This window comes from Halobacterium bonnevillei (assembly GCF_009831555.1).
Taxonomy (GTDB): domain Archaea; phylum Halobacteriota; class Halobacteria; order Halobacteriales; family Halobacteriaceae; genus Halobacterium; species Halobacterium bonnevillei.
The window spans coordinates 57672-113391 of record NZ_WUUU01000001.1 but is presented as its reverse complement, the minus strand read 5'-3'; the positions used below and the strand labels follow the sequence as shown (position 1 = coordinate 113391).

General features: G+C 58.9%; 56 protein-coding genes and 9 pseudogenes (2 of these 65 only partly in view). 33 read left to right on the top strand and 32 right to left on the bottom strand.

Annotation, left to right across the window (positions count from 1 at the left end; translation table 11 throughout):
* Window positions 1–458, top strand: partial view of a hypothetical protein gene (locus GRX66_RS00575; protein WP_159524762.1) — the 3' portion only. Its footprint begins 25 nt before the window's first position; the window shows 458 of its 483 coding nt (coding positions 26–483); the start codon falls outside the window, past its left edge; the stop codon is at window positions 456–458.
* A gap of 119 nt (window positions 459–577) precedes the next feature.
* Here the strand turns inward: GRX66_RS00575 and GRX66_RS00570 are convergent, their stop codons facing one another.
* Window positions 578–1147, bottom strand: a complete 570-nt coding sequence (locus GRX66_RS00570; protein WP_159524761.1) for a universal stress protein — start codon at window positions 1145–1147, stop codon at window positions 578–580.
* A gap of 608 nt (window positions 1148–1755) precedes the next feature.
* Between GRX66_RS00570 and GRX66_RS00565 the strand changes: the two genes are divergently transcribed.
* The 9 genes from GRX66_RS00565 to GRX66_RS00525 all read left to right on the top strand — a co-directional run bounded on the left by GRX66_RS00565 (window position 1756) and on the right by GRX66_RS00525 (window position 9004).
* Entirely contained in the window at window positions 1756–2112 is a 357-nt protein-coding gene (locus GRX66_RS00565) for a hypothetical protein (protein ID WP_159524760.1), read from the top strand.
* Window positions 2113–2283: 171 nt separating this feature from the next.
* Window positions 2284–2469 carry a hypothetical protein gene (locus GRX66_RS00560; protein ID WP_159524759.1) on the top strand — a complete coding sequence of 62 codons (186 nt, stop codon included), beginning with the start codon at window positions 2284–2286 and terminating at the stop codon, window positions 2467–2469.
* Between the two features lie 222 nt (window positions 2470–2691).
* On the top strand, window positions 2692–2967 hold the full coding sequence (locus GRX66_RS00555; protein ID WP_159524758.1) for a hypothetical protein: 276 nt from the start codon (window positions 2692–2694) through the stop codon (window positions 2965–2967).
* A 3-nt stretch (window positions 2968–2970) separates the two neighbouring features.
* Window positions 2971–4041, top strand: coding sequence for a DUF4350 domain-containing protein (locus GRX66_RS00550; RefSeq protein ID WP_159524757.1), 1071 nt, complete (start codon window positions 2971–2973; stop codon window positions 4039–4041).
* Window positions 4034–5002: an AAA family ATPase gene (locus tag GRX66_RS00545; RefSeq protein ID WP_159524756.1), complete on the top strand. Its 969-nt coding sequence runs from the start codon at window positions 4034–4036 to the stop codon at window positions 5000–5002. The genes GRX66_RS00550 and GRX66_RS00545 overlap by 8 nt, the downstream gene beginning before the upstream one ends.
* 192 nt (window positions 5003–5194) lie before the next feature.
* Window positions 5195–5764, top strand: a complete 570-nt coding sequence (locus GRX66_RS00540) for a metal-dependent hydrolase (RefSeq protein WP_159524755.1) — start codon at window positions 5195–5197, stop codon at window positions 5762–5764.
* A gap of 1032 nt (window positions 5765–6796) precedes the next feature.
* Complete coding sequence (locus tag GRX66_RS00535) at window positions 6797–7018, top strand: hypothetical protein (RefSeq protein ID WP_159524754.1); 222 nt, start codon at window positions 6797–6799, stop codon at window positions 7016–7018.
* A 112-nt stretch (window positions 7019–7130) separates the two neighbouring features.
* Window positions 7131–8414, top strand: coding sequence for a restriction endonuclease (locus tag GRX66_RS00530; protein WP_159524753.1), 1284 nt, complete (start codon window positions 7131–7133; stop codon window positions 8412–8414).
* Window positions 8415–8632: 218 nt separating this feature from the next.
* Window positions 8633–9004 (top strand): HalOD1 output domain-containing protein, encoded by a 372-nt coding sequence (locus tag GRX66_RS00525; protein ID WP_159524752.1) that lies wholly within the window; start codon window positions 8633–8635, stop codon window positions 9002–9004.
* A 101-nt stretch (window positions 9005–9105) separates the two neighbouring features.
* Here GRX66_RS00525 and GRX66_RS00520 read toward each other — a convergent pair whose 3' ends face one another.
* The 4 genes from GRX66_RS00520 to GRX66_RS00505 all read right to left on the bottom strand — a co-directional run bounded on the left by GRX66_RS00520 (window position 9106) and on the right by GRX66_RS00505 (window position 12665).
* Window positions 9106–9519 carry a hypothetical protein gene (locus GRX66_RS00520; RefSeq protein ID WP_159524751.1) on the bottom strand — a complete coding sequence of 138 codons (414 nt, stop codon included), beginning with the start codon at window positions 9517–9519 and terminating at the stop codon, window positions 9106–9108.
* A gap of 248 nt (window positions 9520–9767) precedes the next feature.
* Window positions 9768–12023 (bottom strand): hypothetical protein, encoded by a 2256-nt coding sequence (locus GRX66_RS00515; protein WP_159524750.1) that lies wholly within the window; start codon window positions 12021–12023, stop codon window positions 9768–9770.
* A gap of 222 nt (window positions 12024–12245) precedes the next feature.
* Window positions 12246–12458, bottom strand: a complete 213-nt coding sequence (locus GRX66_RS00510) for a DUF2061 domain-containing protein (protein ID WP_159524749.1) — start codon at window positions 12456–12458, stop codon at window positions 12246–12248.
* 6 nt (window positions 12459–12464) lie between these two features.
* Window positions 12465–12665, bottom strand: coding sequence for a hypothetical protein (locus GRX66_RS00505; protein WP_159524748.1), 201 nt, complete (start codon window positions 12663–12665; stop codon window positions 12465–12467).
* 1288 nt (window positions 12666–13953) lie between these two features.
* On the opposite strand from GRX66_RS00505, the gene GRX66_RS00500 reads away from it, so the two are divergent.
* Window positions 13954–14124 (top strand): hypothetical protein, encoded by a 171-nt coding sequence (locus tag GRX66_RS00500; RefSeq protein WP_159524747.1) that lies wholly within the window; start codon window positions 13954–13956, stop codon window positions 14122–14124.
* A gap of 17 nt (window positions 14125–14141) precedes the next feature.
* Here the strand turns inward: GRX66_RS00500 and GRX66_RS00495 are convergent, their stop codons facing one another.
* Window positions 14142–15509, bottom strand: coding sequence for a PGF-pre-PGF domain-containing protein (locus GRX66_RS00495; RefSeq protein ID WP_159524746.1), 1368 nt, complete (start codon window positions 15507–15509; stop codon window positions 14142–14144).
* Window positions 15509–22468 carry a PKD domain-containing protein gene (locus GRX66_RS00490; protein WP_159524745.1) on the bottom strand — a complete coding sequence of 2320 codons (6960 nt, stop codon included), beginning with the start codon at window positions 22466–22468 and terminating at the stop codon, window positions 15509–15511. Before GRX66_RS00490 ends, GRX66_RS00495 begins: the two co-directional genes overlap by 1 nt.
* 258 nt (window positions 22469–22726) lie before the next feature.
* On the opposite strand from GRX66_RS00490, the gene GRX66_RS00485 reads away from it, so the two are divergent.
* From GRX66_RS00485 to GRX66_RS00470, 4 genes are all read left to right on the top strand, one after another.
* The gene (locus GRX66_RS00485) at window positions 22727–24961 is read left to right on the top strand and encodes a S8 family serine peptidase (RefSeq protein ID WP_159524744.1); all 2235 of its coding nucleotides are present in this window, start codon (window positions 22727–22729) and stop codon (window positions 24959–24961) included.
* 113 nt (window positions 24962–25074) lie between these two features.
* Window positions 25075–26892 carry a hypothetical protein gene (locus GRX66_RS00480; RefSeq protein WP_159524743.1) on the top strand — a complete coding sequence of 606 codons (1818 nt, stop codon included), beginning with the start codon at window positions 25075–25077 and terminating at the stop codon, window positions 26890–26892.
* Between the two features lie 93 nt (window positions 26893–26985).
* Window positions 26986–27993 carry a PKD domain-containing protein gene (locus GRX66_RS00475; RefSeq protein WP_159524780.1) on the top strand — a complete coding sequence of 336 codons (1008 nt, stop codon included), beginning with the start codon at window positions 26986–26988 and terminating at the stop codon, window positions 27991–27993.
* Between the two features lie 335 nt (window positions 27994–28328).
* Complete coding sequence (locus GRX66_RS00470) at window positions 28329–28625, top strand: ArsR family transcriptional regulator (protein WP_159524742.1); 297 nt, start codon at window positions 28329–28331, stop codon at window positions 28623–28625.
* A gap of 115 nt (window positions 28626–28740) precedes the next feature.
* Here the strand turns inward: GRX66_RS00470 and GRX66_RS00465 are convergent, their stop codons facing one another.
* On the bottom strand, window positions 28741–29145 hold the full coding sequence (locus GRX66_RS00465; protein ID WP_449271459.1) for a transcriptional regulator FilR1 domain-containing protein: 405 nt from the start codon (window positions 29143–29145) through the stop codon (window positions 28741–28743).
* Window positions 29146–29395: 250 nt separating this feature from the next.
* Here GRX66_RS00465 and GRX66_RS00460 point away from each other — a divergent pair, with 250 nt between their 5' ends.
* Complete coding sequence (locus tag GRX66_RS00460; protein ID WP_159524740.1) at window positions 29396–30028, top strand: PGF-pre-PGF domain-containing protein; 633 nt, start codon at window positions 29396–29398, stop codon at window positions 30026–30028.
* A 69-nt stretch (window positions 30029–30097) separates the two neighbouring features.
* Here the strand turns inward: GRX66_RS00460 and GRX66_RS00455 are convergent, their stop codons facing one another.
* On the bottom strand, window positions 30098–30307 hold the full coding sequence (locus GRX66_RS00455; protein WP_159524739.1) for a hypothetical protein: 210 nt from the start codon (window positions 30305–30307) through the stop codon (window positions 30098–30100).
* A gap of 34 nt (window positions 30308–30341) precedes the next feature.
* Here GRX66_RS00455 and GRX66_RS00450 point away from each other — a divergent pair, with 34 nt between their 5' ends.
* The gene (locus tag GRX66_RS00450; RefSeq protein WP_159524738.1) at window positions 30342–30662 is read left to right on the top strand and encodes a nuclear transport factor 2 family protein; all 321 of its coding nucleotides are present in this window, start codon (window positions 30342–30344) and stop codon (window positions 30660–30662) included.
* 109 nt (window positions 30663–30771) lie between these two features.
* On the opposite strand, the gene GRX66_RS00445 is transcribed toward GRX66_RS00450, so the two are convergent.
* Both GRX66_RS00445 and GRX66_RS00440 read right to left on the bottom strand, forming a co-directional pair.
* The gene (locus GRX66_RS00445; protein ID WP_159524737.1) at window positions 30772–31053 is read right to left on the bottom strand and encodes a hypothetical protein; all 282 of its coding nucleotides are present in this window, start codon (window positions 31051–31053) and stop codon (window positions 30772–30774) included.
* Window positions 31054–31153: 100 nt separating this feature from the next.
* Window positions 31154–31378 carry a hypothetical protein gene (locus GRX66_RS00440; RefSeq protein ID WP_159524736.1) on the bottom strand — a complete coding sequence of 75 codons (225 nt, stop codon included), beginning with the start codon at window positions 31376–31378 and terminating at the stop codon, window positions 31154–31156.
* A gap of 399 nt (window positions 31379–31777) precedes the next feature.
* Between GRX66_RS00440 and GRX66_RS00435 the strand changes: the two are divergent.
* From GRX66_RS00435 to GRX66_RS00420, 4 genes and pseudogenes are all read left to right on the top strand, one after another.
* A pseudogene (locus GRX66_RS00435) lies at window positions 31778–34650 on the top strand (bacterio-opsin activator domain-containing protein).
* 221 nt (window positions 34651–34871) lie between these two features.
* Window positions 34872–35015, top strand: coding sequence for a rubrerythrin-like domain-containing protein (locus tag GRX66_RS00430; RefSeq protein WP_159524735.1), 144 nt, complete (start codon window positions 34872–34874; stop codon window positions 35013–35015).
* Between the two features lies 1 nt (window position 35016).
* The gene (gene gdhB, locus GRX66_RS00425; RefSeq protein WP_159524734.1) at window positions 35017–36321 is read left to right on the top strand and encodes a glutamate dehydrogenase GdhB; all 1305 of its coding nucleotides are present in this window, start codon (window positions 35017–35019) and stop codon (window positions 36319–36321) included.
* 410 nt (window positions 36322–36731) lie between these two features.
* On the top strand, window positions 36732–37556 hold the full coding sequence (locus GRX66_RS00420; RefSeq protein WP_159524733.1) for a hypothetical protein: 825 nt from the start codon (window positions 36732–36734) through the stop codon (window positions 37554–37556).
* A 430-nt stretch (window positions 37557–37986) separates the two neighbouring features.
* Here GRX66_RS00420 and GRX66_RS00415 read toward each other — a convergent pair whose 3' ends face one another.
* Window positions 37987–38472, bottom strand: a complete 486-nt coding sequence (locus GRX66_RS00415) for a hypothetical protein (RefSeq protein WP_159524732.1) — start codon at window positions 38470–38472, stop codon at window positions 37987–37989.
* Window positions 38473–38475: 3 nt separating this feature from the next.
* The gene (locus GRX66_RS00410) at window positions 38476–39075 is read right to left on the bottom strand and encodes a hypothetical protein (protein ID WP_159524731.1); all 600 of its coding nucleotides are present in this window, start codon (window positions 39073–39075) and stop codon (window positions 38476–38478) included.
* 1069 nt (window positions 39076–40144) lie between these two features.
* Here GRX66_RS00410 and GRX66_RS00405 point away from each other — a divergent pair.
* From GRX66_RS00405 to GRX66_RS20660, 3 genes and pseudogenes are all read left to right on the top strand, one after another.
* Window positions 40145–40726, top strand: coding sequence for a DUF7342 family protein (locus GRX66_RS00405; protein ID WP_159524779.1), 582 nt, complete (start codon window positions 40145–40147; stop codon window positions 40724–40726).
* A 3-nt stretch (window positions 40727–40729) separates the two neighbouring features.
* Window positions 40730–41188 (top strand): annotated as a pseudogene (locus GRX66_RS20665) (hypothetical protein).
* Window positions 41185–41313: pseudogene (locus tag GRX66_RS20660) on the top strand (site-specific integrase); the annotation flags it as partial. The pseudogenes GRX66_RS20665 and GRX66_RS20660, both read left to right, overlap by 4 nt.
* A gap of 70 nt (window positions 41314–41383) precedes the next feature.
* Here the strand turns inward: GRX66_RS20660 and GRX66_RS00390 are convergent.
* The 5 genes and pseudogenes from GRX66_RS00390 to GRX66_RS00370 all read right to left on the bottom strand — a co-directional run.
* On the bottom strand, window positions 41384–41842 hold the full coding sequence (locus GRX66_RS00390; RefSeq protein WP_159524729.1) for an HNH endonuclease signature motif containing protein: 459 nt from the start codon (window positions 41840–41842) through the stop codon (window positions 41384–41386).
* A gap of 371 nt (window positions 41843–42213) precedes the next feature.
* Window positions 42214–42420, bottom strand: coding sequence for a hypothetical protein (locus tag GRX66_RS00385; RefSeq protein WP_233745200.1), 207 nt, complete (start codon window positions 42418–42420; stop codon window positions 42214–42216).
* A gap of 289 nt (window positions 42421–42709) precedes the next feature.
* A complete protein-coding gene (locus tag GRX66_RS00380) occupies window positions 42710–43000 on the bottom strand; it encodes a type II toxin-antitoxin system RelE family toxin (RefSeq protein ID WP_159524728.1) in 291 nt (96 codons plus the stop codon).
* Complete coding sequence (locus GRX66_RS00375; protein WP_159524727.1) at window positions 42987–43283, bottom strand: ribbon-helix-helix domain-containing protein; 297 nt, start codon at window positions 43281–43283, stop codon at window positions 42987–42989. Before GRX66_RS00375 ends, GRX66_RS00380 begins: the two co-directional genes overlap by 14 nt.
* A 72-nt stretch (window positions 43284–43355) precedes the next feature.
* Window positions 43356–43445, bottom strand: a pseudogene (locus GRX66_RS00370) (IS6 family transposase); the annotation flags it as partial.
* Between the two features lie 480 nt (window positions 43446–43925).
* Here GRX66_RS00370 and GRX66_RS00365 point away from each other — a divergent pair.
* The 5 genes and pseudogenes from GRX66_RS00365 to GRX66_RS20440 form a co-directional block, all read left to right on the top strand.
* Window positions 43926–44204: pseudogene (locus GRX66_RS00365) on the top strand (zinc ribbon domain-containing protein); the annotation flags it as partial.
* A gap of 87 nt (window positions 44205–44291) precedes the next feature.
* Window positions 44292–44663 carry a UPF0175 family protein gene (locus GRX66_RS00360; RefSeq protein WP_159524726.1) on the top strand — a complete coding sequence of 124 codons (372 nt, stop codon included), beginning with the start codon at window positions 44292–44294 and terminating at the stop codon, window positions 44661–44663.
* Window positions 44660–45165: pseudogene (locus GRX66_RS20655) on the top strand (twitching motility protein PilT). The gene GRX66_RS00360 and the pseudogene GRX66_RS20655 overlap by 4 nt, the downstream one beginning before the upstream one ends.
* Before the next feature lie 140 nt (window positions 45166–45305).
* Window positions 45306–45587 carry a ribbon-helix-helix domain-containing protein gene (locus GRX66_RS00350; RefSeq protein ID WP_159524725.1) on the top strand — a complete coding sequence of 94 codons (282 nt, stop codon included), beginning with the start codon at window positions 45306–45308 and terminating at the stop codon, window positions 45585–45587.
* Window positions 45580–45729, top strand: a pseudogene (locus GRX66_RS20440) (type II toxin-antitoxin system RelE family toxin); the annotation flags it as partial. The gene GRX66_RS00350 and the pseudogene GRX66_RS20440, both read left to right, overlap by 8 nt.
* Before the next feature lie 246 nt (window positions 45730–45975).
* Here GRX66_RS20440 and GRX66_RS00335 read toward each other — a convergent pair.
* The 10 genes from GRX66_RS00335 to GRX66_RS00290 form a co-directional block, all read right to left on the bottom strand.
* Window positions 45976–46530 (bottom strand): hypothetical protein, encoded by a 555-nt coding sequence (locus tag GRX66_RS00335; RefSeq protein WP_159524724.1) that lies wholly within the window; start codon window positions 46528–46530, stop codon window positions 45976–45978.
* A gap of 3 nt (window positions 46531–46533) precedes the next feature.
* A complete protein-coding gene (locus GRX66_RS00330) occupies window positions 46534–46911 on the bottom strand; it encodes a hypothetical protein (RefSeq protein ID WP_233745197.1) in 378 nt (125 codons plus the stop codon).
* Between the two features lie 66 nt (window positions 46912–46977).
* A complete protein-coding gene (locus GRX66_RS00325) occupies window positions 46978–47277 on the bottom strand; it encodes a type II toxin-antitoxin system RelE family toxin (RefSeq protein WP_325063885.1) in 300 nt (99 codons plus the stop codon).
* Between the two features lie 10 nt (window positions 47278–47287).
* Window positions 47288–47560 carry a ribbon-helix-helix domain-containing protein gene (locus tag GRX66_RS00320; RefSeq protein ID WP_159524723.1) on the bottom strand — a complete coding sequence of 91 codons (273 nt, stop codon included), beginning with the start codon at window positions 47558–47560 and terminating at the stop codon, window positions 47288–47290.
* Window positions 47561–47583: 23 nt separating this feature from the next.
* Window positions 47584–47811, bottom strand: coding sequence for an ArsR family transcriptional regulator (locus GRX66_RS00315; protein WP_159524722.1), 228 nt, complete (start codon window positions 47809–47811; stop codon window positions 47584–47586).
* A 49-nt stretch (window positions 47812–47860) separates the two neighbouring features.
* Window positions 47861–48319, bottom strand: coding sequence for an HNH endonuclease signature motif containing protein (locus GRX66_RS00310; RefSeq protein ID WP_159524721.1), 459 nt, complete (start codon window positions 48317–48319; stop codon window positions 47861–47863).
* A 371-nt stretch (window positions 48320–48690) separates the two neighbouring features.
* Window positions 48691–48846: a hypothetical protein gene (locus GRX66_RS00305; protein ID WP_159524720.1), complete on the bottom strand. Its 156-nt coding sequence runs from the start codon at window positions 48844–48846 to the stop codon at window positions 48691–48693.
* A gap of 478 nt (window positions 48847–49324) precedes the next feature.
* The gene (locus GRX66_RS00300) at window positions 49325–49591 is read right to left on the bottom strand and encodes a hypothetical protein (RefSeq protein WP_159524719.1); all 267 of its coding nucleotides are present in this window, start codon (window positions 49589–49591) and stop codon (window positions 49325–49327) included.
* The gene (locus GRX66_RS00295; RefSeq protein WP_159524718.1) at window positions 49569–50171 is read right to left on the bottom strand and encodes a hypothetical protein; all 603 of its coding nucleotides are present in this window, start codon (window positions 50169–50171) and stop codon (window positions 49569–49571) included. The genes GRX66_RS00300 and GRX66_RS00295 overlap by 23 nt, the downstream gene beginning before the upstream one ends.
* A gap of 165 nt (window positions 50172–50336) precedes the next feature.
* Window positions 50337–50543: a hypothetical protein gene (locus tag GRX66_RS00290; protein ID WP_159524717.1), complete on the bottom strand. Its 207-nt coding sequence runs from the start codon at window positions 50541–50543 to the stop codon at window positions 50337–50339.
* Between the two features lie 386 nt (window positions 50544–50929).
* Here GRX66_RS00290 and GRX66_RS00285 point away from each other — a divergent pair, with 386 nt between their 5' ends.
* From GRX66_RS00285 to GRX66_RS00275, 3 genes and pseudogenes are all read left to right on the top strand, one after another.
* A complete protein-coding gene (locus GRX66_RS00285; RefSeq protein WP_159524716.1) occupies window positions 50930–51205 on the top strand; it encodes an AbrB/MazE/SpoVT family DNA-binding domain-containing protein in 276 nt (91 codons plus the stop codon).
* Window positions 51202–51588 (top strand): PIN domain-containing protein, encoded by a 387-nt coding sequence (locus GRX66_RS00280; RefSeq protein WP_159524715.1) that lies wholly within the window; start codon window positions 51202–51204, stop codon window positions 51586–51588. The genes GRX66_RS00285 and GRX66_RS00280 overlap by 4 nt, the downstream gene beginning before the upstream one ends.
* 248 nt (window positions 51589–51836) lie before the next feature.
* Window positions 51837–52334 (top strand): annotated as a pseudogene (locus tag GRX66_RS00275) (IS200/IS605 family accessory protein TnpB-related protein); the annotation flags it as partial.
* A gap of 10 nt (window positions 52335–52344) precedes the next feature.
* Here the strand turns inward: GRX66_RS00275 and GRX66_RS00270 are convergent.
* Window positions 52345–53586, bottom strand: coding sequence for an RNA-guided endonuclease InsQ/TnpB family protein (locus GRX66_RS00270; RefSeq protein WP_159524714.1), 1242 nt, complete (start codon window positions 53584–53586; stop codon window positions 52345–52347).
* Between the two features lie 101 nt (window positions 53587–53687).
* On the opposite strand from GRX66_RS00270, the pseudogene GRX66_RS19695 reads away from it, so the two are divergent.
* A pseudogene (locus tag GRX66_RS19695) lies at window positions 53688–53864 on the top strand (RNA-guided endonuclease TnpB family protein); the annotation flags it as partial.
* Window positions 53865–54111: 247 nt separating this feature from the next.
* On the opposite strand, the gene GRX66_RS00260 reads toward GRX66_RS19695, so the two are convergent.
* The 3 genes in view from GRX66_RS00260 to GRX66_RS00250 are tightly spaced (at most 44 nt apart) and all read right to left on the bottom strand, a layout consistent with a single transcriptional unit that may run on beyond the window.
* The gene (locus tag GRX66_RS00260) at window positions 54112–54579 is read right to left on the bottom strand and encodes a type II toxin-antitoxin system VapC family toxin (RefSeq protein ID WP_159524713.1); all 468 of its coding nucleotides are present in this window, start codon (window positions 54577–54579) and stop codon (window positions 54112–54114) included.
* Window positions 54572–54856 (bottom strand): AbrB/MazE/SpoVT family DNA-binding domain-containing protein, encoded by a 285-nt coding sequence (locus GRX66_RS00255; protein WP_159524712.1) that lies wholly within the window; start codon window positions 54854–54856, stop codon window positions 54572–54574. The genes GRX66_RS00260 and GRX66_RS00255 overlap by 8 nt, the downstream gene beginning before the upstream one ends.
* A gap of 44 nt (window positions 54857–54900) precedes the next feature.
* Window positions 54901–55720: the 3' portion of an RNA-guided endonuclease InsQ/TnpB family protein gene (locus GRX66_RS00250; protein ID WP_159524711.1), read on the bottom strand. It continues 440 nt past the right edge of the window; only the last 820 of its 1260 coding nucleotides appear in the window; the start codon falls outside the window, past its right edge — the gene reads right to left on this strand; the stop codon is at window positions 54901–54903.

Sequence of the window (55720 nt, the reverse complement as noted above, 5' to 3'; positions counted from 1 at the left end):
AATGCGGCGACGAGACGCTTGAGTACATCCAACGACCGTCCGGCCCCCACGTCCAACGACACTCCGGGTTGAAACTGACCGCCTCAGCAGAGACGATAGCCATCGGCGAAGAGATTACGTTCTCGCTCAGGAACGTCAGCGATGAGCCTGTGGAAGTCGGGAACATCCACAAGTACAATATCAGGCGCCAGACGGACGGGGGCTGGGAGCCAATCTTCCAGACGCCAGAGAAAGCGTGGCTCGACGACGTAGAGACCCTGCTTCCGGGTGCTGGATACGACTGGCCATTCACCTTCAGCCAGCAAGGACTGGAGCGAAATCACCCGCCGGCCGGCGTCGGCTATCACGTCTGCTCCCCACTCGAACCCGGCACGTACTCCTTCGCCTTCTGGGGAGCCACATCAGACGACGTGCCAGAAGAACTGTTGGGAACCACCGTTACCGTCGAGTCACCCTGAGCATTTGGTTGGTTCGAACACTCACTCAGCGGCTGATTCTCGCAACAGAACGTTCGAGTATTCCAGTGCTCTACGACGCACCTCGGAGAGTGAGGAGGGATGACGAGGTTACTGCGGTCTCACTGACTGACGACGAAGATCGGGGCGCGTGTTTCGCGCCCCAGTGTGCTGGGTAGCGACCCACGGAACAGTCGCTTGAACAGCGAGCGCTCGGACGCACCGATGACCAGCAGTTCGTGGGCGTTGCTCTCCTGGACAATCGTCGCGACGACGTCGCCGCTGCGAACGACAGCCGTCTCAACGGGACTTTCACTCACCGTGTCGGTGTACTCGTCGAGTCGTTCACTGGCGGCACGTGCGTCTGCATCCGTCGAAGTCTCAGGGATGACGGTCAGCAACGTGAGTGCCGCGCCCCACTCCGCGGCGATTGTGTCGGCCAGCGCCACGGCGGCACCGCTGTGCGGGCCCCCCGCGACGGGGACGAGAACCGAGGTGATCGCCTGAGTGGCGCCCGGCCCGTAGTGGTTGATCGTCACGTCCTCGAGCTCGTCCAAGCCGGAGAGCCCGAACTCCTGGCGGACGACTGCGTCGCTACTGTAGCGATCCCGGTGCTGGACGCGGGTTAGCGGCATCGTGAGTCTGTTCAGAGTGGTGCTGGCTGCGTGCTGTTCGTTCGGAAAGGCTGGCATTACCTGTGGGCTGCGACTGTGGGATTTATTTACTCGCCAGAAGATTCCGGCGACGGCTTTTATCGCCCAAAACGAGCGAGAGTCGGTTCAGTTGGATTTAGTCGCTGGTCGGGATAACTGTTTCCACCAGACCATCATAGTCCACCTGTGGGTTAGGGGCAACAGTTAGCGTGCCTACTCACTTACCAGCTGTTTCACCAAAATACGGTCTAACAGTGGTACTTCGAACGGAACTACTCAGACGGAAAACCCCCTCCGCAGGAGAACTGATGAGTTGTAGCCGTTCGAGCAGAGTGAGTCAACGTTTGTGGGAGTCAATGAACCCAACCACTGCTATGTATTGAAGTCGAATTAGTGAGTCTCAGAGCCCCCAAGCTCATGGGAGCGACCCTGAGCTCAGCGGAGGGTTGCGACCTCAAAGAGGAGCGAAGCGCGTCTTCCGGTGGCCCGGGTTCAAATTCCCGGTCGGAGTACTTCTACGGTGTCAGTCCATCTTCAGCCGACGCTATCCCAACAATTGGACGAATGAGATGGGTGTGGATGGGGGCGTTCTACTACGTCAAGCAATCATCCAGGTACTGTCACCGCTCCTGTTCGCAGACGAGGAGATGGAGCCGGGCGAGTCGGGCGGGCTCTATCGCGGTCAGCTACGGCTGCTGGAATCAGGTGCGGCTGGGTACGCGCCGCCGAATCGCGTCGCCAAAATCGAACTGTTCGTCGGGACTACTATCTCCGTGGCCTGCGGAGTTCTCCGTATGGAGAAAACGGGCCTCACCGATGCGCCCCGAAGGCAACAGGGAATATTCATCGCGGGGCTGCTAGCGCTTGCCATCGCACTCGCAGGCGCCCTCTATTTCCTCGTTCAGTTAGATCTGCCGGCCGTTCTCGCTATCGTCGTCGGCTTCCTCGTCGCGGCAGTCGCCATCGGTCGGTTCTACCTCGTAGCGACGAACGAATTATTCTGAGACGGGAGGTAGTGGGAGTGGAAAACGGGGTTCGATTGTCGTGTTAGAGTCGGCAAACGCGGCGGACTGCCATTCGCTCCCGTGGTTTTCTGGATGGTGGCGAGTGTCAAAGTACGAATGGAATTTTCGTCTCCACCGCGCCTATTAGGCCACCTGCTTGTAGCACCACGTATGGGTCGAGACCTGTCGAGGACGGCAGTGATCGGGGTCGGGGTGGTCGGAATCGTCGCGGGCTTGCTCGTCGTGGTTCAGCTGCCAGCGGCCAATCAGTACGAGGAAACCACGATCTCGGCCGCTGGCGTCGGTCTGTTACTCGTGCTCTTCGGTGTCAAAACGCTTGCCGAGACCGAGTGGTAGAGCGCGAGTTTCAGATCGAGGGGGCGGCGTGCGACTGGTGGCCGTACCGAACCGTGTAATAAAAATGAAGGTTAGCACGGCAGCCCAGTGGAACCCAGGCGTCTCTGTCGATGCGGGAGGATACGGCTCCGCGGGCGTCCGTCGTGGCAGTATGCGGGGCGCCCGACGTAGCGTCACCGCGTGGCGACACCTTCTAACCCCCGCATCAGCAACTACACGTCAATGGCAACGCGTCGACGGACACGGTTCGTGCACGCCACCCTCGCGTGGATTCTCGCGAGCACGCTCGTGTTGGTCCTCCTCGACGCGCTCAGCTACGAACTGGTCTTCGTCGTCTCGCTCATCGGCTTCCTCGTCGTGATCGAGTTGACAGCACCGCTCAACGTGCGTCCGGACTGGCGACGGCGCCTCCGCTGGCTCATTCTGCTCGGTTTGGTCGTGTTCGGGGCGATCGTCGTCCGTCGGATTCTCGCCATCCTTCCCCCGGGAGTGATCTAACCGATGCGGGTCAGAGGCTACGAACTAACCTACCCACGGCTGCTGTTGGCGGCACTCGTCGTTGTCGTCATCTCGTCGGGGTTCGTCGGGCTGACCACTTCCGAAACGGCGTTCGGCTCCTATAATCCGGCCTGGGACGGCGCAAGCGAGGTCCGTACCCTGGCGGGGAACACGGGTGCGCAGACGGAAATCGTCCGCGACACTCGAGCATACGCCGACCAGTCCGGGGCCGCGACGACCGCGCTCGTCGTGTCACCCACCGAGGCCTATTCCGACCGGGACAGCGAACGCATCGCGGCCTTCGTCCGGAGCGGGGGCACACTTGTCGTCGCCTCTGATTTCGACGACCAGACGAACCCGCTGCTCGCCGACCTCGGGGTGACCGCACGATTCGACGGTCGGTTGATTCGCGACGAACGGCGGTACTACCGCAGTCCCGCACTGGCCGTCGCGCCGAACGTCGACGACACCGAATTGACAACTGACGTCTCACGACTCACACTCAACCACGGGACGGCAATCGACCCCGGAGCGAACAGTACGATCGTTGTGAACACGTCCGGGTACGCGTACTTCGACGCGAACCGGAACGGCGCACTCGACGACGCCGAGGAGCTCGGCGAACGCCCGGTAGTGGTCCGCGAATCCGTCGGCGAGGGGACGGTCGTCGCGGTGAGCGACCCGAGCATCTTCATCAACTCGATGCTCGACGTCTCGGACAACCGCGCGTTCGCTCAAAATCTCGTCAACGACGAGACGGTGTTGTTCGATTATTCCCACCGGTCCGGGATTCCGCCCGTGGTTGCGGTCGTCTTGACGATTGCTGACTCCCCGCTGCTCCAGTTCCTCAGCATCGCCATGCTGGTGGTCGTCAGCGCCGCGCTCTGGCGCTCGACCCGTATCCCCCTGCCGTGGAGGGATTCCTCGAGTCCGGAGATTGGTGAGGTCGGTCCGTCCGAGACCGAGCTTCTGGACCGCGTCACTGCTCGACACCCGGAATGGGACGAGTCGCGGGTCGAACGTGTCGCAAGAGGTATTATGCCGGACGCGCCGAAAGAAGACCAAGATGACTGATCCGGCTGGGGCGTATGCCGACATCCGAGACGAGATCTCCACGGTGCTCGTGGGGAACGAGGACGTGATCGAGCGGTTCACGATTTCGCTGTTGACCGGCGGGCACGTCCTCGTCGAGGGCGTTCCCGGCGTCGCGAAGACGACGGCCGCGAACGTGTTCGCTCGCGCGATCGGGTTGGACTTCACGCGTATCCAGATGACGCCCGACATTCTCCCCGCGGACATCACGGGCACGCACGTCTATCGGGAGTCGACGGGCGCGTTCGAACTGGAGCGAGGGCCGATTTTCTCGAACCTGGTGGTCGCCGACGAAGTCAATCGCGCAACGCCGAAAACGCAGTCCGCGCTGCTGGAGGCGATGGAGGAGGGGACGGTCACGATCGAGGGCGAAACCCTGGCCCTGCCGCAGCCGTTCATGGTGATTGCGACGCAGAACCCGATCGAGATGGAGGGGACCTTCGAGTTGCCGGAAGCCCAGCGGGACCGCTTCCAGTTCAAGTTGACCGTGGAGATCCCGGAGCGCGACGACGAGCGCGAGATCCTCGACCGATTCAACGACGATGCGACGCTGGGCCCGGATGCGATATCGCCGGTTCTCTCCCCGTCGGACGTCCTGGACCTCCGGGAGGACGTTCGGGCGATTCACGTCGCAGACCCGGTCAAGGAGTACATTCTCGACATCGTGGCGGCCGTCCGCGAGAGTACGTACGTCGACGTCGGGGCGTCGCCGCGCGCGAGTCTCGCGTTCCTCCACGCCGGGAAGGCCCGAGCCGCAATCCACGGCCGCGAGTACGTCATTCCGGACGACGTCAATGCGATGCTGGAACCGATCTTGAGCCACCGCCTCGTTCTCAGTACCGACGCGGGCCTGAGTGAGTTGACCGTCGAGGACGTCCTGGAGGACGCGCTGGTCGACGTGGAGACGCCGAGCGAACTCGACGCGAAAGCGCCCAATCCGTAGCGGCGTCCCTGCGGTCTACTCCTCGCTCTCTTTCGGATACTGTGCCCGTGGCAAGGCTTTCGAGGCCTCAACTCGCGTGGTTTACTCGAAGCCACGTCCGGCCACGTACCGAACGGAGCTGTACTACCAGAGAACGGTGGACCGCTCTCGGGATGGGAAGGTTCTCAAGAATCGGGCGTCAACACCGATTCAATGTGGCCATGGGGACATCTTGCGGTGGGATACCTCTGTTTCGTGCTCTACACGCAGTACAGCGACCGTAGCGCTCAAACCACGTTCACCGTCGCAGCTGTCGCCATCGGGTCACAGTTCCCAGACCTCGTCGACAAACCGCTGGCGTGGACGTTCGCGATACTGCCGTCCGGTCGGTCGTTCGCCCACTCGTTGCTGACGGCGGGAATCATCGTCCTCGTCGTTTACCAGATGAGCAGACGGTGGCACCACGAGGACACCGCTGTCGCGTTCGCCATCGGGTACGTAACGCACAGTCTCGCCGACCTCGGCCCGGACGTAGTCTGGGGGCTGCTGCGTGGGGACGGCAGCCAACTCGAGTGGACGACCTACCTCTTCTGGCCACTCCTCGAGGTGCCGCCATACCAGTCAGACTCCTCGTTCCTCGCGCATTTCGCGGCGTTCGCAGTTGACCCGTACGTGCTGTTCCAGTTCGGCCTCTCCGGTGTTGCACTGGCCGTCTGGGTCCGGAGTGGCACACCCGGACTGAGCGCAGTCTCACGACTGGTGGGCCGCTCGGAGCCGAGCTAACCGACACCGGGTGCGCAGCCCCCCTCCGTACGCGGATTACGCGCCCTCGGATTCAGGACCGACAGAACCGGACCGGAGACGCTCGGAACGATGTTGGTCCGTGTGCTGTCAAGGTCGTAGGTGTGCGTTCGGGACGAGCGGAATTCGAGGTCGCGTCGGCGAAATTGTCGCGGCTGACGAAGTGTTCTCCCTTGGTCGTGCGGTCAGTTCGTCTATGCATCCCGACGCGTCGGTGTCGGCCGGAATCTCCGGATTACCGGACTACCGGACGGCTTCGCTTCAGTGAGTAGCAGTCCCCGAGTCGGTGTACACGTTGACGTGGGAGGGTCGAATCTAGATCGCTGGAGACCGGCGTCTGGAGGGGCTTTGCCGCCGTCTGGCTATCGGTCAATTGGTGTTTTCGGGAATCGGGTTCGCGCAGGTGGTGCAGACGTCGTCTTGCCAGGGGACGGTTTTCTTGACAGTGCTTTCGGTGTCGCAAATCGGACAGTATTTCGTCTCAGCGGGGTCCTCGCCCATATTTTTCTCTCGCCATGAACATGATGGGGAAACCACACCTTAGTTAATGGTTACTTAATCTACGTTTTCGGGGGTCTGGCAGGCCCCGCCGGAACGACGATAACGGACGGGACCCCGGTTAGTCAACGACCTAGGTACTCGTTGCGACGGTTCTGGGTGGGAGGGTTCCAGTCAGCCGTAATCGTGGCTCTCCGTGCGATACACTCCAACGCGGAGCGAAGTGGCGTGGACTGCGACTTGAACGGGTCGTGATAGAGTTACCGTATGAATGGGGTTACTCATCTCCTCGCACATTGGTCTCGTGCCGGGGTTCCGGGGTTCTCGGGCCTTAAGACGTGCTTGTGGGGATTAGCGAGTTAGTTACTACAGCCGTTCGTCGCCTTTTTTAGATACTACGGTGGCGCTCGAACGTCCGTCAACCGACGATGCGATTCCGCGTGGGTCCGCGAAGAGGTGGGTCAATGGTTCGAGACCCGGGCTTTGCGGGCTCTCTGAGCGGAGGTTTGCGGACGGATGACTCGCTCGGCCGTCGAGGTGTTTGCGGTGTTTATGATGTTCGCGCTTTCAGTGATTCTGCACTTCGTCTGGATGCAGGCGTTCTTGAACGGGGGGCGGATCACGATCGCCATCGACATGTACGGCGAGATGTGGGTCGAGTACGCGCTGTGGGTCGTCGTGGCGGCCGTCGTCTCTGTGGGGTTTGCCGAATACTTGAACCGTGGATCAGGGCAGTAACCGAATCCAACCGTCGATTAATACGGCCAACTGTATTTCACTCATTTAGTGAAATTTCCGGGTTTGGATAGTTTAGAAAGGATTTTACGGTTGACACTCGCCCCGTTATAACGTGCCTAGGGATGGGGGTGCGAGGCGGTGGAGTGCCGCTGAACTTCGCGAGCACCTGGAGGCCTTGCCAGACCGGGCGTTCACGCAACTCGTCGCTGACCTCTGGCACCGGCAGGGATGGTCAGTCGAGGTCAGCGACAAGCCAACCGAGGCAGACATCCGTGTGACGAAGACGACACCCTATCCGAAGAAAGGACTCATCCAGATTGTCCCGGCAACCGAGAACTCACCAGTGGGGGTTTCGGCTATCGACGAGCTGGCGTCGCTCAAACGGATTGAACCGAGTACAGACGAGGCAATCATCGTAACCCTGCTCGAGGCGACGGATGCAGCCAGGTCTCGTGCGCGTGCGGAAAATGTGACACTCATCGATGGCGAAGACCTGGTGGCGCTCGTCGAGACAATCTCGGGATACGATATCGTCGACCACTACGTGGAGAAGGGAAACGGGGGTGACGCTGGTGAGTCGGCCGCGTCGGTGCCTTCAGCTCCAGACACGACCTACCGCCGGAGCCGCTCCATCGAGGGCAGACAAGGGCCCGCCCCGTCACGTACCCGGGACTTTGGAACGTATCAGGAGGCACCGGAGTACACCGCCCAGCAGGCGTTGGAGCGAGCGGCGACGACGGTGGAGCTTAATCCGAGCGATGCTGCCGAGTTGGGTGTGTTCGATGGGATCCAGTGGGACGTCGTCGACGCCTTCGAAGAACACAAACAGGAACTGGCGTTCATGCGGGACGACCTCCATCTGACGCGAGATTCCGTGCTCTTTGTAGCGGATCTCACTGAATACGCACCCAGGGCCGCGATTGTTGGGCGGCCGCAGGGCCGCGTGGCTGGGATGATTCGGCGCGACGTTCCTGACGACGCCTGGCTGGCGAGCACCGGCGCGGCAGCGTTGCGAGTTCAGTCGATCGTGGACCGTATTCACGAGTCAGTCGAACAGGCGGTGGTGCGGAAACGATCTGCTGGAGAGAACGGTGACGTGAAAGACCCGACGTTGCGGTATGTCATCGCTGGCGGGGTTGTGGGGTGGATGGGACTCGGGGGGTTGTTGCTTGCACCGGCGAGTGTGAGCGGGCGTCTGTTCACCGTGTTGCTGGTGACTATTTGGATTGGACTGCCGCTTGGGATCGTGGCCGACGCGATACAAACCAGAGTTTTGCTCGTTCGTCCGAAAGCAACGGTCCTGCTCGTTCTCGTATCCTTGATACCGTGGCTCTCCATCGTCGCGGGAGCACTGTATCTCTATCAACGCGAAACGATCAATTGGACGTCCGCGTAATTCTGCTGCCATTGGTTGCTCCATCCCTCGCGTTGCAAAGCGGCCGATGCGGAGGGGACGAACCCATTCGCATTAGTTATTTGATATATTGATATTGGGCGGTGGGCACAACAATCTATGTTTTTGGCTAAGTTTAACGAATAGCCCCGGTAATTTGGAGCGGTGATTATTTGATATGAAACAATAATTTAATCATCTGTTATTTCTCTTACTACCGTATGGCAAAGGGAGCGTTGCAGGTGTATCGGACGTGTACCCCAGTTGTGGATGTTACGTACGACGAGCAAAGCCCGGAGTTACCGACGAAAGTTCTCGTCGATGCGATCGCAGAGGCCAACAATTCCAGCCCGGTGGAAATGCCACCGCTGTACGAGTTTGTAGACCCCGACATGATTGAGAGCTTACTCGAACAGCGGGACAATCAGCCAAAACGAGAAATGGTTCTCGGATTTACAGTGAATTCGTGGAACGTGTTCGTGCGGTCCGACGGTCGAATTCGGATCTGTGACGGAACCCAGCACACAGACCCTCAGCCCGTGTTCGCTGGTAATTCGCTGGGGGACGCCCGCGCGAGGGATTCCGTCGACTAGTCGGCTCCCACTCGGTTGGAGGGCGGTCGACACTGCCGCCGGATATTTTGCCCGAATCCGCTCCTGCGGAAACTGCGCTCTCTAGGGTCTCGAGCACCGTTTCACTCAGAGTCGGTTTCTTCGTCCGGTTCCGAGCCGTAGGTCTTCTGCGGCGAGTCGAGGTCGACCGTGATGAGGTCCTGTTCGTCGTCCCATTCGGGCGAATATTGGGTTGTGACGTCCGGCAGGAGGTCGTAGCGCTCGAGGAACGCCTGGGCGGCGATTGTGCCGCCTGAGTCGGTCTTCGAAACGGTGTACGCGCCCTCGTCTGCGTCCTTGTCTTCGACCGGTTCGATGCCGACGCGGTTCGTCTCTCCGTCGTAGTACATGACTGCGCCGTCGTCGTCCGCGAAGTGGTCGTCGATGGCGGCCTGGTTCACGCCGATCGAGCCGGATTTCCGGATCGAAATCATCGGATCTGTTTCCGCGGGTCGTCCCCGACCGCTCCCGGCCTCGTCGAATTTTTCAAATCCCATGAAATTATATTTGATTTCCCCATATAAAATAATTCGGGCCTTTTCTATTTCCTTACCTTCGATAATACGATCACAATTTTCTTAGCCAATTGCGGGTCTCTGGTTCTCTCTTTACTCGCTTCTTTACTGTCCTCAGAAAGTTTGGTAGCTAACACAGATTCGGTATTGAGTGGTTTCGAAGGAAGCCGACTGTTCGGCCGCCATCGTTTGGGAATTACTCCGAAACCCGACGCTCTTTAAATCCCACGTTAATCCCGGAGTGCTGCAATCCCTGCGCCTATCGAGACTGTGACGAGCGTAATGCCGGCCCCGAACCCTGGAACCGGGACGCCGCCCGTTTCGGAGTCCGAGCCGTCGCCCAGAACGTCGCTTTTGTCCTGCACGGCCGGATCGTCCGGCGCGTAATCGTTCGAGTCGGCGACGCCATCGCCGTCGCTGTCCTGCTCGGTGGTCCGTGTGCGTTCCGTCGACTGCGAATTCGTCGTCCCCTCGGCCGCGGTAGTGGTCCCAGACGCTGCCGTCGTTGCGCTGTTCGCGTCTGTCGTCGCCGCTTCGGCAGTTGTCGTCCCGGACACTTCCGTTGTCGTCGTTGGCGTCGCCGTCTCTGTCGTCGTCGCTGTCGTCTGGGCCGTCGTCGTCGCTGATTCAGTGGTCGTGGTCGACTCCGAGTTCGACGTCACGGCGACTGTTTTCGCGGAGAGGCCCGAAATAGAGACGTCGTACGCTCCCGCTTCGTCGAGGACCGTCGAGAACGTCACTGTGGCCTGTTCGTCGACGCCCAGCGATCCGCTCTTCGTCGACACGACCTCGTCGTTGATGACGAACTCGGCCGTATAGCTGCCTGGGGTGTCCCCGACGTTCGTGACGGTTGCGGAGACGCTGAGCGACGACCCTGCTGACAGCTCCGTCGCCGACGGCGTCAACTCCGAGAACTCGAAGCGGGCGTCCTCCAGCGCCTCGGTGCGGACGCTGATGTTCTCCGGATTGAACTGCGCCGTTGCGTACGTCCGCTCGCTGGCGGAGAGCGTGAATCCGCCGGTCGCTGTCGCGTCGCTGTCTTCAGCGTTCACCTTGAGGTCGTAGGGCCCGGGGTTCAGGTGGAACTCAGCGTCCCCTTCTCCAGGTACTGTCTTTCCGTCCACGCGGTCGCCGTCGGTATTGTATACGTTGGCGTACCCGCCGCCGGCGTCGACCTCGACGTTCAACTGTGCAAACGTCATCGTTTCGGGCTCGGTTTCCCCGGCCGTCACGGACACCTCTCTGGAAATGCCGTTCGCCTCGGTAGCCACCGCCTCGTAGGTGTCGGGTCTGAGGTGGAAGGTGGCGACGCCGTCTTTGGGGACGGTTTTGCCGTCGATGCGGTTGCCGTCGTCGTAGATGTTCGAGTAGGATTCGATCTGGCGGTTTCCGACTTCAGCTCGCACCGTCAGCGTGCCGAAGGTGTACGTTTCTGCCTGCGTCGCGCCTGCAGTGAGCGAGAGGTCCTTGGTGACCGCATTCGCTTCTTGGACCGCGCCCTCGTACGTGCCGGGGGCGAGATGGAAGGTCGCGACGCCGTCCGCGGGCACGGTCTTGCCGTCGATGCGGTTGCCGTTCTCGTAGATGTTGGCGTACGACTCGATCTGGCCCTCACCGGCCTCAGCCGCAATCTCGACTGTCGCGAACGTCAGTGTGAGCGCGCGGGTTTCACCCCCGGAGACGGAGATCTCTCGGGTGACGGCGTTGGCCTGCTGGGCGGCCGCCACGTAGGTGCCCGGGTCGAGGTGGAAGGTGGCGACGCCGTCTTTGGGGATGGTTTTGCCGTCGATGCGGTTGCCGTCGTCGTAGATGTTGGCGTACGATTCGATCCGGCCGTTTCCGGAGTCAGCCGCAACCTCGACGGTGGCGAACGTCATCGTGACCGGCGTGGTCGTGCCGGCGGTCAGTGAGACGTCTTTGGTGACGGCGTTCGCTTCGGACGCCGCGGCCTGGTAGGTTCCGGGCGCCAGGTGGAAGGTGGCGACGTCGTCGGCCGGAATTGTCTTGCCAGAGATTCGATTCCCGTTCGTGTCGTAGACGTTGGCGTACGGTTCGATCGCGCCCTCCCCGGCCTCGGCGTCTATCTCCAGGGTCGCGAACGTGAGTGACACCGGCGTCGAGCCGCCCTGCGAGACCGAGACGTTCTTGCGAACCGAGTTTGCGCTCTGTGCAACGACTGTGTAGTCGCCCGCGGAGACGTCGAACGATATTGAGCCGTCGGCGCCCGCACTTCCCGATGCGACGCTGTTGCCGTCCTGGATCACCCTCACGTAGGCGTCTATCGGGCCGTCGCCGGCACTCACGTTGACGCTGATGGTTCCGGATTCCTGGACAGTGGCGGACTGGTTGGAGACCTGGACGTCTGCTGGGGTGGCAGCGCCGCTGACTGGCCCCGCGGAAAGTGTAACGAGCACAGCGACGCTCGCGAGTGCGATTCCGAGCGATAGCAGGAGCAGAGATGTGCGATTCCTGAAGTAACCGTCCATAGGGGCCGATGTGTAGTTGTGATTAAAATTCTACTGGAAGCATATATGTTTGCGACTGACAGAGTGTGCCGGCTCTCTCGACGCAGGACGCGTCCTGAAGTTAGAATTCCTACAATTATTGCCGGGCCGTCGTCGTCAAACACGTCTCTCGCACTCAGCAATTCGAAGTGTCGGGGAATTCGCTACTGCCAATCGGTGGGCAGCGTGGCCGGGTTGAGGCGTTCAATTCGGACTGTGACGTCCCCAGGTGATGTTGTTCCAGATGCGTTCCCAGACGTAGTACAATAGTGTTTTGCCGACGGCGGCGGTGATGCCGATTTTTGCGGCGGCGTCGAACGTCCCGGTGTAGAGGAACGCGATTGCGAAGACGAGTGAGGTGGCGAACACGCGGTAGGAGCCCGCTTTGGCGAGGGATCGGTAGTGAGCCTCCGTCATCGGTGGTCACTCGACGTAGCCGAGTTCTTTGAGTTGCTGGCCGATGCGTTTGGCTTCCTGCTCGGATATTTCGGTGTCGTCCTCCATTTCGCGCAGAACGAGGTGCTTGATGAACTCTTTGGGCGAACTGAACGGTTCGTCTTCGATGTACGCCTCGACGTCGGTGACGAAGTCCTTCTTCAGCGATATAGTCGTGTAATCCGACATACAGGGTCCTCGCCAGCCATCTAATTAAATGTTATTATGCGCAATGTCGGGGGGTCGGTCATCGTACAGCTATATCCCTGTGCTCATTGCCTTACCCCAATATACTAGTTCAGCAGTCGCTTATCACCGTGGTTTCGAGCGTCTTAAGAAGGCCGATCAATGGTGGAAAGCGTGTTAAAATCAATTTGCCTCTCCGAGCCGATTACATCATACTCCATCTTTTTTAGTATCCCACATGACATTAACGTCGAACGATAAGCCGGTGTTTAGGACCGTGCCAGTTGACGGTTCGAAACTTGCCGACCGTTGCTAGCAGTTGATTTCTTTCGATGGCTGGGACGGACAAATACCTACGAGATGAATCAAGTCGTCTCTTCGGATTGTCGGAAAACTTGGTTACGGAGCTAGTCAAACACACCGGGGTTGAGTCGATATATACCGGTGTTCCGTCCTCCCCCTCCTTGACAGCGCAGCGTTCCAAGCTCCCACATCGCTTGGAGCGTCTGGTCGATCATATCACCAGAGGGGGGATCGCTGAGTTCGGTTTGAACCGTCTCGACCGTGATGTCGTGTTTGTTGGCTTTGCCTACCCGAAGAGTTGTGTCCCAAATCCGGTCACGCTGTGTAACCATTGAGATAAATAACATATCCACGAGTATGTAATGGTTTTGTTGATAGTTGGGGATTTCGAGATGAAACTCCAAGACAGCGTTCAATACGTTCTTTCACGCGAAGTTTTCGTCCCGCTTTCTGCTCCCTGAAGCTTCCATCCAATACTAGCGAACTCGCACTCCCAATTTCCCCGTATCCCTCGCCAGTTGACGGGTTACCTCCCGTCGACTGCTGTTCCAAATCTACGTCCTTGAGGTCGGGCGTCGAACAATACAATGACCGAGACCAAAGCTTAACACCCGGAACCACACGTATTAGACTAATGAAGCGACGGAGGGCATTGCTCGCTGGTGGCGGACTTCTTTCACAATTGTTGGCCGGCTGCACGACGACTGGGAGTGAAACGACAGCCCGCCAAACGCAATCACCGACCCCGACTTCAGCAACCACCGATGAAACTCCGTCTGAAACCAAAGCCGGAATTGACTCCTATCGCAGTGCGTTTATGGCTTTTCTGGCTGCCTCCTCCGCGGAGGTTGACACTCTTACGGTTGACAAAGATGCGAACGTCGTAACGCTCCGATATATTACGGACCAAACGGGGTACGAGGACATTGGTGCGGAAGTCGGAACGATCGCTGGTGGATATTTCCGCCAAATCTCGAATGGGTGGTCGATGGATCGACTCAACGCCACGATTTTGACGCCGAACGCGGACCCGACTGCTACGTGGCACGCTGAAACGGCCTGGTTCGAAGCGTACCAGGACGGGGAAATAGAGGCCGAAGATCTCTCGTTCCGGGTTCTGGATACACTCGAACCAATTAGAACATCAACCGAAAAATGAAGTCCGTAGGAAGCTAGTTAGCTCCCTCGACGCGAATAGTACAGTAATGCAGCGACTACCAGTATCACGACACCCCCTGCGACTAAGTTCGTGGGGAACCCGTCGCTGGACGACCCGGGAGTTGTCGGTATCACGGTTGTGGCCTCCTCGGTGGTTTCTTCAGAGTCCATGTCCGTCGTCTCAACTGGCGCCGTGGTGGTTTGGGATGTGGTTTTCGGTTCTTGAGCGGTATTATACCCGATCGCGTACACCGAGAAGCCGGGGCTAGAGGCTGTAAAGACGTAAGTGTCCTCACGCTCTTCGCGAACCGTTGTTGCAAGCGTCGTCCATTCAGAGTCCCCTTCATCCAACCGGAAGAGGCGAACACCTCTCGGGGTTATCTCAGCTTCCTCGATGCGGGATTTGGATACCTCGAACGTGTACGTCACTTCGTTGAGGTCCGGGTCTTGGACATCAGCTGTAATTGTGAAGTATCCAAGCGAAGCCGCCTGTTGACTCTCTTCGATCGCAGGCGTCCCTTCTGGAACCTGTTCACTCCGATCGATGGAGACACTCACGTTTGTCGCAATCCGAGCGTTCACGGAGACACCTGAGAGCTGCGTGCCTGTTGAGTTATCTACGTCTGTCCGAGGCAGGGTCACGTCGGTCGGCGTGTTCGCTGACAGGTTTGTGATGCTGATGGCGACCTGGTTGGGTGACGGCTGCGAGACTGTTGTTTGCAGCGGCCCAGTCGGTTTCTCGGTGTCACCCTCTCCGGCGCCACCACCACCGCCACCAGGTCCGGTGCCGCCGCCACCAGGTCCGGTGCCGCCGCCACCAGGTCCGGTGCCGCCGCCACCAGGTCCGGTGCCGCCGTCGGACCCGTCATCACCATCACCATCTTCGGTCGATGATTCCGTTACTGTGAGCGTCTCAGCACGGCTTGAATGTGGCACCGAATTCCCATCAGTATCCGATAGCGTCTCCACATCCATCGACATCGCAGTCGCGTCAGTGGGCTGTTCACCAGTTATATCTAGTGCTGCGAGTGCGAGCGCCCCGTCTGGCGTGTCTGTCTCACTCGTGTAGCCGACGACTGTCAGTGTCCCACTCTCTGGTGTCGACGTCGAGACGGTGAAGTGGTCGGTGTCAGATGCGTCAATCGAGACAGCACTGGCATTGTACGTGATGTTGATTTTGAACGCCCCAATGTCGTCTCCAGCAGCGACATTTTCGACAACGAGTGGGCCATTCGCAGTGACGCCATTCTCAACAGTGTCCGGGGCGTCAATACTCACCGTCGGCGTGCTTTGGGCCGCCGTTGGCACAACGAACGCAACACTTGGTGCGGCCACTACCGCAAGCACAACACAGACCGTTAGTACACTCCTCAAGCGAGCGCGCATCAGGCATCACCCTCCTGATAGTCCGCATCACGCGCTCCGTCGGCGTATTGGGCGATCATCATGGCGTCAACGACTGTGACCTCGCCATCATTGTTGACGTCCCCGTAGCTCGAGACAGCCTCGTTGTTCGCGATTGCGTCGGCGATTGCGGCCGCGTCGTCAGCGGTGACCGAGTTGTCGCCGGTCACTTCACCCAGTTTCTTACCGTCGTACGTAATGTTCACCTGGACGTCGCCATCGGATTTGATTTTGATCGTCGATGGGCCACCATTTTCACCGGCTGTGTACGTCCAGTTGGACGTATCCGCACCGTCTACTGTGATGGACGGTTCGGCACCCGCTTGAACTGCCCGTTCGGTCGTCTCGTTGAACGCAACAATCATCGTGCCACCCGAGGACGCGATGTCGAACGTCCGCCGGATTTCTTCGGCGGCAGTTGCGTTTGCTGTCTGCTCGACGATTCGGGCCGGGGTTCCTGACTTCACGGCCATCTCGTCGCCCGTCCGCGCAACGACCATCGGTTCAGTCACGGTGTCCGGCTGGACAAACGTGACGTTCGCAGTCTCGAAGTTCGCAAGTGACACGTTCAGGCTCCGAGCGGTGTCTCCGCTAACCACCGAAATTTCGTGGTCACCGGTTGACAGCTCCGTGCTTGTCGATGCGGTGTTTGTCGCGACCTGCGTCCCATCGATGCTGATATCAGCGGCCACCGGTGATGCCTGCTCGTCGACGACATCAATGTTGACGTCGCCGAGTCCAGTCGCGGTCAGCGTTTGGCTGGTGCGGACGTTGAACGACTCATTGTACATCGGACGGATGTCTGCGGTCACGTCGATGTCGCCAGGTGACCCCACATCAACGTCGACGGTGTAGGTGCGACTCGACCCCGCAGGGACGTCGCGTGCGAAGACGTAAATGGAATCGCCATCGGTGAGGGTGCTGGTATTGACTTCCGAGAGGCGAGTCCCTAGCCGGTTCTCGCTTACCGTCTCCGTTCCGGCGTACGCGGTAGCATCAAGCGTTGCGGAGGCGTTGAACCCGCCTCTGATGGGGATCTCGACTATCGGGCTCAACATGTTCGACTCACCGTTGTTGGTGACGGTGACAGCCATCGTCTGATCATTGCGGGCACTGAGCTCGTCGTCGCTTGCCACCGACACTGAGAACGGTGGTGCCTGCGTGCCAATGCTATTCCCGCCCGTGTCGAGGGCGGTGCTTTCGAGCGTCGCCAGTGACTGCGAGGTGCCACTCCGTGCTTGCTCGGTGTCCTCGTATTCTTCCCGGTTGACGAGCTGTTCGTTTCGGATTGCGGTAACGACCGTCCCGGTCCCCGTCGCATTGACGGTGACTGTCTTCGTCACCGACCCTTGCCGGAGTTTCTTCCGTTCGTCAGCTGTTAGTGAGATGCGCGCAACCGAGTTCGATTCGTTGACGGTGACTTCCTTTGTCAAGGCGGTCGTACCGTTCTCGTAGTTGATGTCAATGGTAACCGTTCTATCGACGGTGCCGAGCCCTTGCCCGATTTCTTGGAGTGCACGGATGGAGATCGCGGTGGCTTCGGTGAAGCCCCACGACCCTTCATCGTCGTAGACGCCGACGAGATACTCGCCGCCCTTCTGGATGGTTCGGTTATCGGCAGTGTAGCCGGTGCTGTTGAGCGCGAGTAGCGCGTACGCGGTTGCCTGACTGGTGGTACCCGTTGAACTCCAGTACGAAGACCGATCTTCAACCCATTTGCCAGTTGGTGCTTGGGTCTGGAGCAGGTATTCGACGCCGTCGTCGATAGATTCGTTCGCGCGGGTACTGAGCGTTTGATTATCCAGGCCGGATTCGACGGCCGTCTGGAGACCCCAGACTGCAATTGCGGTCGATTTTGCGTTGTCGTCATTCCACGATCCGTTGTCTTCCTGTGTCTCGAGGAGATACTGGGTCGCATTGCGGCGCACCGCTGTTGCGACCGACTGGGTGGACTCGTTGAACGGCTCCGCTTTCTCGATCGTAACGAGCGTATAGCCGGTCATAGCCGGATCGTCGTCCAGGAAGTACCCGTCACTCTCGATTGCACCGTCGTCGGTCTGGATGTCTCGAATCCAGTGGATCGTCTGGTTGTAATCGATTGCGTCGATGCTCGTCGAGATGTCCTGGGCGTACGGGGAGACCGCACTCGCAGTTGATGCAGTTCCCGAGTTCGTGCCGTACGCTTCGTCGTTTCGGACTGATGCGGACCCGAACAGCGCGTACATCGTGTAGAACCGGTCTCCGCTGGGACTGTTGCCCCACATGCTCCACGCTCCATTGTCATGTTGAGCGTTATCGCCGCTTGACAGTCGCTCCATCCCGATTGCGACTGACTTATTCACGCGGTCACGGTCGTAGTCGCCCGGGGAGATGCGGTCACGGTAATACTGGTCGGTGTGAAGTGCGGCGAGCATCGGTGACGTGGTCTGCTCGACGCACCCATACGGATAGCTGAAGAGGTACTCGAGACCTTCTAAGGTCCGTCCTTCGAAGCCGGCTTGCACGGAGAGGGTAATCTCGTGGTCGAAGGTGCTCTCATTCCGGACGATGAGTTCTCCGGTTGATGAGTTCGAATCGCCGCCAGAGACGACCGCTGCTGCTTCGTCGGTAACCCGGATTTTCGGAATGATGACCGTTGTCGTGTCGGAGTTCGTCTCCGACTCATTGCGCGCGGTAGCCGTTACGTTGATCTGGTAGTCGTCACTGGGGGTTGTCGCTTTGACTGTCCAACGCTCGGATCCGCCCCAACGACTCGACTGATCGGTCTTTGTGCGTGACTCCCCATCCGCTAGCTCAAGGCCATCTGGCAGTTCGATTGAGAGGTTAACCTCTGTCTCCGTGTTCGTGTCGTAGCTGCCGTAGACCGTGAACGTACTCCCGTTTTCGACCTCATATGGTGCGTTGACATAGTCCATTGAGAGCTCGAACGGCCGGATTCTGACTGAATCCGTGGACCGGTTGTTCTCGGGGTACTGCGGATCAGTGAGTACGGTGGCGTTGATTTGGTAGTCACCACGTTCGCTGTAGGTGTATTCGATTGTCTGGTAGTTCCGCTCACCCGCCCCAAGTTCGGCCGCGGAGAGGTTGATCTCCTTCGTTGTTCCATCACCCATCGAGACAGTGACGTTGTGGGGCTGTTTAGCACCTGCTGAGCCCTCATTCTCAATTGTTACATCCACTTCATGCTGATCGCCGATCACGCCCCGATAGTACGAGTACACGTACGTCTCGATGTCAGTGAAGGTCGCGACGGTGTCGGCGGCGTCGCGGTTGTTCCTTTCGTTGGCCTCTGGGATCTCGTCGCCGGGATCGGCAGTGGCACGCAAGTCAATGCGGCCGTTGTAGTAACTGGATGGGTCCAGTTCCTGGTCTGCCCAGGTTGTGATGTTCCAGGTGAGGGTCTTCGATTCCGACGCGTTCAGCGTCACTGGGCCGAGCGTTGCTGACGTCTGTTCGTCGCGGGTGTAATAGTAGTCGCCCTGGGCCTCTACTGACACGTTCACGCCGGGGGTTTTGATTCCTCGCTCGTTGGTAACGGTGACGTTCATCAGCACGCCATCTTGGATGCGCTGTTCAGCTGGCGTGTTGATACTTACTGAGATATCACCGTCGACTACCTCAACGGTAGCTGTTCTCGTGAACAGGGGTTGGCCGTCCCCGTTCAGAGCACGGACTTCTGTAGTGTAGTTGCCGGCGGATGAGTAGAGATGTGTCGTAGTGTTCGCCGTTGTAACTCTCGTCGATCCGTCACCGAACGACCACTGGTAGGCAACTGGGTCGACACCTGGGGAGGTGGTGGTGGCGGTTAGAGTTACTTCGGTTACGTTCGTCAACGCTGGTGAGGGGGAAGCGGCAAGCTCACCGTCCGCTCGCTGGACGGATATGGTAATCGTGCGCGTGAAGAGAACGGTTTCATCACTGCTGAGTGCGGTGACGGTTGCTTCGTACTCGCCAGGTTGGCTATACGTGTATGTTGTCGCATTGCTACTGGTGACGTCGCTGTCACCGTTGCCGAAGTCCCATTCGTAGGCGGCTGGAGTGACGCCCGGCGTGACGTTCTCGACTTCGAAGTTGACGTCGGTCCAGTTAGCGTATGGATCGTTCGGCGTTGCTGTTGCATCGCCGCTAGCGCGCGTGATAGAGACAGTTTCGGATTCTACGACGAGCGTCTCCCCTTGGTCGTTTAGTGCGGTGACGGTTGCTTCGTAGTCGCCTGGCTCGGTATAGGTAAACGTCGTCGTGTTTCCAATCGTCGTAATGTTGTTGCCGTCACCGAATGTCCATTCGTATTCCGCCGCGTCGATGTCGGCAGTGACATTTGTCAATTGGAAACCGATCGCCGTGTAGTTAGCGTACCCCGTAGTCGGATCTGCAACGAGGTCACCGTTGGCGCGAACGACAGTAACGGTGTGCTGTGTCGACTCGGTGAGCCCGTCTTGGTCGGTGACAGTGAGTGTGACGTTCCGCTCGCCGACGAACTCAGTGAACGTGTGCTGTGTAGTCTCGCCCTTGTCGTCCGTGGTGCCGTCGCTATCAAAGTCCCACTCGTAGCTCGCAAGCGGGTCGTTATCAGTGCTTGCGGACGCGTTGAATGTGACCGTTTCGCCGACCGTTGGCTGGGTCGGAGTCCAGGTGAATGCTGCCGTGGGGCGGCCTTCCTCGAGTACGTCAATGGTGGTTTGCGTATCGAAGAGGACGTCCCCGGTGTTGGTGACCGCCGTCGCGGTGAGTGTGTAGCTGCCGGACTGCGAGTAGGTGTGGGTGGTCGCGTTTGAAGTTGTTGTCTCCGTCGTTCCATCACCGAACGCCCACTCGTAGTGCTCAATGTCGTCACTGACTTCTGGCGTGACATCCGTCACCGTGGCGTTCATTTCCGTGACGTTAGCGCGAATCGGAGCCGGTTCGGTCGTTACCTGGCCGGTTGCCCGCTCGATGGTAACCGTCGTCACGGCGGAGACAATGATATCACTGTCACTATCAATCCCGTATGCGATTACCTCGTGTTCGCCGGTTTCAGCGTAGACACGCGTTGTCGAATTCGAAGCCGTCTCGCGGGTTGTTCCATCGCCGAAGTCCCACTGGTAGTGATCGATATTCGACCGTACCGATTCCGAAACGTTCGCTAATTCGAGCGATACCGTCGTCGAGTTAGCAAACCCACTTGTGGGAGTCGCCGTTAGATCGCCAGCCGGTTGTTGGACCGTGACTGGTGTCTCTGCTTTGAACAGGCGGCCGTGCTGGCTCTTCACTGAAACCGTCGAAGTGAACGAACCGCTTTGGGTGAAGACGTGGGCGGCTTCATTGCTCGTCGTCGTTCTTTCAAAAACACCGTCGCCATCGAAGTCCCACTCGTACGCCGTCGGAGTGATTCCGTCGGTGTCGGTGGTCGCAGTGTAATTCACCGCTGTCACGTTCGTGTACGCGGTGTCCGGTGACGCGGAGAGCGACCCTTTTGCCCGCTCGACTGAGATATCGATCGTATCGGTGAATACCGGTCCACCATCACCGCGTGCCGTGACTGTGATTGTAAAGTTCTCTGCGCTGGGATACACATAACTTGTTTCGTTTGCGTCGGTGGTCTCTGTCTGTCCGTTCCCGAAGTCCCACTCGTAAGTGAGTGCGGACTGATTGACCGGTTCCGACGCTTCTGCAGAGAGATCCAGTGTCGTCCAGTTCACGACCGCTTGAGTCTGGCTGGAGTCTAGTGTGCCGCTGACGGTTTCAACGGTTACCGTCTCGTTGCCAGTGACGACGGTTGTCCCGTTGTTGTAGCCGGTGACTGTAACGTTGAACGCACCATCCTGATTGTATACGTGGGCAGTGGTCGGTGACGAGGTACTATCGAGAGGTGTTCCGTCATCGAAGTGCCATTCGTATTCATCAACGTGAAGGTTGTCCGTGTTGGGTAACTCGAAGTCGACAGTTGTGGCGTTCACGTAGCCAGTTGTGGGCGACGCGGCGAGATCGCGCTCAGTTTGTGAAACGGTAATGCGTTTTGCGTGGGTGTCTTGGAATCCGCTGTCATCCGTAACGGTGAGTGTGACGTTGTACGTTCTTGGGACGCCGAATCGGTGAGTTACGGTATCGCCCTCGGCGTCAGTCTCTCCGTCACCATCGAAGTCCCATTCAACGCGTTCGATGGTTCCGTTGTCGGTGCTTTGATTCTCGAAGGTAATTTCTTGGCCAGCTTCGGGATTCGTAGGTGTGGCTGTGAAGTCAGCTTCCGGGGGGTTTTCGACTGCGCCTACAGTGACTGTCGCTGTATCAGTATCAGTTTTGCCCGCGGCGTCAGTGACTGTCAGCGTGACTGTGTAAGTCCCGTTTTCGCTGTACTCGTGAGTCGGAGAGACGCCGGTGGCGTTTTCGGTGTTGTCACCGAAGTCCCATTCGTAGGTGATTAGTTGTCCGTCGTCGGTGGATTCGGATCCGTCGAATGTGACCGGTTCGTTTTCGAGGGTTTGGTAGTTGGAGCCGGCGTTAGCGGTCGGCGATTCCGTATCGTCGAACGCGAGATCGAGTTCGGAGTTCGTTCCAGATTGGAACTCATCGGTCGTGTTCGCTTCGAGGCTGCCGACGAAGAACCGAACTGTGCTGCCGTTCTCGCTGGCGTTGACCACGAGTTTCTCATCAGATACTTTCGGCCCGCCATATGAGCCAGGGGTATCGACGGTGATTTGACCTTTGACCTCACCGTCGATTAGGGCCGTAATAACCGTCCCCGCTGGCGCGGGCTGGCCGTCGATTGTCACGTTGCCGTAGTAGGATTCAGGTGCATCAGGCGGGTCGTCGTCCGTTGCATTCGTATCGGTTTGTAGAGATGGGTCCTGTACCTGTGTGTTAGTTGTTATCACTGAGGGAGTTGTGGCGGCGCCGCTAACTGGCGCGGCGATGAGGATGATCGCGAACATGACCGCACCGATTGTTTGCCAGTGTCGCGTCATGTTAGCCATCCTCCCCGAATCGAGTCCGTCGCTCTAAGCCCCCAATAGTTAGCTTTTGCCACTGGATAGACATAGTTACAGTCAGAATCGGCAATCAGGATAAAATCATTGGATGTTTTAGTATACATTCTCTTTAACGCAATCCTAACAGGGTTTAATACTGTCCTAACCACCATTTCAATAAAGTTATTGACATGGGGTCAAGGGGATGAAAATTTCAGTAAAGAATTATTAATGTCCACTAATGCATTCATCCGTATGGCTTCGCGTAGAACTGCATTGGCGGTCTTTCAGGTGCTCTTGCTCGTTGTGTCGGCAGCCAGTATCGGGATGGCTGCCGGTGCATCGGTGACCACTGAGACTGCAACGGGGGAAACAGCACTCTCTGTTAATGGGGAGGTAACCAACCAAATCTCATCCGCGGACGGCGACGCCGCACCGATACGCGCTAACCTCAATAGTGACACAACCGACACGATTATCGTCAAGTTAACCGAGGCGAACATCCCTGAGGGGACACCGCCTGCAGAGGCCCAACGCTTGCTCAAAGACCACGCAAAACAGACACAGCAAGCTGCCGCGAGTGTGGCATCAAACAACGCGGGCATGTCCATCAAACAACGCCTCTGGCTCACGAACGCAATCGTCGTAGAAGTACAGCCAGGCGCGGACATCTCTCAACTGGCAGCAGCAGACGGCGTAACTGAGATTCGAGATAATTTCGAAGTATCCCTCCCCGGTGATCCAGGAACGTCTTCAGACGTTTCCAGCACCGACGTCACCGCAACCCAGACCGGGTATAACGCGACCTATGGTCCTGAACAAATTAACGCGACAGCAGTTTGGGACCAGTACGGCACGATGGGGGAAGGGGCCAAAGTAGCCGTTCTCGACACCGGCGTTGACGGTGACCACCCAGCAATCGAAGAATCACTCGAAAAATTCGCTGAATTCGGTCCGACCGGTGACATCACGGCTTCAGGTGTAGATGAAGCACACGACACCGGTGGGCACGGTACGCACACGAGCGGCATCGTTGTCGGGGACAACAGTAATGGTGAATACATCGGCGCAGCGCCGAACGCAACCCTCTACCACGGCCTGGTGTTAGACGGAGGCAGCGGGACGTTCGCCCAGATCGTCGCCGGCATGCAGTGGGCCGTTGCCAACGACGCGGACGTTACCAGTATGAGTCTGGGTGCGACCGGCCACTTCGATGAATTTATCGCCCCAGTGCGCAACTCCGAACGGGCCGGGACCGTCGTCGTCGCCTCTGTCGGAAACGCTGGTCCTGGAACTAGTGGCTCACCCGGGAACATCTACGAAACACTGTCCGTCGGTGCAACAGACGCCAACGGAGAGATCGCCTCGTTCTCAAGTGGCGAAGTCGTCTACAAATCGAACTTCAGTAGTCCGCCACCATCGTGGCCAAGTAGTTACACTGTCCCGGACGTCGTCGCACCTGGCGTGAGCGTCCTCAGCTCGGCTCCAGACGATGACTACGCTCGGATTTCCGGAACGAGCATGTCAGCGCCATACGTCTCCGGCGCTGCAGCCCTTCTGGTGTCCGCAGCCAACAATAATCCGTCTGCAGACCTCCTGAAGTCATCGCTGCAGGAGACAGCCAATGCACCAGCTGGGGCCGACCCGACACGGTATGGTGATGGCATTATCGACGCGCTTGCGGCAGCGGACCGCGTCGTGACTGACCAAAACGTCAGTGTACGGGTCAACGACCTATCCGAGCCGTACCTTGAGCCGGGAGAGAACTTCACTGCGAACCTCCGGGTGTCCAACGTTGACTCGGTTAACGTGACGCTCAACTCGAGTTACTCGAACCACCAACTGGCAGACCAATCGAGTGTGACCGTCTACGTCAACGGAGTCTCGTCAGGATCCGGACTGCCGGCCAACCTGAGCGTCAGCCCGACCGCTTCGACGGACGACTTCACGGTCAGCATCGCGGTCGACGAACAACGGGCCACGCCCGCATTCGACGTTACGTTCGAGAATCACTCTAGCGGTGACTCCCTGACGGCGACCCAACAGCTGAAAGTCCACCCCGACCCGCTAATCGTGGAGGACACCGCAAACGAGTCCGAGATCAACAACGTCCTCTCATTCGCTGCACCAGGCACCACAGTTCGCTTCGAAGGAGGAACGTACACACTCAATAACACACTGCAGGTTCCCTCTGAACTCCGCATCGAGAGCAACAGCTCCGCGAACGTCGTCTTTGACAGCGAGGCCACGGAAGCCGTGGTTCTCAACGACGGAGCCACCCTGGCCGATGTCGCTGTTGAGGGGAACTACTCCACAACGGACGATACTGGGGTTGTCGCCGCTGGAAATCAACGACTGTTGAGAACGTCCGTATCTCGAAAACCGCATACGGCGTCTACGGCCTGTTCGCAGACGATATTGAACTCCGCCAGCTGTCGATCTCGACGACGTCAGCTGGTGACGCAGAGTTCCCAATCGGTGTTGCACTAAATAACGTAGCGGATACGACTATCGCGGGGACGAGCATCGCCTCTTCCAACAACCGGAATGCGACCGGGATGTTGGTCAGAAACAGTGTCGGGACGACAATCACCGATACGTCCGTGTTGGCTGACGCGCCCGATGGTATTTCCGCTGCGGCAGACGCAGTCGAACTCATCGGAACAGATGAGACGATAATCCGAGAGTCGTCGCTGACATCTGAAGCTGGTAGCGCTCTGCGGACGCTCGGTGCAAGTGAAACGGTCGTTAGAAACACCACGCTTGAGGGGTCGAACGTCTCCGCGGGCGTAACCGGAACCGTCTTCGCTGAGGCGACCGGGTACTCCGTCTCGTCGGACACCCTCGATACCCTCCTCGATGCGACAGCGACCGAACACACCACCGAAGTTGCGGGCCAGACCGTCACGGTCCACAACCTCCAGCACCTCTCAGCTGACGAGTACCACGCACTGTCCGGAATCACAAACCAGACGGGTGCTGACGACATCGCCGCTCAGTCCGTTGATATGGCCAGCTCGGCCATCCAGGAGATGAATGCAACCGAGCGGGTCGAATACGCGAACGAGACGCTTTCTGACATCTCCCGGGAAGACATTGAAGCGCTCCAGAGCGCAACCCAGGAGGTCAGCACCTTCACCCACCAGTCGCTTCAACTCCAAGATAGCACAGTCACCGGCGAGTACGCCCCCGTAATCGCCCTCGACGCTGACCTTCGGATGCAGAACACGTCAGTTACAGACTCCTCGTACTCCAAGTGGGGCGTCTACGCCGCGCAGTCGGACGTCTACATCGAGGACAGCTACATCAACCCGACGGCGGGCGATGTCAGCTACGAAGCTGGCATCTACAACTACGGGTCGTACGTTACTGTGAGGGATTCGTCAATCGTCGCCACCACAGGCATTGAAACCTACGCCGGAGAATACTTCGGCGGAACGTACGCCGAACGCGTCAACTTTGAGGGTAAAACCGGTATGACCGGATTCGGAGGATCCGCTAACGCCTACCGGAGCGTGTTCAACACGACTCACTACGGCATTACGCAACCCTACAGTGACTCCTACCGCAGTGAGTTCAATTCCGCAGTCGGCATCCTCGCCGAGGAAACCTACGCACAGTATAACAACTTCGAGGATACGTCCCTCGCCATACAAGCCCTCGATGGGTATGAAAGCTCAGCGCGGATGAACTGGTACGGCGACGTCCGCGGTCCGAGCACCACCGTCGAATCCACAGGTGGCGCGATCGTAAGTGACATCGAATACGACCCATTCCTTACTGCGCCACCGGCCGAAGCCAATCTCTCAACTGAGGGCGGTGAAAGCGAGCAAGGCATCGGAACTCAGGCGTTCGCAACGGACGTCGTGATGGAACCCGGCCAAGCATACAGCTTCGCCGTTCCTGGCCCAACGGAAGGGAACCTCAGCCAGATGTTCAACGACTTCAACGGCGTAATCTATGGCTTTGACGCTGAGAGCCAGGCCTGGTATCAGATTACGCCCGGCAACGACGAACAGCTTGACGCGCTTGATGCACTCCTCGTCGTGCCGGACACGACCGCACGGGCTGTCATCGACTTCGAAGACAGCGACGACCCGACGAAAGTCCCCGCCGCTCGTGACATGCACGAAGGCTGGAACTTCGTCGGGGCACCTCAATACGGAAACGCCGAGGATGCCTTTGCGGCGTCGTCGGCTGATCCCGCACGTGTCGTGAACGTCTACGAGGACCCGTTCAGTCAAATCTCGTACAGTGATGATTACTGGACGGTGTACACGATGGGGAGCACTCAAACCGCACCGGAGGTTAGCGCATTCTCCGGGTACTTCGTGTACGCAGAGGACAACGGTACGATCGCCGCGAACATCCCCAGGGGGATTTCCATCGAGCGATTCATAGAATCCATCAACACGTATTGATGAGATCGGGTCACGTAATCAGACCTGCGTAGCCCCCTTCCGGAGTACGGAGAACCATACAAACTTTTGACGTACCACTGCCTGGCTAACCTTATGGATGTCAATTTCGAGGGTGCAAGACTCCGATCTATCTTCTTGGCCTTCATTGTCGTTACTGCAGCGGGCGTGGCGACCGCGAGCGCTACCCAACCGTCACCACCGGAGTCCTACTACGGGACCGTGACAATCAACGGTGACCCTGCCCCCGATGGCGTTGTGGTCACCGCCATCGTCGACGGCGAAGTCAAGGACAAACTCGAGGTCACCGGTGGTTCCTACGGAGGACCGGGGGCTTTCGACCAGAAACTTGCTGTGAATGCTACTGAGGACGACACTGTCCAGTTCCGTGTTGCGGGACTAGATACCGGACAAACTGATTCGGTTGATCCCGGTGAGGTCACTGAACTAAACCTTACGCTAACGGACACCCAGTCACCGACTGCAGCTGTGGGGACTGATACAACCGTGTCTGTCGGCGAATCGGTTCAATTTGACGCGACTGACTCAACCGACAACGGGGCATTCCTCAGGTACGCGTGGGACTTCGACAATGACGGGTCGACTGACGCAACTGGCGAAACAACCAATCACACGTTCGAGCAAGCTGGCACAATGGAGGTTGTTCTGACAGTCACTGACGCAGCGGGTAATTCAGACCAAGCCAGCAGAACGGTAACTGTTGAGCAATCAGACACCGGTGGGGGCGGCAACAATGATGGTGCAGGCGGGGGCAGTGACACCACAACGAGTGGCGACAACACTACGGAAACAACTGCTGCTACGACGACGAGCGTACCAACAACAACTCAACCAAAAACCGGTTCAAGTACGACGACTCAAACAACACGACAGACGTCAACGACCAGTACCGTCAAGGGAACAGAGACAACGACCGTTGCATCCGGCGGTGAGACAACTGGCGGTCCCACAACCACACCCCAGGGTTCAATTGCCTCTCCGACCGGCACGGAGCCAACGTCGACATCGGTACCTGGATTCGGAGCCGGTATTGCGGTTGTTGCGGTACTCGCGGGTGGCGTACTTGCGATGCGAGATCGTTGACGACATCTTTCGATTCTAAGCGTTCTCGGCTTCCGGACTTGTACTCAATCCCCAACGAAGTATAGGTTGGGATTCATTCAGGACTCTGTCTGTACAAAGTAACTGGAAGTGAATTTGGCATGATATCGTTTCATTTATATTTGAAACGAGAGAAGGTCAACTGGGGAGAGGCCGATGGATGTTAAGCATCCGGTTAAATCCACCCCCTGCCGTTGGTTACCCCAATTCCCCTTGATAGGGTAACCTTATTGTCGGTTTTCTCTCCCCCATCGCCACTGTTCCGTTAGATACAGCCAGACCAAACTGTTAATACTCAAACGATATTGGCTCCGTATATGCGACTGGTAAATCCGACTGATTTCGAGATTCTGGACGCTCTCGCGGACGGAAAGCGGAACAACGCAGCCAACTTGGCCGTGGAACTCGACAAAAACCGGGACTACATCAATACTCGGCTACCCGAACTCTCGGACCACAACCTCGTCGACAAGATTGGTCCCAGCGAACAAAGCGGCCTCTACGCAATTACCGATCGTGGCCGAGCGGCACTAGTCCTTCGTGAGGACTACGAGGACACAGACGATTTTGAAGCTCTCATCGAAACACATCGTGCTAACCATTCGGAAACATAGGCCGCCTTCATCCTTTTAAACCGGCTTAACCAGACCCGAGGGGGCCGAAACAACCGAACAATCTACCAGCGTAGTCGGCCGAGAGCCTCGGGGTGTGACTCCGAGGCGATACATTTCAGCCCCGGGGAGTCGGCACTGGCGCGGCAGAGGCTCGGTACGGGTCGAAGAGTGCGAGCGCCCAGGCTCTGGCGTCCGGGTCGTCGGTGTCGACGAACGCGCTGAGCAACCCAGAGTCTGGGTCGTATCCGCCGAGCCCGATCCGGTCGTCGAAGATTGCGAGTCCGAACGGGAAGGCATCGTGCGTCGAGAGTGTGAGCTGTCCGCTTTCGAGCAAGGACTCGGTGGCGTCGGGATACGTCGACGTGATGTCCTCCACGACGGCCGGCGGGTAGATGGCGTCCGAGGCCATCCCGCTACGAATTTGGTCGTGGATCTCGTCGACAAAAATGAGGTTGACTCGCGACGTGTCGGAGACGCGAAGCGTCTCGGAGTTGCGCAGCAGGGTCATGAAATACATGATCGGCGCGTAGGGGTTCTTTTGACTCGTCTCCGAGAGACTGGCGGCTTCAAACAGTCCGACGTCGAAATCAGCGGGCAGATCAGAGATGGTGTTCAGGAACGGCTGGAGGTGGCTCGCGGCGCTGACACCCTAGCAATAGTTCGGGACCTCCACGCAGTCACGCACTTCCACGCCGATAACCACTGGATCGGTCCCACCGGCGGAGACGTCCTCGGACGTCTCCACGGCTGAGAGCGGAGTGCAACTGGACGTGCAGAAGGCCCGTGCCGGCGTTCCGGTGGACTGTTCGCTCCCGTTCGCGCCGGATGCGAGCATCGCAATCTCGGGCGTGTCTGTCACGACCATCACCGACCGGGACTACACGATCACCGTTACGAGCACCGACACCCCGTCCGGGAACGCCACGTTCAGCCTCCCTGTCGGTCAGGCGACACTCGGATACTTCGAGGTCAGGCACTCGGTCCTCGATTCTGAACTCAACGCCGTGCAGTTCACGTTCCGGATCAGCAAGACGACCATCGAAGCTGTAGCCATCGACCCGGCGAACGTGAACCTCACCCGACACGGTCACGGTGTGCAGTCCGCTGTCCCGACCAGCCGGGTTGGCGACGATGCGACCCACGCGACCTTCCGAGGGGACTCGCCCGGGCTCTCCGTGTTCGCAGTGCAGGGAGCCAGCACCCAGGCCCTACCGACGACGACAGTGACGCCGACTGAAACGACCACCCCGGTGACGGAGACGCTGACGACGACAGCGCCGACGGAAACGCCCGCGACGGCGACGGATGATAGTACAACGGAATCGGGGACGAGCACGCCCGGGTTCGGTGTCGCGGTAACGCTCTTGAGCCTGCTCGGAGTGGCACTCGTTGTCCTCCGCTGACGAAGCTAACGCCGCCTCTGAGACCTACCTTCCAGTTGGCTAGTCTTTCAGACAACAGGGGGCTTGTCGTCAGTATTCTTCGACGTCGATCAGCGTACTCGTCTCCGAGTAGGTCAGTTCGCGGTCACAGGATACGACTGGCGCATTCAGCGTCCGGTCGACAGCTGTGACAAAGGCGACGGTCCCATCGGGATACGGACCGCCGGGAAGAATCTGTTCGACGATTTCCCCCGCAGCACCTCTGCCGCTGGTACAGCGGGAGAACTTGGCTTGAAACAACACTATTAGGGGCTGTGGTGCGGGCTTGAGTCACATGGCAGATGGCTCACATTCGGCACCGGAGACGGTCGTTCAACGGCAGACGGAATCTTACAACGACGGAGATATTGCTGCGTTCGCCTCCTATTACGCCAAGGAAGCGGAGATCACGACGTTCGGCGAGATCGAGGTCATCGCGGTGAGTCGCGACGGGATTCGCGACGAGTACGGCCAGCTCTTCGAGGCGGTACCAGGCCTGCACGCCGAGGTGGTAGCGGAGTTCACGGTCAGGGAATACGTCGCCACCAAAGAACGAGTGACTGGGGTGGATGGTCCGTGTTCGGATGCACCCATGTGGGGAAGAATCGCTACGTAGAGGCTATCCACTGAACAACGGCGGTGGCGCGCACGGTTGCGTGCCTCGAATGACAGCACACGTCAAGCAAGTATCGGACACAGCGTGGATGCAGGTCGGTTGGTGTCGTCTACGACAACGCGATCCCGGCACCGAGGGCGATACTCGTCAGTGCGAGGCCCGCGAGCGCGACTGTTGTCCGGTCGTAGTGTCCATTGAGGTCGTCGTCGGAGTCGAAGCCACTGAGACCGGTCAGAACGCCGAGGCCGACAGCGATCGCGGAGAAGCCACCGACGAGGGCCAGCGTCGTCCAGATTTCGAGTCCGTTCTGTGTGACTTCTCGTGTAGCCGTCCCGGCGAGAAGGACGCCAGTTACTATCGGGGCCGCGGCTGTCGCTTTGTTGGAGGGCATCGATTAGATTTCTGATGCGATTCTGAAAACTGTAGCGATGCCGCTCCGCGGACAGTGGTCAGTACAGGGGATAGAGGGAGTACTGCAGAGAAGACGACGTTCAGTCCTCCGTCGTCGGTTGGTTGATTCCAAATACCAACTCCAAGCTGAAGAGCACGAGAGCCATCATGAGCGCCTGCACGACGAGCAGTTCTTGACTGAGCAGGAGACCTACGAGGAGCACTCCGACGCCGCCCGCTGCCCCGTAGAAGACGGCGTACGCTCCTGGGGGGAGCTCTCGTAGCCACGTATCAACCCGATTGTAGAGGTGTTTCACAGGCGACATCTCATAAAGAGCCTCTGTCCGACAAACCTGTTACGTTCCCAACCCCACTTACCGGCTGTCTCACAGCAGATCGTATCTGACCAATAGGATTTCAATAGAGCCACTCTAACCCAAAATCCGCCAATACCACATGATATCTCCTGACGCTAACTGGCCCCTGCGATCTCCTGTGACAATGAATGACCGAGTTCTTCGTTGGTGTTGCGCCACCGAAACCAAACTACCACCTCCAAAGAGCACCGTCTCACTATTTTCCGGTTGATATAGAAGGGGGCTGGGGCGATCATGGTTGAATAGTAAACAATAGGGGTTTTGCGCGTCCGACGGATAGAAGGCAAACAACGATGCCCCACAGCGTCCTTCATTCACCGTCGAACCGAGGGGTTCCCACTCTCGTCCATGGTTTCCACAGCAACTAGCATTCTCGACGATTCCACCGTCGTCACAGTCGGCGATTCGGCGTGGATAATTGCGTACGCGGACTCGCTGCGAGCCCAGACGAACGCGACCGTCCACAGCGCACCGGACACAGCAGCCGCCGCCGACACCATCCATCAGACGAACCCGGATTGCGTCGTCGCCGAATACAGTCTCCCGGAATCGACTGGTGTCGACCTCGTCGAGCAACTCCGTGAGACCACTGTGACGTTGCCGATTCTTCTCGGGACGGCCGACGGCAGCGAACAGATCGCCAGCGAAGCAATCGAAGCAGGCGTCACCGACTACCTCGCAGTTTCGGGCGCACTCGACGCCACCGTCGAGGACGCCCGTCGGAGAACCGAGGAGGCGCTCCGGGCCGCCCAGCGGTCGGCGACACAGCGCGAGCGCGCCCGCCAGTTCGACGCCACGTTCCACGACACCCGGACCGCGACCTGGGTGCTCGACCCCGGCGGGCGCTCGTGCGCGTCAACCAGACCGCCCGCGACATGGTCGACGCGGACGCCGACGCCGTCGTGGGCGACCAGTTCTGGACGCTCCCCTGGTGGCCGGACGACCAGCAAGCACGGGCCGACGTCCGCAATCTCGTCGACACTGCCACCAACGGCGAGTTTGGCCACGCGGTCGTCACCCAATCCGGTGTCGCCGGCGATCACGTCCTCGAACTGTCCGTCCAGCCGGTCACGGACGAACGCGGCGACCTCGTCTCCATCATCGTCGACAGCGTCGACATCACCGACCGCGTCGAACTCGAACGGGAACTCCGGCAGTCCGAGGAACTGCACCGCGTCACGCTCAACAACATGACCGACACCGTCCTCATCACCGACGAGGACGACGACTACACGTACGTCTGCCCGAACGTCCACTTCATCTTCGGCTACACCGCCGACGAAATCCGCGACATGGGAACCATCGACGACCTGCTCGGCAAGGACCTCTTCGACCGCGAGGAGCTCGCCGAAGAGGGTGTCCTGAAGAACATCGAGACGACGGCCACGGACAAAGCGGGCCGCGAACACACCCTCCTCGTGAACGTCCGCGAGGTCGCAATCCAGGAGGGCACAGTCCTCTACAGCTGTCGGGACATCACGAAACGCAAGCAACGCGAGCAGGCGCTGGCCACCCTCCAGGAGACCGCACGCGACTTCCTGTACGCCGAAACCCACCAGGAGATCGCCCAACACGTCGTCGAGGATACGCCGGCAGTCCTCGGGCTCGACGCCAGCGCTGTCTACCTCTTCGACGCCGACGAGAACCACCTCCAGCCCGCCGCCCACTCGCAGGGAATGCGGAACGCACACGGCCCCCTCCCGTCCGTGCACGCGGACGGCCGCGACCTCACCAGCCACAGTTTCGTGGAGAACGAGGCGCTGTTCCTCGCGGACGTCCACGACGCAGACCGCCTCACGAATCCCGCGACGGACCTCCGCAGCGCGGCGTACATCCCCCTCGGCAACCACGGCGTGTTCATCGCCGGCTCCACCGACGTCGACGCGTTCGACGACGTGACCCGAGAGCTCGCCGACCTGCTCGCCGCAACCGCGGAGGCGGCCCTCGACCGCGTCAGCCGCGAGTCCCAGCTCCGCGAGCAGGACCGCGAGCTGCAACGCCAGAACGACCAGCTCACCACGCTCAACCACATCAACCGCACCATCCGGGAGATCGACCAGGCGCTCGTCCAGTCCGAGACCCGCGAGGAGATCGACCACACCGTCTGCGAACGCCTCACCGCCGACGGCCGCTTCCAGTTCGCCTGGATCGGCAGCGTCGACTCCGCGAACGAGACGCTCTCGCCACAGGCCTGGGCCGGGACCGACCAGGGCTACGTCGACACCCAATCGTTCCCCGTGTCCCCGAACGGCGTCGAGCCGGCGGGCCGCACCGCGGCCACCGGCGACGTGACACTGGTGTCGAACGTCGCCGCCGACCTCCGTGCGGCCGCCTGGCGGAAGGACGCCATCTCGCGGGACTTCCTCTCCGTGTTGAGCATCCCCCTGGTGTACAACGACCTCTCGTACGGCGTCCTGACAGTATACGCGGACACCCCCGACGCCTTCGACGAAACCATCCAGACCGTGCTCGCGGAACTCGGCGAGACCATCGCCGCCGCCATCAGCGCCAGCGAACGCAAGCGCGCGCTCCTCACGACGTCGATGACGCGCGTCGAGTACGCGGTCACCGCGCCCTCGTTCGTGCTCACGCAGCTGGCCGGGGCCGCCGACTGCACGGTCACCTACGAGGGCGGCGTCCAGCAGACCGCCAGCGGCAACCACGTCTTCGTCACCGTCGAAGACGCGCCACTCGACGCCGTCGTCGCGGCCGCGGACGGCCTCGCAGTCTTCGAGGGCGTCCAGCGGATTCGCGGCGGCGACACCGGTGGCGTGCTCCGCCTCCAGCTCTCCGAGCCGTTCCTCGCAACCGAGCTGGCCGACCACGGCGCCGTCCTCCAGTCTGCGACGGCGACACAGGCCACCACGACGCTGGTCATCGACGTCCCGGGGGCCGGCGATGCCAGACACGTCACAGAACTCGTCAGCGAACGCTTCGGCGACGTCGAACTCACGTCCAAGCAGACCCGCGAACAGGCCTCCGAACACGGATTCTACGCGTCAGTCCTCGAACGCCTGACTGACAGGCAACTCGAAGTCCTGGAGACGGCGTACTACAGCGGCTTCTTCGAATCACCACGCAAGGCGACCGGCGAAGCCGTCGCCGACTCCCTCGACATCTCACCGCAGGCGTTCTACCAGCACGTACGAACCGCCCAACGCAAACTGTTCGCGGCACTCATCGACGACCACACGCCCGTCGCCAGCCAGCGCGCCGACTGAACCAATCCATCCCAGCCCCGTCCCGGCAGCCGCTACCTCCGTTCTCCACCTCGAAACGAGCACGCGAGACTGTCATACGCCCCCGCGTTCGGCGTGTCGTTGAACAGTAAACCCCCGTCTTCGTTTCGCGGTTCGATGGTCAACTACCGAATACTCCCTTGTATCCCTAATACGGTTTCGTAGAGTACCCCTCGGGTCACTGCCGGTACTCTCGATCAGCAATGAGAGACGTAGACCAACATTCGGACGAAGAATCCCCCTACGAGTGCTTCGAGTGCGGCAACGTCGTACTCGAAGAGACGAACCCCGGAACGTGTCCCGACTGCGGGAGCGCGATGCGGAATCGCAGAACGCCGCTCGAATAACATGGCCTCGACACCTGACTCCACCCACGACGCCGACGAGACGACGAACGCAGAATCCGAAGAACCGGAATCGGCGCTCGAGACCGCTCGCCGGCAACTCCAACACGCCGCCGAGCAACTCGACATCGACCAGAACATCGTCGAACGGCTCAAACACCCGAAGAAAGTCCACGAAGTCGCCGTCCCCATCGAGCGAGACAACGGCGACGTCGAGGTCTACACCGGCTACCGAGCGCAACACGACAGCGTCCGCGGCCCATTCAAGGGCGGCCTCCGCTACCATCCCGACGTCACGCGCGAGGAGTGCGTCGGCCTCGGTATGTGGATGACCTGGAAGTGCGCCGTCATGGACATCCCGTTCGGCGGCGCGAAAGGCGGCATCGCGGTCAACCCCAAGGACCTCAGCGACGACGAGAAAGAACAACTGACGCGCCGCTTCACCGACGAAATCCGGGCCGTCATCGGCCCGACCAAAGACATCCCCGCCCCCGACATGGGAACCGACCCCCAGACCATGGCCTGGCTGATGGACGCCTACTCCATGCAGGAAGGCGAAACCATCCCGGGGGTCGTCACCGGCAAACCACCCATCGTCGGCGGCAGCAAAGGCCGCGACGGCGCACCCGGCCGGAGCGTCGCCATCATCACCCGAGAAGCAATCGACTACTACGACAAGAACATCAAGGAAACCTCGATCGCCGTCCAGGGCTTCGGGAGCGTCGGCTCCAACGCCGCGAAACTCCTCGACGACTGGGGCGCGAACGTCGTCGCCGTCAGCGACGTCAACGGCGGCATCTACGACCCGAACGGCCTGGACACGCACGCCATTCCGCCCCACGACGAGGAGCCCGAGGCCGTGATGACCCACGAGGCGCCGGAAACGGTGACCAACGACGAACTACTGGAACTCGACGTCGACGTCGTGATTCCCGCCGCAATCGGGAACGTCCTCACGGAAGACAACGCGGACGACATCACCGCAGACATCGTCATCGAGGGCGCGAACGGCCCGACGACGAGTACGGCGAGCGCGATCTTCGCCGAACGCGACGTCCCCGTGATTCCGGACATCCTGGCGAACGCCGGCGGCGTGACGGTGAGCTACTTCGAGTGGCTCCAGGACATCAACCGCCGCGCGTGGTCGCTGGAACGCGTCAACGACGAACTGGAGACGGAGATGCTGGCCGCCTGGGCGGACGTCCGAACGGAATTCGAGGCCCACGACGTGACCTGGCGCGACGCAGCATACATCGTCGCGCTATCACGAATCGCGGACGCCCACGACACGCGCGGCCTCTGGCCGTAGAACGGCCCTGGGCTCCCATTCGTCCATTCGCACTGCGAGTTCGGTGGACGCGTCCGGCTCACATCGGCGGCGCCCCAAGTCCGAGCGTAGTGGCACCACGCGCCTGGCATTGAGGCTCTCGAAACCGTCGGGCTTGGACCGAAACGTCTGTCCCGATGTGGGCCCGCGAAATCCACTGAATCGCTGCGTCGCGAGTTCGTTCTGCGAACGAGATTCGATCCGTCGCTCGAGCACGAATCTCCGATTTTTGTCAGCCGGGCGGTAATACAGCACGCGTACGCACCGACGCAACGCGCGGCATTGTGGCGCGCCCGCGTCCCAATCCCCCGTTCTGTGTCCGCGCCCGAGGGTCTGACAGGGAATAGAATTAAATCGTCGAGTGCTGAAACCCTCGCCAAACGTGAATGAATATGTTGCGAAAAAAGTCAGTATACACGATTGCACTGTTCGCGTGGGGGCTGGTGGTGTTCGGAGCGACGGTCGCCGTCTTCTCCGGCCGGGCCGCCCCGACTGTAACGCCGGACATGCTCCCGCTGGACGGCCCGTTTGGCATGTTCGCGTTCGCGGCCGTCCCCCTCCTCGCCGGCAGCCTCGTGATTGCCCTTTTGAAGCGGCGAGCGTGGCGCCACGCCGGCCGACGAGCAGACCTCACGCCGGAGGGCGGCGGGGTATTCGGAACGCCCACGCTCGCCGGCACCGTCAACGACCGCCCCGTCCGGGCGCGCACGATCAAACGGCGCACCGGAAGCGGAGGCGAAGGCGGCTCGAACAAGTCCACGTTCACGGTCATCGAGGCGGACCTGGACGACCACGCGACCGACGGTCTCGTCATCGGCGCCGGAGATGGCGACGTCCCCGGACTCAGCGACGTGCCCGTCGACATCGAGGCGGAGGCAGTCGAGGGGTTCGCCGTCGTCGGGACCTCGGACGAACTCGCACGGGAAACACTCACTACCCGAGCCAGGAACGAACTCCGCGAGCCCGCCCTGCTCGATTCGGTCCTCGTGGGGAACGCATCCGACGTCCTTCTGGAAGCGGTCCCCGACAGCGACGGCTTCCTCGCGGGAAAGCTCACCGACGGCATCGAACAGAAACTCCAGGAAGAGCTAGCCGGCGACGCCGGAACCGTCCGGGCCGAGACGAACGGACTGATTCTGGACAGCGAGGAACTGGCCCGACAGACCACGGCGGTAGCCACCGTGGCGGACGAATTCGAGTCGGCGAGGACTCAGTAGCCACATTTCTCCGTGAAAACAGTTTGTTCAAAACATACTGGAGTGCGGGCGAATAGCACGCTACTCCTAAACTCGGTACTCCGCCGGCGAATCGGTTCAAGATTCCCGGAGCCGAACGAATCGGAGTGGTAGGTTGCCCCTCTTAGTATCGACATCCACTCCACGAGAATCGAGTTCACGGACAGCGCCGGCTAATCCGCAGACGACCCGAATCAGTATTCACACTCACCGAAGCCACTCTCACACTAGCACTGGTTCTCACCAGCCTATTTAAATTGAAACAGCCGCTCAGTAGGGTTGGGAATGTATCGAGGGGGATTCTGTCGGATTGTGTTGAGGTTCAATGGTTCGTGTCGAGTACGGGGAGCGAATCTCGCACAGAATTGTCTCTCAATTCACTCAGGTGGAGTCGGTCAGTACACTGCACCCATCAATTAGGTGTCATCGAGACGGAGAAGGAATTGGATGCGCCTTTCGAGGAGAGTTCACCTTCCAAGCGCATGCTGAATTCCCCTGATCGGATGGCATCAATAATTGATTGGGACATGTCCGCTCCCTTGATGATAACGTCAAGCGATGTCGTTGCTTCTTCCCCGGGATCGAGCGTGGTTAATGTGGTTTCGCTTGTAGCAATTTGTTCGTCCAAGATGAAAGCATCTGCCTCAAGTGCTGGATTCGGGATAGGATCCTGTGCTGAGTTGTGTAATTCAATTAATACTGGAAGGGTGATGCTGGAGACGCCAATGCTGGGCTTCCGTATATCCTGAAACCGGACATCAACCTGGTCAATCGGCGGACTACCGGAGATCATACTTGAGACCGTGTCCAAGCAGCCGGAACCCGAAACCAGGACAGAAATGCCACCTAAGGCCATTGCGCGACGGCGTGTGAGACGCTGAGAGGCTTCTTCATTCATCTTTTACGTATTATTGTACGCTAGTTGGCCACCGATTGCCCCAAACACAAGTGGGTATAGTATCCCGGCAAATAGTGAGCGCCCCATTGAAAGCGTCAGTGCCCACTGGTTCCCGTAGCCGTCCGCCTGGCTATGATTAAACAGGAAGACGCCGAGAAGCATCAGTACCGCATATCCACCAACAATGCTGGCGCCGTAGACGCGTGCATCTGTAAGCGAACTCGGGTTCTGCGTTCTAGTATAATGATACCCAGCGATTACGAGAATCACCCCTGGGATGACAAATGCGAGTAGGTGTATCCCGCCGAGATAAGTGGCAATATTCGTCGAGGAGTACATCAAATCCTCGGGTGTGACTTCAACAAAGTGCCCCCCATAGTACGTGTACGATGAGAGTTTCCAATTCGGGACATCTTGGAGAACAATATCAATATTCGCATCTGCGATACCCTGACCAGGGTTTAGCGAGGGACTTTGGAATAAGACAAATGATATAATGACTCCCACAAGCCAACTGAACACGCCATGTTTACTTCCGCCCTGAAGATGCGTCATATAACCGGTTCCAGTTTCACTGCCTTTTGTGGCCCCAGTATCTGTCATACGGGATAACTGAATTAACCACAAATAAAAATTTCCAAACCAGAAATTCGTCCGGGAGAAGGGGATAATCCTCGTTAGCCGATACTCTACAATTCAACCGCCTTGAGATGTCACTCATCATCAATCCCAGCGAACCCATTATGTAACAAACCCATGCTTCGTGCTGAATAAATCCGCTATATCTCGCACGGCATTCTTGATAGAAGCCGCTTAAGTCCAAAAGAAGATCGATACGTGAGTCTCCTGTACTGACCGAAGCTGCTCCCGCACCGGTGTGGGTTCTCACCGAATTGATTTACGGGTTGGCGGCTCAACCATTACGCATTCGTGACTCGCTCTCAGTTCATCTCGAACCGGCTCCTCCTACTCCTTCTGTTGACGATTGTTTTCCCCATCTATGGACTGTACTCGAACCAGATCACACTAGTCACGTATTCACTGATTATTGGCGCAATATTGTGGGTGTGGAAGTGGCGGTGGTGGTGGGAGCCAAACCGTAACTTCGTGAGCCGTCGAAGCGGGTAAGTCGTTGTCGGATGGCGGGTCGCTTCCTGGCACCTGCCAAGTAGTCCAAGTCATAGTGAAGAGCAACAGAGCTGCGCGTTTCTCGTTCACTGCATCCTACTTCCGATGCTGAGAGTGGTAACCGAGCACCAGCACGTCCAAAAGCTGAGAGAGACATCGGTGTCACCGCTGTTTACCTCCAACTTAGACTTGTCACCTAACGTTTGATTTGTAGAAATCCAAACTGCGAAGTTGGGAGAACGAGGCTCGAGATTTTGTATAGCGATATATATGAATAATTTTTGTAGTTCGGATTTCCGCCGCTAAGAGACTCCAGAACCCCGAATTCCCCCGATGGGGCGAATACACTAAATGGCACTGATTATGCCCGTAATCACGACCATTTTGAAGTACCCCGCCGCCGTCGGTAAAGCACGAATGCTATAACTGCCTCACAACGGCTCTTCCCCGGGGTAGAGCCGCCAAGACCGGGCTCCGAGTTTGCTCTGGCTCCCCTCAGCTGAGATTGAAGCGACGCCGAAGAAGTATGTTCGATATAGGACTAATGCCCTCAACCGATATTAAGACAAAGCCCGAAGGATGTTGTATGACCGAAGGAGAATCGAGCTCCGAGGGCCTGATGAAACGCCAGACCACGGGTGAAGACCGCGTGAGGATGACTGCCCGACAATTGTCGGAGCCGCGGACAGCCAACTGGATCGCCTCCGAAGCGGACTGGTCACACGAGCCGACCAAACGCGTCCTCGAACGCCTCGTCGACGATGGCATCCTCCACCGTGACGAAAGCGGTACTCACACGACGTACTACCCCGATTACCGACGTCAGGCGATGCAGGAGGCGATGCGGCTTCGAGACAGCGGACACACTGTCGAGGAGCTCACGGACCGTCTCGCCGATATGAAGACGCAGATTCGCGACTGGGAGGACGAATTCGGCGTTGAGTCACCGAACCAGCTTCGTGGGACGCTCGCTGACGAGTCCCTTGCCGCTGATGAGGAAGATCAGCGCCGTGAGATCGCCCGCGAGTGGGAGCACCTCCAACGGCGTATCCAGATCGTCGGCTTCGCCATCCGCGAATGGGACTTCCTCGCGCCGACGACAGAGCCCGCTGAGGCCAGCCGCTAACGGATGTCGGTCCCACATCCGGGTGGTGATCCGAACGCGAACCTCTACGCCCAGCTGAACCGAGACGTCCTTGACCGTGTTCCACAGATCACGGCCGTCGAGTACGTTCCTGACGATATCGAGGCAAAGCAGCTGCGGGCAACTTTCGATCCGGCCCGCCTGGATCCCCCGACAGGCCCTGATTCGCCGGAACTGACCGTCTAGTGGTATCGACAGGACCCACACGATTGGTTCCGCATCAACTACACCGACCCGAACACGGGTTTTCACGCCGGCTGGCACCAGGACGAAGACCATCCCGATCTGGGACGGACGCATTTCCAGTACTCAATCGCCGATACGGAGGACCGCTGGGGGATCACATTCGAACACGAGACTCCCTCCCTGATTCTCTGGGAAATCGTCGAAGAGCTCCTTGAGGACGTCCGTCCGACCTACCAGTACGCGAACGAGGAACCATGACACCCCGAGAACGCGCTGATCAGTCACCCACGAGTTCCTTCGAACGCTACCTCCAAGACAAGGGGAAAGGCCGCGGTGGCGACGGTGGGAACTATCTTGATTCAGCGAGAGAGTCCCCGCCCTTCACGGCGGGCGTGAATCGCGTAAGCCCGGTGCGACAATCCACGCGGTTCTGCGAAACAAAACGCCGGGAGGTTAGTCGAGGTCGTAGCTGGTTCCCGGTGTTGCGTTGGTTGTGAAGTTGTCCGGGTCGAAGTTCTCACGTTCGTGTTCGAGGTACTTCGCGCTCTCTGGCGTGCCTTCTTCCTCACTGAACCGGCGTGTTGCTTCTTCACGAGTGAGCCGGGGTCCTTCGTAGTACTCATCGTAGTGGCCGTTCCAGGCGTGGCGGTGTTCGCTGGGGAGTTGGCGATGCCACATCCGATATGGAGGATCGTCGACCCGGTGGATGTGGACGTGACAACTCTGACACAGCGGGATCACGTTTTCGACGCGGTCGTCGGTGTCGTCGCCGTTGACGTGATGGAACGACAGCTTGTCCTGACGCCGCTCACCGAGCTCCGTTTCAAGCCATTCCTCGGGCCGACGACCGCAGACAACACAGGCCTTCCCCCAGCGTTCGATCACTGCCTGCTCCAGCCCGTCCGGCCTCATTGGGCGTCCACCTGCAATTGGGCGGTCGACGCTCCTTGTCGGGCACCGCATTGCTCCGGCTCGATACTGTCTCGCTGTGCCCCAAGTCGTCGGCTAAGTCCACTGGAGACGACTTGACGCGGTGGATAGTCGTTCCTGCGGCGTTGTTGATGGGGGCGCAGAGGGGGTCTTTGTGGCGTGCGTTTCATCTGTCGGCGTCGGCGGACTGCGATCTGGCGACTGGTCTGCGAGCTATGCTCCCAAGGCTGCTTACTCGGTGGCTGAGGTTGCTGCATATGTACTCCGGGGTCGAACCAGGCTGCTCGATTGACTGTGTTTCTCGGCCGCTGCATGCTGGTGTACGCTATCTTGGAGCGGTTTCCAGCTGATATTCAGGCTGTCTGGACTGGCCGCGTCCAGTGGTTGACATCGCTGACGGTATCCTGGCCGACGAGCCGCCACGCTTGGTCAGTCCAAACTTCCTCGATCCGCTGCCACTCGTCGCAGTTACCGGACTGGGGGACAAAGCGGATGCGGCGTCGCGTCCCAGATTGATCGGTGAACTCGACGAGTTCCTCACAGCGAGTTGTTGGGGTCATTGGTTGCGTGGGTGTCGCGGTGCTCTGCGGCGTAGTACAACTGGATTGGGCGGATTGCGGACCGCTTTTCGTGTTCTCAACAGGCAATCTTTCACCGGGCACGCTCCACACGCACCCTCCACCCAACCACGGGGGATACAAACAGATCCAACTGCAGCATCCTCACCTACCTCTTCGGCTGCCGCTCCTCGAGTACGCCGGCGTTACGGAAATACGAGGAGAAGGCCCCGCCGTTTAGGGCGGGGATGAATCCGACAACTCCGTATGTATTTAGCTCTCGGCAGGCCGATTAGTCGTCGCCGGGTTTGTAGGCCCCTGGACGCTTCTCGATGGTGTAGACCCACAGAATCTGGTCAGCCTGGATTGCCTTACAGCCGAGACGAAACGCACCGATACGGAGCTTCGAATGCGGTGCGCCGGTGAGCGGTTCCAGGTAGTCGCTCGGATCACGCCACTGGTCGGTGACGATCTCGTCGAGTTTCAAGACGATGCGCTCCTGTTCGTGCGGCTGAAGCTTCTCGTACTCACGTTCTGCGGGATCAGTGAGTTTCCAGTCCCATTCGTCGTCACTCGCCGGCATCCGTGTCTTCGTTCAGACGCGCTCGGATCTCGTCGCTGCTGTACGTTCGTCCCTCATCGGTCGACAGCTGGTGTTCGCTGGCGGCGATGTCCTTCCAGCCCTTCCGGGAGAACGCGGGGTGCTTCACGGCGTCACGGAGCGCCCACCGGATGAACTCGCTACGGGACGGGAAGTCTTCGGCCCGCCAGGTCGCATCAAGGTCGTCAAGGAACGCCTGGGGAATCTTGAGCGTGATGGTGGTCATGTTGGGGTCGTCGTTGCCCCCTGCGTCAGCGTCGGACATACATATGTATTACCTCTGTATTATCATAAGCGTTGTCGGTGTGTCGTAGACATATTGCATCACGGGTAGTGTTCAGATACGCTGGTTCCATGCGAAGGCGAACGCTTGCAGCCAATTTTCGACGGTGTTTGCTTCGGCGTGGCTGAAGTAGTTTGAGATCTGGTAGTTCAGCGTTTTAGGGTGTTTGGACTGGTCGCGTCCAGTGGTTGACATCGCTTACAGTATCCTGGCCGACGAGCCGCCAGTCCTGGTCAGTCCAGACTTCCTCGATACGCTGCCACCCGTCACCGTTGTTGGATTGGGGGACAAAGCGGATGCGGCGTCGCGTCTCCGTTTGGTCGGTGAATTCGAGGATTTGTTCACAGCGAGTTGCTGGGGTCATCGGTTGCGTGGGTGTCGCGGTGCTCTGTGGCGTGGTACAACTGGATTGGGCGGATTGAATACCGCTTTTCGTGTTTTCAGCAGGCATTCTGTTACCGGGCGCTGTGTTTCAGGCGCCCTCCACCAACCTCGGGGGATACAAACTAATCCACCTGTAGCGCCCTGAAAAATTCGCTAATCCACAACGGGACCACCCCGTGCGTGACTTGTCCGATTGTCGCGGGCTGTCCAGCAAACTAGCTTCCCTAATTATTCCATCCTATCGGTGACTTGAGCGAGATTCGTGAGGACGAGAACGGTGACCCGCAGAACTGGGGTAAGCGTGGGAACAAGAAACTCCACGGATGGGAGTTCGACCGGTTCACCATGTTGTTCGAATACAAAGCGGAGGGACACGGAATCCTCGTTGACCGCACAAGCGAGCGAGACACGTCGAAAACGTGTTCGTGTTGTGGGCGGAAGCGTGAGGCGAATCGTGTGGAGCGCGGGTTGTATGTCTGTGAGTCGTGCGGTGCGACGATGAACGCGGGCGGGAAGGGGACTCGTGATACCCCCGGGACGAAATCCAGATACTCACCTGGCGACCGGGTTCATAAATAGTATGAATTCGTAGTTTCGGCCAGACCGATGGCCCGCATCACCGGTTCGTATCCCGACGACCTCGATCTGCTCATCGAGGGCACCGTCGAAGCCGGCGTCTTCACCGGCAAGAGCGACGCCCTCCGCGAGTTCGCCCGCGACTACTTCGACGACCACGACGAGGAACGCATCGCCGCCGCCGTCGCCCTCTACGAACGCGAAACCATCACGCTCGGCGACGCCGCCCGCCTCGCCGGCGCCAACCGCTTCGAAATGAAAGACATTCTCCGCGACCACGGCGTCGAACTCCGTCTCGGTCTCACTGACGAAGCAGACGCCGAGTACGAAGTCGAAGCCGCCCGAGAGCTCGACTACGCTGGCGTGAACGACCACGGCGACGAGGACTCGGAGACCGAATGACGGCGGACACAGTTCCCACCGACCCGAGCGTCCTGAACACCACTGTTCTCTCGAATTTCGCCGCCATCAACCGCATTGACCTTGTCGCCGACCTCGCTGGCATCTGCGCCGTCCCCGAAGTCGAACGCGAACTCGAAGACGGTGTCCAGACCATCCGTACCTGCAGCCTGCACTCGAGGCACTCCACGACAAAGTCGCAGTTCCCTCGGTTTCCGAGACGGTAGCGAACCGTAAGGCGGTCGTCCGTAGCCATCTTGACCCAGGCGAAGCCGCGGCCTTTGCGCTCGCAGACACCCATGACGGCCGACTACTGACCGACGACGGCGACGCCCGCACGTTCGCCAAACAACAGGGCATGACTGTAGTCGGTTCCGTCGGCGTTCTCCTCACCGCGCTCAATGCCGGCCGCATCGACGAACCAACCGCCAACGACTCCCTCCAGACCTGGATCGACGACTACGGATACTACGTCCCCTACCGCACCATCGACGACTACCGCTAAGTACAGCACACCCACTGAGCAGTCGGTTCACTCCGAATTCGAGGAAAAAATTCCTTCTCGATACGATAGTCTACGACGCACACTTGACGATTGAGGTTCCGCCGAAACGCCTATTGGTAAGACCAGCGTATTACGTCTATATGTCTGAAGCAGCTACAAACGACGATGGCGAAGACGACATTGCCACGGTGAACTTCAAAGTCACCGAGTCGTTCCTCGAGCAGATAGACGACACGTGGCAGGGGCGGGGGTTCAACAGCCGGAGCGAGTTCATCCGGTACACGCTTCGAGACGCCATCGAGTTCCCGACGTTCGACCGTGATGAACTCGTTGCGCTCCTCAAAGCCGAGGAGGACATCCGCGAGGGTCGGACGACGAGCGCAGAGGAGGCCCGCGAGCGGTTCGGCACGAGCGATGAGTGACGACGGGTGGACGTGGGAACTCTCCTCGACGGCCGAAGACGACCTTCACGGACTGTCCCCCACCGACCAAGACCGGATACTCGACAAGCTCGATGAAATCGTCTCCTCGCCGTGGCGCCACCCGCCGGATTACTCTGAGCCTCGTTGTCGTGGTTTTGAATGTCCGCGAGTTCGTCGGCGACGTCTTTGACGTGTTGTCGATGTTTCGCCGATAGGTGGGCGTGCTGTGCAGACGTCAGTTGGCCGTTGACAACCATGTTTTGTTGTGGCCCCCAGTTCTCCGGTGGCTCCGTTTTGATGTACTCAACCCAGCGCTTGATCGCCTTAATGCGCCGCTGACGGTTCTGCTCGTGTTTCGCATCGAGAGCGTCAGGCGCGTTTGAGTCGCTCATAGGTATTCGCCTCGGAGGCGCTCGACGTAGGCTTTGTCCCAGTGTTTTGTCCTAACAAAGTACGTCAGCACGGCGTCGACGTAGGCTGTCGAGAGAATTCCATCACGTGCGAGCGCACAGAGGACGTGCGGTGTAGTGAAGAGCGTGTTTCGGTCGTCGAGGGCGAGAGAGACGAGGAGATAGTTCGTGGTGTTGAATTCGTCGGTGAGAAACATCGCGGCTTGGAGGTCGTTTGCGAGCCAGATCGCGTGTGATTCGCCTGTGTCAAGTCCATAGGTCAGCGGCGCGTCGAGTACTGCTTCGACATCGTGGGTCGTCAGGTGGTGGGCGGCCTGGAGCACGAGGTCGGCGGCCCTGGCGAGGAGGTCGTCGCCCACAGCAGCCTCTCCAATCTCTTCCATCACCACGTCCGGAACGTGGACCTGATACGTCGCGAGCAGTGCTTTGAGTGGATCTGCTCCCGATGGCGCGCGGTCGCTGGCGTCGACTCGGACCGTCGCGAGGTTCAGCAGTGAATTCGCATCGATGACAATCGTCGACTGGCGCGCCATTGGTTACGTGTCCGACTCGTCGCTGTCCGACCACGTCTCGACCTCCCCGTCGTAGAACTCGTTGTCACTGGGCAGCTCGTCGTCGAGGACGGGTTCGGGTGGCGCGCGATCGATGGAGTCACGGAGGAGTTTCAGCCGCATCGCCGCTTCCGTTCCGAGGAGGTCCTCGATCGTCTGGTAGTCCGCTCGGCCGTCGTAGTAGGCTTGCTTGAGGCGGCTCCGGAACTCGTCGTTGTTCGTAAGTTCCGCGAGTTCGTCCTGGAGGGCGTCGATGAGCAGTTGTGTTCGGGAGATATCGAGGAGGTTGGCGGCCCGATCAGCACGCTCGACGAGCGACTGTGGCGCGTTAAAGTCGACGCGCGTTTTTTCCTCCGACGTCACATTCTATGTGTAGGACCTACACATGAATAAGCGTGGCGTCACCAATTCGAGGCGAAGCCTGACCTCCTACTCGTCGTCTCTCCAGCTCCCCCACACTTCTCGGTACTTGCCGAGTTCGCGGTACTCCTTCTTCCGCTCGAAGGCGTCGATGGCGTACAGCGTCTCGTTGTCCTTATCCCAATCAATCAGTACGCGAAAGTCGCCGACGCGAAGCTTGTAGCCAGGATGGTTCTTCAACCGGTCAAGGAAATGGTCCGGAAAGTCGCCGATGTCCTCCAGCTTGTTGATGATTCGCTCGGCGTCATCGGTCTCGAACTGTTCCAGCGTTTCGACCACCGTCTCCGTCAGAACGATCTCGTGTCCCACCGTTGAGCCCTCAGTCGTCGATACCGAGGCGTTTGCGGGCTTCGTCCGTGGACATCGTCCGCCCCGCTGCAACGTCCGCGTAGCCCTCCGAGACGCCCTCCTGCGCACCGGGCGTCAGAATCGGCTCCGTGGTGTCGCGCAGCACCTCACGAATGAACTCCGAACGGTTGGTGTACTCCAGTTCTTCCGCCAGTTCATCGATCTCCTCCAGAAGCCGCTTCGGAACCTTCACGTTCAACTTCACCATGTCCCCGTCGCCGTTGTCGCCCGCGTCCGTGCTCATACGCCGTGGTACGCAGGTGGTACTCAAAGAACTGTCGCCCAGTCGTCGCGCGAATCGTCAACCAGTTCGTAGAGGCCACTCTCGTGGGCATTTTCGACGTGTCCAGCGGCGACAAGAACATTCAGACGGTTGTGAATGGGCTGCTTCGACAGCCCCGTCCACTCCACGAGAACAGCAGGCGTCCACCGCCCATTCTGGAGTTTATCGCGGATTTCTCGGTCACTCTCTATCAACTCGTCCGCCTCTATCATGGTTACTATCCCCTTCGGGGAATCCTCGCCCTTTAGAGCGGGGAGGATGTCAATCGAGATCGTCGCTGGTTCCGGGTGTGGCGTTGGTTGTGAAATTGTCTGGATCAAAGTTCTCACGTTCGTGTTTGAGGTACTTGACGCTCTCTGGGGTGCCTTCTTCCTCACTGAACCGCCGTACTGCTTCGTCACGAGTGAGCCGCGGTCCTTCGTAGGACTCTTCGCAGTGGCCGTTCCAGGCGTGGCGGTGGTCGCTGGGGAGTTGGCGGTGCCACATCCGATATGGAGGATCATCGACGCGGTGGATGTGGACGTGACAGCTTTGACACAGCGGGATCACGTTTTCGACGCGGTCATCGGTGTCGTCGCCGTTGACGTGATGCAACGAGAGTTTGTCCTGACGCCGCTCACCACAGTCTGTCTCAAGCCATTCTTCGGGTCGCCGTCCGCAGACAACACAGGCCTTCCCCCAGCGGTCGAACACTGCCTGTTCCAGCCCGTCGGGCCTCATTGGACCCCCACCCCGAATTGGGCGTTGGACGGACGCCCACGGGCGCCGTGTTGCTCCGGCCTGATACCGTCTCGCTGTGCCCCAAGTCGTCGGCAAAGCCCGCTGGAGACGACTTGATGCGGTGGATGGTCGTTCCTGCGGCGTTGTTGATGGGGCCGCAGAGGGGGTCTCTGTGGCGTGCTGTTCTTCTGTAGGCTTCGACGGACTGCGATTCGGCGACTGGTCTGAGAACTGTGGTCCCAAGACTGCTTTCTCATTGGCTGTGGTTGTTGCATGTGTACTACGGAATCAAATCAGGCTGCTCGGCTGGCTGTGTTTCTCGGCCGCTGCATGCCGGTTTAAGCTATCTTGGAGCGGTTCCCGGCTGGTATTCAGGGTGTCTGGACTGGCCGCGTCCAGTGGTCAACGTCGCTGACGGTGTCCTGGCCGACGAACCGCCACTCCTGGTCGGCCCAGACTTCCGCGATGCGCTGCCACTGGTCGCCGTTGTTGGAATGGGGAACGAACCGGATGCGGCGTCGCGTCACAGATTGGCCGGTGAGCTCAACAATTCCCTCACAAGAGGTGGTTGGTGTCATTGGGTGAGTTGGTGTCACGGTACTCTGTGGCGCGGCTCAACTGCTCTGAGTGGATTGATTATTGCTTTTCGTGTTTTCAGTAGGCATTCTTTCACAAGGTACGTTTACACGTACCCTCCACCCAACCCCGGGGGATACAAACAAATCCACCTACACAGGCCCCTGCTCAAGCTCTGAAGAAATGAACTTTCCTGCCTTGAAACGGACCGCTTCATTCCAATCTTCTAAGTTTTCGGCTGGTCGCTGGTTGAGGCGAGCAGTTGACGTCCTCCCCGCGGTAAAGGGCGGGATTTTCTCCTTGTATTTCAGTAAGCCGCGGTATGTGAAACGGAGCTTTCGCGATTCACTCCCGGCCTACAGGCCGTGATTCTCTCGCTGTTAGAGAACAGAAACCAGTCCGTGAAGACGCACGAACCAACTACCGGGCTCAGTCACGCTGAGTCTCGCTGTCGTCGCGTTGAATGTTAGCGAGTTCGTCGGCTACATCTTTGATGTGTTGCTGGTGTTTTGCTGATATTTGCACGTGCTGTGCAGACGTCAGTTGGTCGTTGACAACCATGTTTTGTTGTGGCCCCCACTTCTCAGGTGGTTCCGACTTGATGTACTCAACCCAGCGCTTGATCGCCTCAATGCGCCGCTGACGGTTCTGCTCGTGTTTCGCATCGAGAGTTTCAGGCGCGTTTGAGTCGTTCATATTCGTCCTCGACGCCGAGTCGCGTTACCCATTCTTTGAGACGGCCGCCACTAAGCGTTTCCTTGAACAAGGAGTACAGATGTACTGCATCCTCCAGGTCCTTCTGTGCGCCAAGATACAGTTTGTACGCGATTTGAAGCTCCAATGGGCCGATCGGGATTGTTTCATCACCAATTCGAGCGGCCGCTGAATTCTCAAGCGATGCGCGGTCGAATTCGTCACGAACAAACTTTACTTCTAAGTGTGGCGTGATCTGATCGTCCGGAGCAACCCAGATGTTATCGCCGTTCGCAAGCATCTCAGACATTGAGTCAAGTGGCATGGCTGGTCCCCAGAACCCCTCCTCCTCAAGTACTGTGGCAAGACGACTAGCGGTTTCCTCGTCGATTTCCTCAATGAGCACGTCGACGTCCTCAGTTGATCGAGCGCGCCCAGCGAGGATTGCGACATATCCCGCGATGAAGACGTGATCGATATCCACTCGGTTGAGAACAGCCGAGAACGAGAGCGCTAATTCGTCAAGTTGGTTTGGCTCTCTCTCAACAACAAGAACCCCGTCCCGAAACCGGATCCCACTCATACATACACGCTACCAAGCCGATGGCTAAAACAATTCGGCGGCACTCTTCGTGCGCTGTGGTTGCTGCACATGTACTCAAGGATCGAATCAGGCTACTTGGCTGACTGTATTTCTCGTCCACTGTATGCGGGCTTGAGCGTTCTTGGGGTGGTCTCCGGTTGGTGGTCAGGGTGTCTTGACTGGCCGCGTCCAGTGGTCGACATCGCTGACAGTGTCCTGGCCGACGAGCCGCCACGCCTGGTCAGCCCAGACTTCCGCGATGCGCTGCCACTGGTCGTTAGAGTTCGACTGGGGGACAAAGCGGATGCGGCGTCGCGTCCCCGATTGATCAGTGAACTCGACGAGTTCCTCGCAGCGAGTCGTTGGTGTCATCGGTTGCGTGGGTGTCGCGGTGCTCTGCGGCGTAGTACAACTGTTCTGAGTGGATTGATTACCATTCTTCGTATTCTCAGCAGGCATTCTGTCACCGGGCGCGTTCACACGCACCCTCCACCCAACCACCGGGGGGTACAAACAAATCCAACTGCACCATCCCCCGCTACCTCTTCGATTGCCGCTCCTCGACTACGCCAGCGTTACAGCAGTAGCGAGGCGAAACCCTCCGGTTCACAGCGGTCCAGCGCGGAAGCCCACTCCTTCAGGGGGTGGGTACCTAACATCTGTTCGTCCTGAATATCGGACTGATACTGATTGCTCTATGGGTGGAACATTCATTTTTTGGGAAAACATCTTTGTTTATGCCATACTAATAGAATCGCATGTCTGTCGAAACAGACTCTCATGGACGCCTCTACCTCCCAGCAGAACTCCGAGACAAGTACGGCGAGCGGTTCCACGTAATCGAATACGAGGATCGGATCGAACTCATTCCGATTGAGGAGAACCCGCTGGAGGCCGTCCGGGATGAAATCGGGGACTCACTGGAGGGGGAATCGAGAGAAGAGCTGCGGGCGGAAGCGCTCCAGCGAGCGAAACAGGAAGCTGAAGCGGACCTAGAACAGGCGAAACGAGACGCGAGGGACGCGGCTGAATGACAGTCTTCGTTGAGACCGACTTCCTCCTCGCTATCGCCAAAGAAGACGACTGGCTTCAGGAGCGCGCCGAAGACGTCCTCGATGAGCGGGAAGTTGTCACCTCGCCATTCGCGTACTTGGAGATGCTCATTGTTCTGGACCGCAACCAGTTCGACTACGTCCGCTTGTTCGCCAACCTTCTGGAGGTCATCCCGGTTGGCAGTGAGGACGAGAAGCAGGTCGTCTTGAAAGCGGTCACGTACTTCGAGGACGGGATGACGCCATTCGATTCATTCCACGCTGCAATTGCCGACACGCGGGGCCTGGCGCTCTTCTCGTCAGACAAAGCGTACGAGGATGCCGATGCTGAACGTCTCTCGTTGGAACCCCGCACCGATGAGTGACGACGGCGACGTTGAAAAGGGACAAAGCGGATACGGCGACGCGTCCTTGGTTGGTCGGTGAATCGCGTAAGCGCCGTGCTACTATCTTCAAACCGCGAAAGAGAGCCGCGTCGAGAAACCGCGGGGCAATGACTTCCCGGTGGATGGGCGCCCCCGTGACAGGGCCACAGGACGCTCCCGAGCGAGGGTCGAAACCCGCCCCGCCGACCTCGGGAGAGCCAGTCCTGAAACCGACCGGCAGCAGGCCGGGTTCTCCGGTTCGCCCCTGACTGTGGGCCGACGACGGCAAGGCCGTTCGTCGGCTCCGCAAAACCTACTTCACCGCCAAGAGACGGCTTCAGCAGCGCGGCAGTGAACAAATCGCAGAGTCCTACGGTGACGCACTGTGGAACCAGATTGACGATGTGCTCCACCGTGTGACCCGCGAGGTCGTGGAGTACGCCGAATCCGTCGAGAACCCAGTGCTGGTGCTGGAAGACCTGACGTACATCCGCGAGAACATGGACTACGGCGAGTACATGAATCGGCGGTTGCACGGGTGGGGCTTTGCCAAGCTCCACGCACAGATTCGCTACAAGGCCGTCGAGAAGGGGATTTCCGTCGAGACGGTGAATCCCCGGAACACGTCGAAAGCGTGCCACGCCTGCGGTGAACACGGCTACCGGCCACGACAGGCGACGTTCAGATGCTCGAACGACGACTGCTGGCTCGGTGAGTATCAAGCCGATGTGAATGGGGCGGTGAATCGCCTCGGGGTCAAGCCCCGAGGCTTCCCGTTTCTACGACGTGACTTGCAGACACAGACTCAAACTGAGTCGTGTCCGTAGCGGTCACAGTCTCCACAGGCGTGTCTTCGGGCCATCCCAGCCCTAACTCAGAAAAGCCGCGTTGCAGGACGTTCATCGCCGCATTCGCGTCTCTGTCCGTCTTGAATCCACACGCTGGACAGGAGTGTTCTCTGACCCAGATGGGTTTCGCCGTCTCCACACCGCACGATGCACACTCTTTGGTAGTGCCTCGCGCTTCGACCTGCTTGACGTGACAGCCGTACAGGTCGGCCTTGTATTCGAGTAGGGTGATGAACTGTCGCCAGGCCGCGTCCTGTTTGTTGCGAGCGTTATGCGACTGTTCCAGCATCCCCTTCACATTCAAGTCCTCAACGAATACAGCGTCGTACTCGCGGACCAGCCACGTCGTTATCTTGTGCTGATAGTCCAGCACCTTCCGCCGAATGTGACGGTTGACCTTCGCCACTTCCCGGCGTTGCTTCTCGTAGTTGTTCGACGCTTTCTCCTTCCGCGACAACTTGCGCTGTTCACGGCGAAGACGGTCGAATTCGTCTTCGAAGTCGAGCCAGTCCACGGTCTTGCCGTCGCTCGTGTGGATGTAGTTCTGGATGCCGAGGTCAATACCCACGCTGTTGCTCGCGTTGAGCGACTCCACATCGGGTTTCTCGGGCAGGTCTGAGTCGTTGGTTTCGAGGCCGAAGGAGACGAACCACTCACCAGTTGTCTCCTTCTTGAACGTGACTTCCTTGATGGAAGCGTAGTCGGGAATCGGGCGATGGTAACGGATTTTCACCCAGCCGATTTTGCTGAAGCGAACGTATACGTACTTGTCGCGCCCCCTCTTTTCATCGAGGTCGAAACCGGACTGGTTGTACGTCACGCTTCGGTACTCGGTGGGTGATTGCCGTTTGAGCCGACCAACGTTGTACCCTTTCTCTTTCTTCTTGCGAAGGTTCGAGAGGTTCCGGTGGAAGCGTGCAACAGTGGCTTGAGCGGCCTTCGAGTGCAGTTCACTAAAGACGGGCCACTTGCGTTTCCACCCGGGGAGTTTGTTGTTCTGGTCGTACTCACTCGGCTTGTCGTCCTCGGAGCTGTTCGTGTAGTCCCAGCGGACGTGGTTGTAGAGTTGGCGATGAACGTTCAGATGGCGTTCCAGTCGCTCCGCTACCTCTCCTGTTGGGTAGGCGTGGTAGCGGTGACTGTGTTCCATCGCTGTCCCTTGATTAGCGATGTGTTCACTTAATGGTTTGTATCACTGCGTGTCGGCTTCATCCCCGAGGTCAAGCCTCGGGGTATTCGCCTTGTCCGCCGATAAACATTGCAGACCGCTACCGTAGTGGAGAGAGTCACCGCCAAAGCGACCGGACTTCCCGGCAGAAGGCCGGTGACGATGACTCGGCTACGGATGGGGCCTCTTTGACCGGGCCACAAGACAGCCAAGCCGATGCTGAAAACCAGCAGACGACGCTTGGAACGTATGCGTCTTGAAACCAACAGGCCGCTACACTCGGCCTGAAATCCCGTGGTGGGATTCCTCCGCGTTCACGCGGACGAGGAGGTCAATAAGCGCTGAAAGATGGGGTCCTGTCTTGAAAAAGAGATAGATGGGCTGTGCAATTGGTTTCAGGTCAAGATAGATCTGCCCGAAATCTCAGAAACCCCAGACGCGGGCTACCAGGGAAGCCGTCGGCGTCGACGGCGGCTCGCTCGCACAGTGCCTTTCGAATGGAAGCGGTCAGTTTTCGAGGAACGTATTTAGTCGGCGGAATTCGTTGGTTGAGAGAATGATTTCGGTTTCGAATTCGTCGAACCGTTCGAAGTCGTCATCAATTGTTAACACTGTATTCACTCCTTCCTCGATAGCGACTTGTGCATAGTAGCCATCCCAGCCATCAACGTTTGCTTGACTGGCGTTTGCAAACGCGCCAGAAACGGTGCCTTCAGAGGGGCCATCGTGCCAGTGGATTCGCTTTGCGTCAGTGAAATTTTCTAGGAGTCGGGATGCATCGGCATTTGATCGTCCGTAGTACGTCGTGAGGACAGTATGTGCGCCAAACACTGCAGGATAGGGAACAACAGCATCGATGTTGCCAGCAATCCCGTCACGAACATACGAAAGCGCAGACTCGCGGCCTGGTGCTTTTGTGTGTGCGAGGGCGATGACACCAACATCGAAGAGATACGGCCCGCCAGCGTCACTCATCGCTGGCGTTGTTTGCGGCCTTCCGTACGGCAGTTCGGTGTTTGTCGGCGATTGGGTCGACGCCGTCGGCAAGTGGCGTTGTCTCCCCAGTCTCTGAGGCTGTTTCCTCGATGAGCTCTGTCATTCGGTCGAGGATTTCACGGGGGTTGTCTTCGGGTTCGACGACTGCTTTGCCGTCTTCTTCGTGGATGTCGACTTCTGTTCCAGGCGTGATATCGAGTTGTTCACGTAGTTCCTGCGGGAGGACGATTCGTCCTTTCGAATCCACCTTCACCATATTCCCACATTAGGTGGGAGTACGTATAGCCGTTTCGGGGTGAACTACCCCTGCCTACTCGCCGCCTTGGGCGGCTCCTTGAGGCAGGGGCTTCCTGCTTCCAAGACGCGCTTTGCAGGAACAACCGCAGTTCCCGTAGGGAGCGCAGTCTCCACAGGCGTTCCTTCGGAGTGACCCACTCCTAGGTCGGTGAGGCCGCGAGAAAGAATGTTCCACGCTGCGTTTTCATCTCTGTCCGCTTCAAAGCCACAGGCAGGACAGGAATGTTCACGCACCCAGAGCGGTTTGTCTGTCTTGACGCCACAGGACGCACATTCCTTGGTCGTGCCTTCTGGGTCAACCTCCACGAAATGTGTGCCTTCACGCTTGCATTTGTATTCGAGCAAATCGGTGAAGGTGTTCCACGCCGCAGACGCCGTGTTGCGGCTATTGCCCGGCGATGCCAGCATTCCCTTCACGTCAAGGTCTTCGACGGCCACCAGGTCGTACTCCCGAGCATAGTAGTTCGAGAGTTTGTGCAGGAAGTCACGCCGCTTGCGTTTGATTTCCTGGTGGCACTCGGCAACACGCCGACGTTGTTTCTCCCAGTTGTTCGACCTATGCTCTTTGCGCGAGAGGTTCCGTTGCTCTCGTTCGAGCCTATCGCGTTCGTCCACGAGGTCGAGTGACCCAACTGCCGTGCCGTCAGTGTCGTGGGCATACTTCAGAATACCCACGTCGATGCCAACCATGTCGTCGTCGTTGATCTCCGCCAGCGACGGTTTGGACGGTTCCTCTTTGTCGTCGACGGCGAGGGAGGCATACCACTCCCCGGTCGGTTCTTTCTTGAGCGTGACTTCTTTCACCGTCTCATCGTCGGGGATT

Bases quoted from the DNA above. Each gene is read 5' to 3' on its own strand.
- GRX66_RS00505 (WP_159524748.1), bottom strand. From the start codon at position 12,665: ATGTCGGATTACACGACTATATCGCTGAAGAAGGACTTCGTCACCGAC.
- GRX66_RS00280 (WP_159524715.1), top strand. From the start codon at position 51,202: ATGACAGTCTTCGTTGAGACCGACTTCCTCCTCGCTATCGCCAAAGAA.
- GRX66_RS00320 (WP_159524723.1), bottom strand. From the start codon at position 47,560: ATGAGCACGGACGCGGGCGACAACGGCGACGGGGACATGGTGAAGTTG.
- GRX66_RS00420 (WP_159524733.1), top strand. From the start codon at position 36,732: ATGTTGCGAAAAAAGTCAGTATACACGATTGCACTGTTCGCGTGGGGG.
- GRX66_RS00430 (WP_159524735.1), top strand. From the start codon at position 34,872: ATGAGAGACGTAGACCAACATTCGGACGAAGAATCCCCCTACGAGTGC.
- GRX66_RS00390 (WP_159524729.1), bottom strand. From the start codon at position 41,842: ATGAGGCCGGACGGGCTGGAGCAGGCAGTGATCGAACGCTGGGGGAAG.
- GRX66_RS00375 (WP_159524727.1), bottom strand. From the start codon at position 43,283: ATGTCCGACGCTGACGCAGGGGGCAACGACGACCCCAACATGACCACC.
- GRX66_RS00535 (WP_159524754.1), top strand. From the start codon at position 6,797: ATGACTCGCTCGGCCGTCGAGGTGTTTGCGGTGTTTATGATGTTCGCG.
- GRX66_RS00290 (WP_159524717.1), bottom strand. From the start codon at position 50,543: ATGACACCAACGACTCGCTGCGAGGAACTCGTCGAGTTCACTGATCAA.
- GRX66_RS00495 (WP_159524746.1), bottom strand. From the start codon at position 15,509: ATGCGCGCTCGCTTGAGGAGTGTACTAACGGTCTGTGTTGTGCTTGCG.
- GRX66_RS00550 (WP_159524757.1), top strand. From the start codon at position 2,971: ATGCGGGTCAGAGGCTACGAACTAACCTACCCACGGCTGCTGTTGGCG.
- GRX66_RS00440 (WP_159524736.1), bottom strand. From the start codon at position 31,378: ATGTCGCCTGTGAAACACCTCTACAATCGGGTTGATACGTGGCTACGA.
- GRX66_RS00540 (WP_159524755.1), top strand. From the start codon at position 5,195: ATGTGGCCATGGGGACATCTTGCGGTGGGATACCTCTGTTTCGTGCTC.
- GRX66_RS00560 (WP_159524759.1), top strand. From the start codon at position 2,284: ATGGGTCGAGACCTGTCGAGGACGGCAGTGATCGGGGTCGGGGTGGTC.
- GRX66_RS00415 (WP_159524732.1), bottom strand. From the start codon at position 38,472: ATGAATGAAGAAGCCTCTCAGCGTCTCACACGCCGTCGCGCAATGGCC.
- GRX66_RS00510 (WP_159524749.1), bottom strand. From the start codon at position 12,458: ATGACGGAGGCTCACTACCGATCCCTCGCCAAAGCGGGCTCCTACCGC.
- GRX66_RS00385 (WP_233745200.1), bottom strand. From the start codon at position 42,420: ATGACCCCAACAACTCGCTGTGAGGAACTCGTCGAGTTCACCGATCAA.
- gdhB (WP_159524734.1), top strand. From the start codon at position 35,017: ATGGCCTCGACACCTGACTCCACCCACGACGCCGACGAGACGACGAAC.
- GRX66_RS00490 (WP_159524745.1), bottom strand. From the start codon at position 22,468: ATGACGCGACACTGGCAAACAATCGGTGCGGTCATGTTCGCGATCATC.
- GRX66_RS00315 (WP_159524722.1), bottom strand. From the start codon at position 47,811: ATGATAGAGGCGGACGAGTTGATAGAGAGTGACCGAGAAATCCGCGAT.
- GRX66_RS00300 (WP_159524719.1), bottom strand. From the start codon at position 49,591: ATGAACGACTCAAACGCGCCTGAAACTCTCGATGCGAAACACGAGCAG.
- GRX66_RS00405 (WP_159524779.1), top strand. From the start codon at position 40,145: ATGCCCTCAACCGATATTAAGACAAAGCCCGAAGGATGTTGTATGACC.
- GRX66_RS00285 (WP_159524716.1), top strand. From the start codon at position 50,930: ATGTCTGTCGAAACAGACTCTCATGGACGCCTCTACCTCCCAGCAGAA.
- GRX66_RS00450 (WP_159524738.1), top strand. From the start codon at position 30,342: ATGGCAGATGGCTCACATTCGGCACCGGAGACGGTCGTTCAACGGCAG.
- GRX66_RS00525 (WP_159524752.1), top strand. From the start codon at position 8,633: ATGGCAAAGGGAGCGTTGCAGGTGTATCGGACGTGTACCCCAGTTGTG.
- GRX66_RS00485 (WP_159524744.1), top strand. From the start codon at position 22,727: ATGGCTTCGCGTAGAACTGCATTGGCGGTCTTTCAGGTGCTCTTGCTC.
- GRX66_RS00475 (WP_159524780.1), top strand. From the start codon at position 26,986: ATGGATGTCAATTTCGAGGGTGCAAGACTCCGATCTATCTTCTTGGCC.
- GRX66_RS00270 (WP_159524714.1), bottom strand. From the start codon at position 53,586: ATGGAACACAGTCACCGCTACCACGCCTACCCAACAGGAGAGGTAGCG.
- GRX66_RS00310 (WP_159524721.1), bottom strand. From the start codon at position 48,319: ATGAGGCCCGACGGGCTGGAACAGGCAGTGTTCGACCGCTGGGGGAAG.
- GRX66_RS00555 (WP_159524758.1), top strand. From the start codon at position 2,692: ATGGCAACGCGTCGACGGACACGGTTCGTGCACGCCACCCTCGCGTGG.
- GRX66_RS00410 (WP_159524731.1), bottom strand. From the start codon at position 39,075: ATGACAGATACTGGGGCCACAAAAGGCAGTGAAACTGGAACCGGTTAT.
- GRX66_RS00570 (WP_159524761.1), bottom strand. From the start codon at position 1,147: ATGCCAGCCTTTCCGAACGAACAGCACGCAGCCAGCACCACTCTGAAC.
- GRX66_RS00255 (WP_159524712.1), bottom strand. From the start codon at position 54,856: ATGGTGAAGGTGGATTCGAAAGGACGAATCGTCCTCCCGCAGGAACTA.
- GRX66_RS00545 (WP_159524756.1), top strand. From the start codon at position 4,034: ATGACTGATCCGGCTGGGGCGTATGCCGACATCCGAGACGAGATCTCC.
- GRX66_RS00565 (WP_159524760.1), top strand. From the start codon at position 1,756: ATGGAGCCGGGCGAGTCGGGCGGGCTCTATCGCGGTCAGCTACGGCTG.
- GRX66_RS00260 (WP_159524713.1), bottom strand. From the start codon at position 54,579: ATGAGTGACGCTGGCGGGCCGTATCTCTTCGATGTTGGTGTCATCGCC.
- GRX66_RS00350 (WP_159524725.1), top strand. From the start codon at position 45,306: ATGTCTGAAGCAGCTACAAACGACGATGGCGAAGACGACATTGCCACG.
- GRX66_RS00360 (WP_159524726.1), top strand. From the start codon at position 44,292: ATGGCCCGCATCACCGGTTCGTATCCCGACGACCTCGATCTGCTCATC.
- GRX66_RS00335 (WP_159524724.1), bottom strand. From the start codon at position 46,530: ATGGCGCGCCAGTCGACGATTGTCATCGATGCGAATTCACTGCTGAAC.
- GRX66_RS00470 (WP_159524742.1), top strand. From the start codon at position 28,329: ATGCGACTGGTAAATCCGACTGATTTCGAGATTCTGGACGCTCTCGCG.
- GRX66_RS00500 (WP_159524747.1), top strand. From the start codon at position 13,954: ATGGATCGACTCAACGCCACGATTTTGACGCCGAACGCGGACCCGACT.
- GRX66_RS00380 (WP_159524728.1), bottom strand. From the start codon at position 43,000: ATGCCGGCGAGTGACGACGAATGGGACTGGAAACTCACTGATCCCGCA.
- GRX66_RS00520 (WP_159524751.1), bottom strand. From the start codon at position 9,519: ATGGGATTTGAAAAATTCGACGAGGCCGGGAGCGGTCGGGGACGACCC.
- GRX66_RS00295 (WP_159524718.1), bottom strand. From the start codon at position 50,171: ATGAGTGGGATCCGGTTTCGGGACGGGGTTCTTGTTGTTGAGAGAGAG.
- GRX66_RS00445 (WP_159524737.1), bottom strand. From the start codon at position 31,053: ATGCCCTCCAACAAAGCGACAGCCGCGGCCCCGATAGTAACTGGCGTC.
- GRX66_RS00515 (WP_159524750.1), bottom strand. From the start codon at position 12,023: ATGGACGGTTACTTCAGGAATCGCACATCTCTGCTCCTGCTATCGCTC.